The 56000-nt window shown below is 58.5% G+C and carries 56 protein-coding genes and 2 pseudogenes (2 of these 58 cut by a window edge); 19 read left to right on the top strand and 39 right to left on the bottom strand.

What is annotated here, in order from left to right; all coding sequences use genetic code 11:
- The 6 genes and pseudogenes from GHO32_RS03965 to GHO32_RS27130 all read right to left on the bottom strand — a co-directional run.
- Positions 1-358 carry the 5' portion of an MFS transporter gene (locus tag GHO32_RS03965; RefSeq protein ID WP_153333083.1) on the bottom strand. Its footprint begins 938 nt before the window's first position, so 358 of the gene's 1296 nt are visible here — the first part of the coding sequence; its start codon is at positions 356-358; its stop codon lies off the left edge, out of view.
- A 57-nt stretch (positions 359-415) separates the two neighbouring features.
- Positions 416-1360, bottom strand: coding sequence for a sugar kinase (locus GHO32_RS03960; protein WP_153333081.1), 945 nt, complete (start codon positions 1358-1360; stop codon positions 416-418).
- On the bottom strand, positions 1353-2135 hold the full coding sequence (locus GHO32_RS03955) for a sugar phosphate isomerase/epimerase (RefSeq protein WP_153333079.1): 783 nt from the start codon (positions 2133-2135) through the stop codon (positions 1353-1355). The genes GHO32_RS03960 and GHO32_RS03955 overlap by 8 nt, the downstream gene beginning before the upstream one ends.
- 83 nt (positions 2136-2218) lie before the next feature.
- A complete protein-coding gene (locus GHO32_RS03950) occupies positions 2219-3244 on the bottom strand; it encodes a LacI family DNA-binding transcriptional regulator (protein ID WP_368668375.1) in 1026 nt (341 codons plus the stop codon).
- A gap of 252 nt (positions 3245-3496) precedes the next feature.
- Positions 3497-4231 (bottom strand): methyl-accepting chemotaxis protein, encoded by a 735-nt coding sequence (locus GHO32_RS27135; protein ID WP_371924480.1) that lies wholly within the window; start codon positions 4229-4231, stop codon positions 3497-3499.
- Between the two features lie 123 nt (positions 4232-4354).
- A pseudogene (locus GHO32_RS27130) lies at positions 4355-5041 on the bottom strand (cache domain-containing protein); the annotation flags it as partial.
- Between the two features lie 331 nt (positions 5042-5372).
- Here GHO32_RS27130 and GHO32_RS03940 point away from each other — a divergent pair.
- Together GHO32_RS03940 and GHO32_RS03935 are read left to right on the top strand one after the other, a co-directional pair.
- Entirely contained in the window at positions 5373-6200 is an 828-nt protein-coding gene (locus tag GHO32_RS03940) for an undecaprenyl-diphosphate phosphatase (RefSeq protein WP_123748908.1), read from the top strand.
- Positions 6201-6259: 59 nt separating this feature from the next.
- Complete coding sequence (locus GHO32_RS03935) at positions 6260-6634, top strand: DUF1294 domain-containing protein (RefSeq protein ID WP_153333075.1); 375 nt, start codon at positions 6260-6262, stop codon at positions 6632-6634.
- Positions 6635-6650: 16 nt separating this feature from the next.
- Here GHO32_RS03935 and GHO32_RS03930 read toward each other — a convergent pair whose 3' ends face one another.
- Together GHO32_RS03930 and GHO32_RS03925 are read right to left on the bottom strand one after the other, a co-directional pair.
- Positions 6651-6995, bottom strand: coding sequence for an MmcQ/YjbR family DNA-binding protein (locus GHO32_RS03930; protein ID WP_153333199.1), 345 nt, complete (start codon positions 6993-6995; stop codon positions 6651-6653).
- A gap of 26 nt (positions 6996-7021) precedes the next feature.
- Positions 7022-7930: a LysR substrate-binding domain-containing protein gene (locus GHO32_RS03925; protein WP_153333073.1), complete on the bottom strand. Its 909-nt coding sequence runs from the start codon at positions 7928-7930 to the stop codon at positions 7022-7024.
- A gap of 126 nt (positions 7931-8056) precedes the next feature.
- Here GHO32_RS03925 and GHO32_RS03920 point away from each other — a divergent pair, with 126 nt between their 5' ends.
- Positions 8057-8668, top strand: coding sequence for an FMN-dependent NADH-azoreductase (locus GHO32_RS03920; RefSeq protein ID WP_153333071.1), 612 nt, complete (start codon positions 8057-8059; stop codon positions 8666-8668).
- A 169-nt stretch (positions 8669-8837) separates the two neighbouring features.
- The gene (locus tag GHO32_RS03915) at positions 8838-9869 is read left to right on the top strand and encodes a dienelactone hydrolase (protein WP_153333068.1); all 1032 of its coding nucleotides are present in this window, start codon (positions 8838-8840) and stop codon (positions 9867-9869) included.
- Here GHO32_RS03915 and GHO32_RS03910 read toward each other — a convergent pair.
- The 6 genes from GHO32_RS03910 to hutH all read right to left on the bottom strand — a co-directional run bounded on the left by GHO32_RS03910 (position 9866) and on the right by hutH (position 16603).
- Positions 9866-11050 (bottom strand): MFS transporter, encoded by a 1185-nt coding sequence (locus GHO32_RS03910; RefSeq protein WP_153333066.1) that lies wholly within the window; start codon positions 11048-11050, stop codon positions 9866-9868. The genes GHO32_RS03915 and GHO32_RS03910 overlap by 4 nt on opposite strands.
- A 240-nt stretch (positions 11051-11290) precedes the next feature.
- Entirely contained in the window at positions 11291-12082 is a 792-nt protein-coding gene (locus tag GHO32_RS03905) for an ABC transporter ATP-binding protein (RefSeq protein ID WP_153333064.1), read from the bottom strand.
- A gap of 18 nt (positions 12083-12100) precedes the next feature.
- A complete protein-coding gene (locus GHO32_RS03900) occupies positions 12101-12838 on the bottom strand; it encodes an ABC transporter permease (RefSeq protein ID WP_153333062.1) in 738 nt (245 codons plus the stop codon).
- Positions 12839-12859: 21 nt separating this feature from the next.
- The gene (locus GHO32_RS03895; RefSeq protein WP_153329899.1) at positions 12860-13576 is read right to left on the bottom strand and encodes an ABC transporter permease; all 717 of its coding nucleotides are present in this window, start codon (positions 13574-13576) and stop codon (positions 12860-12862) included.
- A gap of 65 nt (positions 13577-13641) precedes the next feature.
- Positions 13642-14499 carry a transporter substrate-binding domain-containing protein gene (locus tag GHO32_RS03890; protein WP_123748916.1) on the bottom strand — a complete coding sequence of 286 codons (858 nt, stop codon included), beginning with the start codon at positions 14497-14499 and terminating at the stop codon, positions 13642-13644.
- Between the two features lie 562 nt (positions 14500-15061).
- Positions 15062-16603, bottom strand: a complete 1542-nt coding sequence (gene hutH, locus GHO32_RS03885) for a histidine ammonia-lyase (RefSeq protein ID WP_153333060.1) — start codon at positions 16601-16603, stop codon at positions 15062-15064.
- A gap of 168 nt (positions 16604-16771) precedes the next feature.
- Here hutH and GHO32_RS03880 point away from each other — a divergent pair, with 168 nt between their 5' ends.
- Entirely contained in the window at positions 16772-17749 is a 978-nt protein-coding gene (locus GHO32_RS03880) for a LysR substrate-binding domain-containing protein (protein ID WP_153333058.1), read from the top strand.
- Between the two features lie 58 nt (positions 17750-17807).
- On the opposite strand, the gene GHO32_RS03875 is transcribed toward GHO32_RS03880, so the two are convergent.
- Both GHO32_RS03875 and GHO32_RS26765 read right to left on the bottom strand, forming a co-directional pair.
- Positions 17808-19394 carry an ABC-F family ATPase gene (locus GHO32_RS03875; protein ID WP_082148731.1) on the bottom strand — a complete coding sequence of 529 codons (1587 nt, stop codon included), beginning with the start codon at positions 19392-19394 and terminating at the stop codon, positions 17808-17810.
- Positions 19395-19414: 20 nt separating this feature from the next.
- Positions 19415-19627, bottom strand: a pseudogene (locus GHO32_RS26765) (site-specific integrase); the annotation flags it as partial.
- 172 nt (positions 19628-19799) lie between these two features.
- Here GHO32_RS26765 and GHO32_RS03870 point away from each other — a divergent pair.
- Positions 19800-20336 carry a hypothetical protein gene (locus GHO32_RS03870; protein WP_368668374.1) on the top strand — a complete coding sequence of 179 codons (537 nt, stop codon included), beginning with the start codon at positions 19800-19802 and terminating at the stop codon, positions 20334-20336.
- A gap of 52 nt (positions 20337-20388) precedes the next feature.
- Here GHO32_RS03870 and GHO32_RS03865 read toward each other — a convergent pair whose 3' ends face one another.
- Both GHO32_RS03865 and GHO32_RS03860 read right to left on the bottom strand, forming a co-directional pair.
- Entirely contained in the window at positions 20389-21135 is a 747-nt protein-coding gene (locus GHO32_RS03865) for an outer membrane beta-barrel protein (RefSeq protein ID WP_153333056.1), read from the bottom strand.
- Between the two features lie 752 nt (positions 21136-21887).
- Complete coding sequence (locus GHO32_RS03860; protein ID WP_153333054.1) at positions 21888-22829, bottom strand: LysR family transcriptional regulator; 942 nt, start codon at positions 22827-22829, stop codon at positions 21888-21890.
- A 130-nt stretch (positions 22830-22959) separates the two neighbouring features.
- Here GHO32_RS03860 and GHO32_RS03855 point away from each other — a divergent pair, with 130 nt between their 5' ends.
- Positions 22960-23235 carry a DUF2798 domain-containing protein gene (locus GHO32_RS03855; RefSeq protein ID WP_153329891.1) on the top strand — a complete coding sequence of 92 codons (276 nt, stop codon included), beginning with the start codon at positions 22960-22962 and terminating at the stop codon, positions 23233-23235.
- A gap of 12 nt (positions 23236-23247) precedes the next feature.
- Here the strand turns inward: GHO32_RS03855 and GHO32_RS03850 are convergent, their stop codons facing one another.
- Positions 23248-23748, bottom strand: coding sequence for an HPP family protein (locus GHO32_RS03850; protein ID WP_153333052.1), 501 nt, complete (start codon positions 23746-23748; stop codon positions 23248-23250).
- A gap of 105 nt (positions 23749-23853) precedes the next feature.
- On the opposite strand from GHO32_RS03850, the gene GHO32_RS03845 reads away from it, so the two are divergent.
- The 7 genes from GHO32_RS03845 to GHO32_RS03815 all read left to right on the top strand — a co-directional run bounded on the left by GHO32_RS03845 (position 23854) and on the right by GHO32_RS03815 (position 29023).
- Positions 23854-24411: a TetR/AcrR family transcriptional regulator gene (locus tag GHO32_RS03845; RefSeq protein ID WP_153333050.1), complete on the top strand. Its 558-nt coding sequence runs from the start codon at positions 23854-23856 to the stop codon at positions 24409-24411.
- A 49-nt stretch (positions 24412-24460) separates the two neighbouring features.
- On the top strand, positions 24461-24814 hold the full coding sequence (locus tag GHO32_RS03840; RefSeq protein ID WP_153333048.1) for a hypothetical protein: 354 nt from the start codon (positions 24461-24463) through the stop codon (positions 24812-24814).
- 182 nt (positions 24815-24996) lie between these two features.
- Positions 24997-26034, top strand: a complete 1038-nt coding sequence (locus tag GHO32_RS03835; protein WP_153333046.1) for a zinc-dependent alcohol dehydrogenase family protein — start codon at positions 24997-24999, stop codon at positions 26032-26034.
- A gap of 291 nt (positions 26035-26325) precedes the next feature.
- Positions 26326-26640, top strand: coding sequence for an acid-activated periplasmic chaperone HdeA (hdeA, locus tag GHO32_RS03830; protein ID WP_048370138.1), 315 nt, complete (start codon positions 26326-26328; stop codon positions 26638-26640).
- A 248-nt stretch (positions 26641-26888) separates the two neighbouring features.
- Positions 26889-27350: a hypothetical protein gene (locus tag GHO32_RS03825; RefSeq protein WP_228385841.1), complete on the top strand. Its 462-nt coding sequence runs from the start codon at positions 26889-26891 to the stop codon at positions 27348-27350.
- A 131-nt stretch (positions 27351-27481) separates the two neighbouring features.
- On the top strand, positions 27482-27856 hold the full coding sequence (locus GHO32_RS03820) for a hypothetical protein (protein ID WP_153333044.1): 375 nt from the start codon (positions 27482-27484) through the stop codon (positions 27854-27856).
- 18 nt (positions 27857-27874) lie between these two features.
- Positions 27875-29023: a PQQ-dependent sugar dehydrogenase gene (locus tag GHO32_RS03815; RefSeq protein ID WP_153333042.1), complete on the top strand. Its 1149-nt coding sequence runs from the start codon at positions 27875-27877 to the stop codon at positions 29021-29023.
- 55 nt (positions 29024-29078) lie between these two features.
- Here the strand turns inward: GHO32_RS03815 and eco are convergent, their stop codons facing one another.
- Positions 29079-29561, bottom strand: a complete 483-nt coding sequence (gene eco / locus GHO32_RS03810; protein WP_153333040.1) for a serine protease inhibitor ecotin — start codon at positions 29559-29561, stop codon at positions 29079-29081.
- A 235-nt stretch (positions 29562-29796) separates the two neighbouring features.
- Here eco and pgm point away from each other — a divergent pair, with 235 nt between their 5' ends.
- Entirely contained in the window at positions 29797-31437 is a 1641-nt protein-coding gene (pgm, locus tag GHO32_RS03805; protein WP_048370148.1) for a phosphoglucomutase (alpha-D-glucose-1,6-bisphosphate-dependent), read from the top strand.
- A gap of 72 nt (positions 31438-31509) precedes the next feature.
- On the opposite strand, the gene GHO32_RS03800 is transcribed toward pgm, so the two are convergent.
- The 3 genes from GHO32_RS03800 to GHO32_RS03790 all read right to left on the bottom strand — a co-directional run bounded on the left by GHO32_RS03800 (position 31510) and on the right by GHO32_RS03790 (position 33434).
- The gene (locus GHO32_RS03800) at positions 31510-31992 is read right to left on the bottom strand and encodes a YbaK/EbsC family protein (RefSeq protein ID WP_048370150.1); all 483 of its coding nucleotides are present in this window, start codon (positions 31990-31992) and stop codon (positions 31510-31512) included.
- 80 nt (positions 31993-32072) lie between these two features.
- Positions 32073-33083 (bottom strand): NAD(P)-dependent alcohol dehydrogenase, encoded by a 1011-nt coding sequence (locus GHO32_RS03795; RefSeq protein ID WP_153333038.1) that lies wholly within the window; start codon positions 33081-33083, stop codon positions 32073-32075.
- Between the two features lie 54 nt (positions 33084-33137).
- Positions 33138-33434: a helix-turn-helix transcriptional regulator gene (locus tag GHO32_RS03790; RefSeq protein ID WP_048387864.1), complete on the bottom strand. Its 297-nt coding sequence runs from the start codon at positions 33432-33434 to the stop codon at positions 33138-33140.
- 183 nt (positions 33435-33617) lie between these two features.
- On the opposite strand from GHO32_RS03790, the gene hemB reads away from it, so the two are divergent.
- Complete coding sequence (gene hemB / locus GHO32_RS03785; protein WP_153333036.1) at positions 33618-34592, top strand: porphobilinogen synthase; 975 nt, start codon at positions 33618-33620, stop codon at positions 34590-34592.
- Between the two features lie 58 nt (positions 34593-34650).
- On the opposite strand, the gene GHO32_RS03780 is transcribed toward hemB, so the two are convergent.
- The 9 genes from GHO32_RS03780 to GHO32_RS03740 form a co-directional block, all read right to left on the bottom strand.
- The gene (locus GHO32_RS03780; RefSeq protein ID WP_256665467.1) at positions 34651-36267 is read right to left on the bottom strand and encodes an esterase family protein; all 1617 of its coding nucleotides are present in this window, start codon (positions 36265-36267) and stop codon (positions 34651-34653) included.
- A gap of 7 nt (positions 36268-36274) precedes the next feature.
- Positions 36275-38653, bottom strand: coding sequence for a TonB-dependent receptor (locus GHO32_RS03775; RefSeq protein WP_153333034.1), 2379 nt, complete (start codon positions 38651-38653; stop codon positions 36275-36277).
- Positions 38654-38720: 67 nt separating this feature from the next.
- Complete coding sequence (locus GHO32_RS03770; protein ID WP_153333032.1) at positions 38721-39683, bottom strand: FecR domain-containing protein; 963 nt, start codon at positions 39681-39683, stop codon at positions 38721-38723.
- Positions 39676-40206, bottom strand: coding sequence for an RNA polymerase sigma factor (locus tag GHO32_RS03765; RefSeq protein WP_153333030.1), 531 nt, complete (start codon positions 40204-40206; stop codon positions 39676-39678). The genes GHO32_RS03770 and GHO32_RS03765 overlap by 8 nt, the downstream gene beginning before the upstream one ends.
- Before the next feature lie 147 nt (positions 40207-40353).
- The gene (locus tag GHO32_RS03760) at positions 40354-41130 is read right to left on the bottom strand and encodes an energy transducer TonB (protein WP_153333028.1); all 777 of its coding nucleotides are present in this window, start codon (positions 41128-41130) and stop codon (positions 40354-40356) included.
- Between the two features lie 69 nt (positions 41131-41199).
- On the bottom strand, positions 41200-44130 hold the full coding sequence (locus GHO32_RS03755) for a TonB-dependent receptor (RefSeq protein ID WP_153333026.1): 2931 nt from the start codon (positions 44128-44130) through the stop codon (positions 41200-41202).
- A 103-nt stretch (positions 44131-44233) separates the two neighbouring features.
- Entirely contained in the window at positions 44234-45193 is a 960-nt protein-coding gene (locus GHO32_RS03750) for a FecR family protein (RefSeq protein ID WP_153333024.1), read from the bottom strand.
- Positions 45186-45725: a sigma-70 family RNA polymerase sigma factor gene (locus tag GHO32_RS03745; RefSeq protein WP_153333022.1), complete on the bottom strand. Its 540-nt coding sequence runs from the start codon at positions 45723-45725 to the stop codon at positions 45186-45188. Before GHO32_RS03745 ends, GHO32_RS03750 begins: the two co-directional genes overlap by 8 nt.
- A gap of 292 nt (positions 45726-46017) precedes the next feature.
- Entirely contained in the window at positions 46018-46254 is a 237-nt protein-coding gene (locus tag GHO32_RS03740; protein WP_368668382.1) for a short-chain dehydrogenase, read from the bottom strand.
- A gap of 464 nt (positions 46255-46718) precedes the next feature.
- On the opposite strand from GHO32_RS03740, the gene GHO32_RS03735 reads away from it, so the two are divergent.
- Positions 46719-47408: an HAD-IA family hydrolase gene (locus tag GHO32_RS03735; RefSeq protein ID WP_153333018.1), complete on the top strand. Its 690-nt coding sequence runs from the start codon at positions 46719-46721 to the stop codon at positions 47406-47408.
- Between the two features lie 25 nt (positions 47409-47433).
- Here GHO32_RS03735 and GHO32_RS03730 read toward each other — a convergent pair whose 3' ends face one another.
- Positions 47434-48852: a PLP-dependent aminotransferase family protein gene (locus tag GHO32_RS03730; protein ID WP_153333193.1), complete on the bottom strand. Its 1419-nt coding sequence runs from the start codon at positions 48850-48852 to the stop codon at positions 47434-47436.
- Positions 48853-48974: 122 nt separating this feature from the next.
- Between GHO32_RS03730 and GHO32_RS03725 the strand changes: the two genes are divergently transcribed.
- Positions 48975-49427 (top strand): carboxymuconolactone decarboxylase family protein, encoded by a 453-nt coding sequence (locus GHO32_RS03725; RefSeq protein WP_153333016.1) that lies wholly within the window; start codon positions 48975-48977, stop codon positions 49425-49427.
- A 34-nt stretch (positions 49428-49461) separates the two neighbouring features.
- On the opposite strand, the gene GHO32_RS03720 is transcribed toward GHO32_RS03725, so the two are convergent.
- Positions 49462-50052, bottom strand: a complete 591-nt coding sequence (locus GHO32_RS03720) for an ABATE domain-containing protein (RefSeq protein ID WP_153333014.1) — start codon at positions 50050-50052, stop codon at positions 49462-49464.
- Between the two features lie 172 nt (positions 50053-50224).
- On the opposite strand from GHO32_RS03720, the gene GHO32_RS03715 reads away from it, so the two are divergent.
- Positions 50225-51097 carry an alpha/beta fold hydrolase gene (locus GHO32_RS03715; protein ID WP_153333012.1) on the top strand — a complete coding sequence of 291 codons (873 nt, stop codon included), beginning with the start codon at positions 50225-50227 and terminating at the stop codon, positions 51095-51097.
- Between the two features lie 50 nt (positions 51098-51147).
- Here the strand turns inward: GHO32_RS03715 and GHO32_RS03710 are convergent, their stop codons facing one another.
- The 5 genes from GHO32_RS03710 to nikB form a co-directional block, all read right to left on the bottom strand.
- On the bottom strand, positions 51148-53262 hold the full coding sequence (locus tag GHO32_RS03710) for a TonB-dependent siderophore receptor (RefSeq protein ID WP_153442774.1): 2115 nt from the start codon (positions 53260-53262) through the stop codon (positions 51148-51150).
- Between the two features lie 108 nt (positions 53263-53370).
- A complete protein-coding gene (locus GHO32_RS03705; RefSeq protein WP_153333008.1) occupies positions 53371-54159 on the bottom strand; it encodes an ATP-binding cassette domain-containing protein in 789 nt (262 codons plus the stop codon).
- Positions 54156-54929: an ATP-binding cassette domain-containing protein gene (locus GHO32_RS03700; protein ID WP_153333006.1), complete on the bottom strand. Its 774-nt coding sequence runs from the start codon at positions 54927-54929 to the stop codon at positions 54156-54158. Before GHO32_RS03700 ends, GHO32_RS03705 begins: the two co-directional genes overlap by 4 nt.
- Complete coding sequence (gene nikC / locus GHO32_RS03695) at positions 54926-55771, bottom strand: nickel ABC transporter permease subunit NikC (protein WP_153333004.1); 846 nt, start codon at positions 55769-55771, stop codon at positions 54926-54928. The genes GHO32_RS03700 and nikC overlap by 4 nt, the downstream gene beginning before the upstream one ends.
- A protein-coding gene (nikB, locus tag GHO32_RS03690; protein ID WP_153333002.1) for a nickel ABC transporter permease subunit NikB crosses the window boundary here: on the bottom strand, positions 55768-56000 show its 3' end. Its footprint extends 709 nt past the window's final position; the window shows 233 of its 942 coding nt (coding positions 710-942); its start codon lies off the right edge, out of view; it ends in the stop codon at positions 55768-55770. Before nikB ends, nikC begins: the two co-directional genes overlap by 4 nt.

Raw genomic sequence — 56000 nt, 5'->3', positions numbered from 1 at the left:
TTACCGCGGCTTCAACCACGCCGAGCATGAAGCGGATGACGATCAGGCTGTAGGCGTTGGACACCACGCCGGTCAAGGTGGCGAGCCCGCCCCAGAGAATCAGGCTGACAAAAATCAGCTTTTTAACGCTGTTGCGTTGCGCGTAGACCGCACCGGGAACCTGGAAAAAGAAGTACCCCAGAAAGAACAACGCTCCCAGCAACGACGACAGGCCGGGGGTGATGTTGAGGTCGGCGGCCATGCCCGAGGCGGCGGCAAAGCCATAGTTGGCGCGGTCCAGGTAGGCCAGGCTATAGGTGATGAACACAATCGGCATGATGTACCACCACCGGCGGGTGGCGAGTTTCAGTGAGTGCATGGTGATGCTCCTGAGCTTGTTGTTTTTGTCGCAGCAGGTAACGGGTCGAGCTAAAAATCAGGCGGCGGTTGAGAATTGGTTGAGTTCAGCGCGGGTCGGCAGGCCCTCCATGTCGCCACGGCTTTGCACGGCGCGACTGCCGATCCAGTTGCCGCGTTGCACCGCTTGGGCAAGGCTGAGGTTTTCCAGCAGGGCGCTGATCACCCCCACGGCAAAGCCATCGCCCGCGCCCACGGTGTCGACCACGCGGGCGACAGGCACAGCGGGCACGAAGTGCTCGGTGGTGGCGGTGCGCAAGAACGCGCCTTTGGCGCCGAGTTTGATGATCACCGCCTCGGCGCCTTGGTCCAGATAAAACGCGGCAATGTCCGCAGGGGCGTCGTAGCCGGTGAGCAGGCGGCCCTCTGCAAGACCTGGCAGCACCCAGTGCGCGTGGGCGGCAAGGGCGTTGATGTCGCGAATCATCTGCTGTTCGCTGGCCCATAACGAAGGGCGCAGGTTCGGGTCGAATGACACGCTTTTGCCTGCGGCGCGCATCGCCCGCATCAGTTCAAAAGACAACTCATTGCAACTGGCTGAAAGCGCAGGCGGAATACCGGTGGCATGCAAGTGTCGGGCGCTGAGCAATGCGTCGCTGATCACCGAGCGGTTCAGGTGGCTGGCGGCGGAACCCCGGCGAAAGTACTCCACGTACGGGTCGCTGCCGTCATCGACGCGCGATTTAAGCTGAAAACCCGTGGGATGTTGCGGGTCAATCGCCACATGCTGGCAGTCCAACCCTTCGCCTTGCAGGGTGTTGAGCACAAAGCGCCCGAGGGAGTCAGCCCCTACGCGGCTCAACCAGTTCACATTGAACCCCAGACGGGCCAGGCCAATGGCCACGTTGCTGTCCGCGCCGGCGATGCGTTTGTGAAATGTCTCGACCTGGGCCAGGTCGCCAGTTTGCTCGGCCACCCACATGGCCATGGTTTCGCCAAATGACAACACATCGACGTTAGACATAGCTCGGCTCCTGTTGGGTGTGACTGAGTCGGGACAGAACCTGCACGTGTTGGCGGGTCAGCCACGTCAGGTCGTTGCCTTGCAGCGGGTATTCGACGGCGCGGGGCAGGCCGTGGGGCATGTGCCCCATGAGCTGTTGCCAGGTTTGCAGGTCGGTGGCCGTCGGCGGGGTGGCAATCAATTTGCCATCTGGACGTCTGGCCACGCCTTTGCAATGCACATAGGTCACGTGGCGGCCCAGCAGGCGCGCGGCGGTGCTGGCCGACTGGTCTTGCCACTGCCAGTTGCCAATGTCGAAAGTCATGCTGACGGGGGCATGCAACTGCTCGACGCTGTCGAAAAAGCGCTGCATGGGCTCGATGCGCCCGCCTTGGGAGGTTTGGTCGTTTTCCACCAGCAAGCCTACGGATTGCTGCTCAAGGCAGGCGGCCAGTTGGCGCATGTCGCAATGCTCGGTGAAGTACCCCAGCGAGACTTTCAGCCACTTGGCGCCGAAGGCCTGGGCCCGTTGCAGGGTTGGCAGCAGTTGCGGGTTAGGGCGTGACTGGCCGGCGTCCCACAGTTCCATCGGCGATGAGTACAGGCATTCCAGATCGTGCTGTTGAACCGCCTGGCTAAAGCTGGCCGGGTCTTCGCCGGTGAGCAACTCTTCGCGCAGCTCGATACGTGTGGCGCCGGCTTTGGCCAGCAGCTCGATGAAGCTCGCTTGGCCGCGTTCACGAACAAGGTCGGCGCCGTAGCTCGACAGGCTGATGGAAACGGGAAATGTGTTCATTGTTATTGCTCTCTGAAACCGGTTTCATTTTTTTACAGCGTTAAGGGCTGACGACCGCATAACGGCTGTCAGCCCCTCAAGCGTCAGGGGGGAGCGTGTTGTGTTGAGCCGCGAACGATCAGGCGGGCGGCGAAGTCCAGGTTGTGCGCGGGGCCGGTGTCACCCTTGAGGCGCCTGAGCAGGCAGTCGAACGCGCTGGCGCCGATCTGTTGCGTCGGTTGGGCGAGGGCGGTGATGCCGCTGCCCACCAACGCAAACCAGTCCAGGTCATCCAGGGCGATCAGGCCAACGTCTTCAAACAGGCGGCAGTTCAACTCGCGCAAAACCTGGGTGCACGCCAGGGCGGCCACGCCGTTGGAACAAAAGATGGCCTTGGGGCCGGGGCCAGCCGCTTGCAGAAATGCCTGGATATCGGTGTTGAGTTGCGGGCCGGTTTGCACCGCTGCGCCGCTGAGCGACGGGTGCTGGGCCAAGTACTGATTGAAGCTCTCGATACGCTCGCTGCGTGAGCTGGTGCCGTCAATCGGCTCGCTGACCAGCAACAGATCGCGATAACCCTGCTCTTGCAGGTGCTCAAGGGCCATGCGCACGGCACCGGCGTTGTCGAGGCCGACCATGTCGCTGTGCAGTTGCTCGACTTTTCGGTCGATCAGCACGATGGGCATCTCCTGGTGCAGCGCTTGCAGCGCGTCAGGATGATGCCCAAGGGTGTTCAGAATCAGGCCTTCGATGTTGTAAGAACGTAACGCCGCGAGGTGCTGATGCTCTTGCTCATCATTGCGGTCGGTGTTGCACACCACCAGGTTGTAGCCGTGCTGGCGGCAGGCGGTTTCAACGCCATGCATCACCGCAATCGAATAGGGGTTGCGAATGTCTGCCACGAGCATGCCGATCAGCCGGGTACGGCCGCGCTTAAGGCCGCGGGCCATTTGATTGGGGCGATAGCCGAGCTCGTTGATGGCTTGCTCGATACGTTCAGCGATGGCCGCGGACAACAAGGCCCGGTCTTCACCGATAAAGCGCGACACGCTGGCCTTGGAGACGCCAGCGCGCTGGGCAACATCAAGCATGGTCACGCGGGTGCGCTGGGCTGCAGAAAAACTGTTCACGGCCTGAAACCTTTTATTGGTGTTATCGCAGGCGGTTTCGATCAAAGGGTGATGAAACCGGTTTCAGGAAAACTCAAATCACCCGGTGTCGTCAAGTTTTGCGTGCACTCGATTTCAATAAACCGCTGAATGACCTTGTAGCCGCTGATGAGGCACGAGGCTGCGATGCGAGCCGCAGGATCGCCAATTAGGGTCGCTTCGCAACCCCTCGCAGCCTCATGCTTCGTCAGCGACTACAAGTTTTGCAGGTTTTTACACCTTGAACTGGCCCAATAATCCGTTGAGTTGCACGCTCAGTTCCTTGAGGTGAGCGCTGTCGGCACTCGATTGCTCGGCAGCCTTGGCGGTGTTTTGCGAGAGGCCGGCGGCCTGGGTGACGTTTTGGTTGATGTCTTCCACAACGTGCGCCTGCTGCAACGTGGCGCTGGCGATTGATGCGTTGAGCTCGTTCAGGTTGCTCAGCGCCTGGCCGATGGTGGTCAGGCTGTTGCCGGCCTGGGTGGCTTGTTCGATGGTCGCTTGCGACGCCTGACTGCTGCTGGCAATGACATTCACGGCTGCGTCGGAGTGCTGCTGCAACGCCTCAATCATGGTCTGGATTTCAGCCGTGGATTTTTGCGTGCGCTGGGCCAGCAAGCGCACCTCATCGGCCACTACGGCAAAGCCGCGACCCTGTTCGCCGGCGCGCGCCGCTTCAATGGCCGCGTTCAGGGCCAGCAGGTTGGTTTGTTCGGCAATCGAGCGGATCACTTCAAGCACGCTGCCGATGCCGCTGCTTTGCGTGGCCAGTGTGCGGATCACCTCGACCGCCTGGTCAATAGTGATCGACAGTTGGTCGATCTGCTTCAGGCTGCTGTCGATGTTCTGCTGGCCCAGCTCGGCTTGGGTCTGCGCACCGCGCATTTCACCGGCGGCGTGTTCGGCGTTTTTGGCTACCTCTTGTACGGCGTAGGTGACTTCGTTGATCGCCGTAGCCACTTGATCCATCTGCGAGGCTTGCTGCTGGCAACGTTGCTGGGCTTGTGTCGCATCGTTGCCGATCTGCGTCGACGACTGCTCCAGCGCCGTGGCGGTGGCCTGCAAGTGGCGGATGACCGTACGCAGTTTGGTGGTGAAGGTGTTGAAGTGCCGGGCAAGTTCGGTGACTTCATCGCGCCCGTGGGTGTCGAGGCTGCGGGTCAGGTCACTTTCGCCGCTGGCAATATTGGCCATGGCCTGCACCGCCTCTTTTAACGGGCGAGCAATGCTGCGGGCGATCAATCTGACCAGCACGACCATGATCAGCGCAATCGTCAGGCCAGCGACACTGGCTTTCCAGACTTGCGCCTGAAATTCGGCCTGCATGTCGTCGATGTACACCCCGGAGCCAATCACCCAGCCCCATGGCTCGAACAGTTGCACATAAGAGGTTTTTGCCACCGGCTCGTCAGCGCCGGGTTTGGGCCAGCGGTAGGCCAGGTTGCCTGAACCCTGGGTCTTGGCCAGTGTGACCATCTCATTGAAGATCGCAACACCGTCCGGGTCCTTGATGGCAGACAGGTCTTTGCCGTCGAGTTTGGGGTTGGTCGGGTGCATGACCATAAAAGGGCGCAGGTCATTGATCCAGAAGTAGTCGCCCTGGTCATAACGCATCTTGCTGATGACCTGCAGCGCTTGTTGTTGCGCAGCATCACGGCTTAACGATCCGGCAGTTTCGAGGCCATGGTAGTAGTCCAGAACGCCACTGGCGGCTTGCACCACGTGGCGGGTTTTCTGCGCTTTGCCTTCATTCAAATCGTCATGTATCTGCTTTAGCATCAGCAAACCCAACGCCAGCAGCATGGCCATTGCCACGATCAAGATCAGCCACAGACGCTGGCTGATGGACAACGTGCGCAGGGTATTCATACAGCGGTCACTCCTTTGTTGTTCTTGTTGTCAACGCTCGCACTCAGAGCAGCGAAAGTGGAACGTGTCTGATAGGATCTCGGCCGAAATTCAGAAAGCTGAATCTTTATTGTTTTCTGACAGTTATTTCACATCACGTCAGTGAACATGCAACACCCGCAACCACGGGTCGGCACCGGTTGCACACACTTACTTTTTGGCTAATCAGTGCGGCATGACGCCGCGCTTTAATGGGGGAATGATGGATCTTTGGACTGCCGCACAGGCGTTGATACTCGGTGTCGTTGAGGGCCTTACGGAATTCTTGCCGGTCTCAAGCACTGGCCACCAGATTATTGTGGCTGACTTGCTGAACTTCGGCGGCGAACGCGCCATGGCGTTCAACATCATTATCCAGCTGGGCGCCATTTTGGCGGTTGTCTGGGAGTTTCGCCGCAAGATCCTCGACGTTGTCGTGGGTTTGCCGACGCAACCCAGTGCGCGCCGCTTTACCGTCAACCTGATCATCGCGGTGCTGCCGGCGGTGGTGTTGGGGGTGATCTTCGCTGACATGATTCACGAATACCTGTTCAACCCGATTACCGTGGCCTCTGCCTTGGTTATCGGCGGTGTGATCATGCTCTGGGCCGAGCGCCGTACTCACGTCATTCGCGCCGAAACCGTAGACGACATGACCTGGAAAGACGCGGTCAAGATCGGTTTTGCACAATGCCTGGCGATGATTCCGGGGACTTCGCGTTCGGGCTCGACCATCATCGGCGGCCTGTTGTTCGGCCTGTCGCGTAAAGCGGCCACCGAGTTTTCGTTCTTCCTGGCGATGCCAACCATGGTCGGCGCGGCGGTCTACTCGGGTTACAAGTACCGTGAACTGTTCCAGCCTGACGACTTGCCAGTGTTCGCCATCGGTTTTGTGACGGCGTTCATCTTCGCCATGATCGCGGTCCGTGCATTGCTCAAGTTTATTTCCAACCACAGCTATGCCGCGTTCGCCTGGTACCGCATTGCCTTCGGCATGCTGATTCTGGCGACCTGGAAGTTCGGCTGGATTGACTGGGCTGCAGCAGGTTGAAGACCTCGGCCAACGATCGTCGCGGCTCGGCAGGTGTGCATGAGCAGCCAGCTGGGCCCATGCGTGGTGTGAAGCTCAAACTGCTGGTATTACTGCTGCTGTGCGCGATGCCGCTGGGAGGCTCGCTGAGCCTGTTGCTCACCGGCATCACCCGGGTGCCTCTGCTTGTTTATGCCGTGGCCAGTGTCGTGGCGTTCATCCTTTATGGCTATGACAAACAGCAGGCCCGGCATGGCCGCTGGCGCACCCCGGAAAAGCTCCTGCACGGGGTTGAGTTGCTGGGCGGCTGGCCGGGCGCGCTGGTAGCCCAGCAAGTGTTCCGCCACAAGACCCGCAAGGTGCCTTTTCAGGTCTGGTTCTGGTTGATCGTTACCGTGCATCAAGCGGTCTGGGTTGACGTGCTGTTCTTGAAAATCACCTTTCTGAACCTGTAAGCGGCTGCCATGAGCGTCAGATCAATAAGCCGATCTGACGCTTTTTCGGCAGTTTGCCGACCACCAACTGGTGGGAACGGCGCAGCAAGTCTTGCAGTTCTTCAGCGCCCATCGGGTAGGGCGCCTGCATATTGATCCAGTGGGCCCGCGCCAGATACGGCGAAGGGCGTATCCCCGGGCGATCGATGTAACCCAGAAACAGTTCTTTCTCGACCTTGAACGACAACCCGTTGCTGTTGAGGTTGAACAGGGCAAACATTTTGCTCTGATCGATAGAGAACACTTCAACCCCGCCCCATTTCACATCCTCCTTGACCCCCGGCAGGCTGCGGCAGAACTCGGCAACCTGTTGCTTGGACATGATTTTTTGGGTGTTGGACGTACGCGTCATAGGGTTTTTTCTCCGCAGCGTTCGAAGGTATCAGCCAAATGTTCGATCCAGGCCCGCACCGCTGGCATGACGCCGCGCCGGTGCGGGTACACGGCTTGCAGCCAGCCGCCGGGCAGTGACCATTGAGGCAGGAGCTGCACCAGTTCACCGGTTTCAAGTTCCTGCTCGCAATACATCAAGGGCAGCACGGTGAAGCCCAGACCTTGCAGTGTGCAGGCTTTACGCACGTTAAAGTCATCAATGCCCAAGCGTGCTTCAAGCACCAGGTCTGAGGCTTTGCCGTGCTCATCGAGCATGCGCAAATGGACCATGCGATCGGCCTCAAGCGCCCCCAGCACCGGGGCATTTTTGAGATCGTCCGGGGTCTTGATTGCCCACTGTTCAGCGAAGGCCGGGCTGGCGACCATCACGGTCACCGCCTTGCGCAAGCGCCGCGTCACCAGCAGCGGGTCTTCATCGCCCAGTTCGCGAACGCGCATGGCCACGTCAATGCCTTCGGTGATCAAGTCTACGCGGCGGTTGAGCAGGCTGACTTCCAGTTGCACATGGGGGTAGGCGCGCAGAAAAGAGCTGACGACGTCGGGCATAAACTGGTGAGCCAGGCCCACCGGGCACGAGACCCGCAGGCGCCCTCGGGGCTCGCTGGACATACTTGCCACGGCCTCGTCGGCCATTTCGGCTTGCAGCAGCATGGCCTGGCAATGGCTCAAGTAGCGCTCGCCTACAGCGGTCAGCTTCAACTGGCGCGTGGTGCGCTGCAACAGACGCGCGCCCAGACGCTCTTCTAGTTCGGCCACACGCCTTGATAGGCGTGACTTGGGGATGCCCAACACACGGCCTGCCGCCGCAAACCCACCGGCTTCGACGACTTTGGCGAAGTAGTACAGATCGTTAAGGTCCTGCATTGCTTTTCTCACTGTCCTACAGGTGGGACGAACTATCGCATGCTCGCTGACTTATCGTCGATTGCTTTCATCGGTAGCATCACCTTCACTTGAACGCCTGACGGCGATCTTAATTTGGAGATCCGCATGAAACTTTTGCATATCGATTCGAGCATCTTGGGCGACAATTCGGCTTCGCGTCAGCTGAGCGGTGAAGTAGTCAAGGCTTGGCAAGCGGCTGAGCCGAGTGTTGAAGTGAGCTACCGCGACCTGGCCAGCGAAGGCATTGAGCACTTCTCGGCGGCCACTCTGGTGGCGGCTGGCACCCCGGCTGAACTGCGTGATGCGGCGCAAAACTACGAAGCGCAATTGAGCGCAGACACCTTGGCGCAGTTCCTGGCCGCGGATGCAGTGGTGATCGGCGCGCCGATGTACAACTTCACCATTCCAACCCAGCTCAAGGCCTGGATCGACCGCATTGCGGTGGCCGGTCAGACCTTCCGTTACACCGAAACCGGCCCGGTTGGCCTGTGCGGCGGCAAGAAAGTGATCGTGGTCTCGACCTCTGGCGGCATTCACGCGGGCCAGGCGACAGGCGTGGCGCACGAAGAGTATTTGAAAGTGCTGCTGGGTTTCCTCGGCATCACTGATGTTGAGTTTGTTCGTGCACAGGGCCTGGGTTATGGCGATGAAGTGCGCAGCAAAGCCCTGAGCGATGCTCATCAGCACATTAGTCAGGGCCTGTTCAGCGCCGCGTAAGCTGCCCTGTAGTGCCCGCATAACAAAACTCTGTATTCTGGATACCGTCATTGGCCAGAGTACGGAGTTTTTTGCATCTGGCTTTAATGGCTTGGGTTATGCAAAGGAGAGGGTGACCGTCTTTTTTCATTGCCCGCTGCAAGCTGAGCGCTATTAAAGGTAAGCCGCCATGATGCGTCTATGCGCTGTCGTGTTTCTCATAATGGCTAGTTGCCCTGTGCTGGTGCATGCCGAGCCTCTGAACCAATGGAGCGTGGGCTTTCATCGCCTCAGCTTTCTGGACCCGGTGGACGGCCAGCCTATGAACGCCATTGCGTTTTATCCGTCTACCGATGACGAGGTGCACAGCCGCATTGGTGTCTACGACATCGATGCCGGCGAAGATGCCAAAATTGCCATCGGCCACTACCCGTTGCTGGTGCTGTCCCATGGCAATGTCGGCACGCCGCTGGCGCTGCACGACCTGATCACCGCGCTGGCGCGCAAAGGCTTTGTTGTCGTGGCGGTGCTGCATCCAGGTGACAACTTCAAAGACCACAGCCGCACCGGCACCCTGAGCAACCTTTACGGGCGGCCGATGCAAATATCGGCGGCGATTAGCGCCGTGCTGGATGAAAACAGCCTGTCTGCTTACGTCGACGCTGATCAGGTCGGGGTGATCGGCTATTCGGCAGGTGGTGAAACGGCGTTGATTCTGGCTGGGGCCGAGCCGGACTTGAACCGTCTGCGGCGTTACTGCCAAGAGCGGCCGGACGACCACGATGCCTGCACGACCCAAGGTGAACTGATCGCTGATCGGGATGATTTGTTGCCCGTCGCGGACCCGCGTGTGCGTGCGTTGCTGCTGATGGCGCCGCTGAGCCTGATGTTTGGCCGCGACACCCTGGCCCAAGTGCATGTGCCGGTTTTGCTGTACAGCGGTGAGGGTGATCAAACCGTGTTCCCGGATAAAAATGCCGAAGCCCTGGCGCGTAAATTACCGGTTGCCCCGGAGTTCAATCTGATCCCCGGTGCCGGGCATTTTGTGTTTTTGGCGCCTTGCTCGGATGAACAGCGCGCAACCATGGCCTGGGCCTGCACCGATGCCGACGGGGTTGATCGTGAGGATATCCATCGCGATTTGATTTACGAATCAGGGCGCTTTTTCAGTAAGGCGCTGAACAACAACGCCCACACACTTTTACGTACCGCAGACCACTAACGGGCCCGGCGCGAGAGCCCTAGGGTAAGCAGCAGGCCCGCAAGGCACATCAGTGCTGCGCTGAAGAAAATCCAGGGATACCCCAGGTTCAAGGCGATGGCGCCCATTAGTGGCCCGGCCATGGCCAGCGCCAAGTCAAAAAACACCGCATAAGCGCCCAAGCCTGCACCCCGGCTCGAACTGGGGACTTGCTTGACCGCCTCCACGCCCAACGCCGGGTACACCAGTGACAGGCCAAACCCTGCCAACCCGGCACCGATCAAGGCATAGCCGGTAGACGGCGCGAGCCACAACAGCACCAGCCCCAGGGTTTCCATGGCCATACAGGTCATTGCGACGCTGGAGCCACCCAAGCGGTTAATGCTGTTGGTGAAAATCAGTCGGGCCAGGATAAAACACACGCCAAACACCGACAGGCAGTAGGCGGCGCCCGTCCAGCCCTGGTCGATATAGAACAGCGTGATAAAGGTCGTCAGGGTGCCATAACCAATAGATGCCAGCATCAGGCTGAGGCCATAGGGCGCGATCAGCCCCAGTACCGACCAAAAGGACAGGCGCACCCCGGCGATCACCGGGATCGAGGTTTTGTTGCGGATGGTCAGCAGTGCCAGCAAGGCCAACCCCAGCAGCGCAATGCCCAGGCTGGAAAACCCCAGTGTGTCGATCATCAGCACCCCCAGCGGGGCTCCCAGGGCAATCGCCCCATAAGAGGCGATACCGTTCCAGCCAATGGTACGGGCGGTGTGTTCCGAGCCGACTTGCGCGATGCCCCAACTGATCGTGCCGACACCGATAAGCCCTTGGGCAATGCCCAGAAAAATGCGCCCGACGATCAAAATGCCAAGGCTTAGCCCCGGGAAGCTTTGCAGCATGATGGCGACGTACGTGAGTACACCGCTGATGGCGATGCCGATCAGGCCGTACACCACCGCAGGCTTGGTCCCGCGTTTGTCGACGATGCGTCCGGCCGAAGGACGCGTCAGCAGGGTGGCGAGGTATTGCGAGGCGATGGTCAGGCCGGCAACCACAGCGCTGAAACCCAATTGGTCATGCACATAGCCCGGCAAGACCGCGATGGGCAAGCCAATGCAGATAAAAGCGATAAAGGTGTAAAAAACAATCGACAGGATTTGCAGCGTAACCGACAGAGAACTCGGATGAGGAGGGTGTTGCGCAGACATGAGCAGCGGTTCCGGCTGGCGTTTGGGCGCCGCTATCATGGCGTGCCTGCCGGGTAAATGAAAGCAGGCTAACGATAGTTTGTTTGGGGCACCCTTTTTACCTCTTGAGCCCTAACGTCGATCGGTTCACAACCTGCCTTTTTCCAGTTAAATACAACCCCGAATCGGCAGCAGCTTATGAGTTGCTCCAGCAAGGGGTTGCGCAGGGTTTCGCAGCGTCGCATCAAGCTTGGGGCCTGTTTACTCGGCGCTTCTATCGTTATGGCTAGAGACGAATTGGCGAAAACGTTCGGTGGGCAAGCCTTCGAACAGTTCGGTTGGCGTGCCCTGGGCGTCGATCAAACCGCCGTGCATGAACACCACCCGATTCGACACGTGCCGGGCAAAGCCCATTTCGTGGGTGACCACCAGCATGGTGCGGCCTTCCTCGGCCAGCGAGCGCATTACCCTTAATACCTCGCCAACCAGTTCGGGGTCGAGTGCCGAGGTGGGTTCGTCGAACAGCATCACTTGCGGGTTCATCGCCAATGCGCGGGCGATTGCGACCCGTTGTTGCTGCCCGCCGGACAGGTGTGCCGGGTAGTAGTCCTTACGCTCGTACAGGCCGACCTTGTGCAACAGGGCTTCGGCCTCTTCGATGCATTCGGCGCGTGGGCGTTTGAGCACGCGCATCGGGCCTTCTATCACGTTCTGCAGCACTGTCATGTGCGACCACAGGTTGAAGCTCTGGAACACCATGCCCAAGCTACTGCGCATGCGCTCGACCTGACGGTTGTTGCTCGGCGTTTGACGGCCGTCGACATGCTGTTTCATCTCGATCACTTCACCGTTGACGCGGATGATGCCTTGATCGGGGGTTTCCAGCAGGTTGATACAGCGCAGGAACGTACTTTTACCGGACCCGCTGGCGCCGAGGATCGAGATCACGTCACCTTTGTGTGCGTCCAGATCAATACCCTTGAGGACATGGGCGCTGCCGAAGGACTTCTGGATGTTAATGACCGACAAGGCTGAAGCGGACTGAATGCTCATGGCAGGCTCCGTATCAAATCAGGAATGGGTAGGCAGTGTGGGGCTGGATTTTTTCACGACGTCTGCAGGGCGTTCGCGCAAGTGTGGCGAGAGGCGATATTCGAGCCAGGCGACTGCGCGCACCACCAGGTAGTTGAGCACCAGGTAGATCAGGGCCGCGCAAATGAACACCTCCATGGTGCGGTAGGTGCGCTGGATGATCTGCTGGGCTACGCCCGTGACATCCCAGACCGTCACCAGGCTGGCGAGGGCGGTGGACTTGACCAGCAAAATGGCTTCTGTTGAGTAGGCCGGCAGTGCCTGGCGCAGGGTGACCGGGGCAATGATCCGGTACAGCAACTCCCAGGGCGACATGCCAATGGCCTTGCCAGCTTCGATCTGACCTTGGGGCACGCTGAGCAGGCCACCGCGGATGATTTCTGCAGTGTAGCCGGCGGTGCACAAGGCCAGTGACACCACTGCGCAGCCATAAGGGGAGCGCAGCACGACCCAGGCAAAGCTGTCGCGGATGGCCGGGAACTGGCCCAGCCCGTAGTAAATCAAGAACATTTGAATCAGCAGCGGCGTGCCGCGAAACAGCATGATGTAGAACCGCGCCGGGTAGCTGAAAAACCACCAGCGGCTGACCCGCAGGCTGACGATGCCGACCGACAGGGCAAGGCCGAGCACCAACGAGCAAAAAAAGATCGACAAGGTGGTGGGCAGGGCGGCCAGCAGCTTGAGCATGGTGTCTGCGAGGAACGGAAAATCAATCATAGGTGTCGCTCCCGACGCGAACTAGACTGGGCTGCGCTGCCGCGTACGGCGCACGCGAGCTTCAGCCATGTGGAACAGCCGACCGGAAAGGCCGGTGAGAATGAGGTACAGCGCGCCCCCGATGATGTAGAAGGTGAAATATTGACGGGTGGACCCGGCTGCGACCTGACTGGCGCGCATCAATTCCACCAGACCGATCACAGAAATCAGCGCGGAATCTTTCAGGCTCATTTGCCAGACATTGCCCAGCCCCGGCAGCGCGTAGCGCAAAATCTGCGGCACCAAAATCCGTTTGAAGCGCATGGCACGGCTCATACCGATGGCCATCCCGGCTTCCAGTTCGCCCCGCGACACTGCAATAAAGGCGCCCCGGTAGACTTCCGCCTGATAAGAGCCGGAAATCAGCCCCACCGCCAACGCCCCGACCAGAAAAGGCGGCACGTCGATATAGCCTTCGCCGCCGAACCAATGGCCAACCGCCGTCACCACACTGGCCCCGCCAAAGTAGAACAGGTAGATCACCAGTAACTCGGGAATCCCCCTGAACAGTATCGAGTACAGATTTCCCAGCCCGCGCAAACTGCGGCGGCGGGAGAGTTTGGCCGCCGCCACCAGGCTGCCAAATACCGCCCCCACCAGCAGTGCTGCGAGGGTCAATATCACGGTCATGCCGGTGGCCTTGAGCAGCGCCATTCCCCAACCTGAGTCACCAAAACTGAGTAGCTGCAAGAGGTTCATAGAGGATCCCACGTCTAAAAAGGGTTAAGCAGCCCGGCACCTTTCATGCTGCCGGGCCATTCAGATCATTGTTTGGGGGTCAGGTCCTGCTTGAACCACTTCTCGCTCAGGGTTTTGATCGTGCCATCAGCCATGGCCTCCTTGAGGGCGGCATCGAACTTGGCTTTGAGTTCCACGTCGTTCTGGCGAAAGCCCAGAGCTTCGCCTTCACCCCAGATCGGGCCTTTGATCACCGGGCCGGTGTACACCAGTGACTTGTTCTCCGGTTTGTCCATCAGCGAGTTGAAGAAGGTCACGTCATCGAATGCAACGTCGATCCGCCCGGATTGCAGGTCGAGGATGGCCTCGGACGAGCTGCCGTATTCACGGATCGTCGCTACATCCTTGAAGTTTTGATCAATGAACGAGGTGTAAATGGTGCCGGAGGCGATGCCGATGGTTTTGCCTTTGAGCGCCTTGCGCAGGTCTTCAACGCCAGCACGGATTTCCTTGGGGTCGGTGCCCAAGGTGATGGCTGCGTCGGTACCGGTTTTGCCCGGTAGCAAGTCGGCTTGCAGGGCGACAAAACTGGCCGGGGTCTGGGCGTAAGGCGTAGAGAAGGCCATGACTTTCTGGCGTTCGTCGTTGATGACAATGGCGTCCATCAGCACGTCGAATTTGCCTGCATTGAGGCTGGCGATCATGCCGTCCCAGTTCTGCACGACGATGTTGCACTTGAGCTTCATGCGCTGACAGATCACGTCCATCAGTTCTGGCTCGAAGCCGCTGATTTTTCCACCTGGCAGTGTCAGGTTCCAGGGCTCATAGGCGCCCTCTGTAGCGATATTGACCGATGTCCACTCTTTGGCCTGGAGTGCCGGGGCACAGGCCAACACCATTGCACTGAGCGCTACAGAACCCAACCAGCTTGATTTGTTCGACATCATGGTACTTCCTGTCTAATCAATTGAGTGTTGCGAACTGATCCGGCTCAGGCCGAATCGCCAAGGTCGGTACACACCGTTTTTTCTGGGATTGCAAACGGATGCAAACCGGTACTAAGCCTGTGAGGGCGAATGCATTTTCCACGCCGACGTCCTGGGCCATCTGACGGATGTCGTTACCGGGCCTGAGCGTTGGAACGTCCATTTTTCTGTCACTCGACTCGATCAAACCAAACCCGCTGGGTAGAGAGGTACGTGCGAACATGTATTTGCTTGTACATACAAGCATATGCAATCAATCGGCCAACTTGATTTCTCATCGATCAATCCGTTTTAAATTCAGTGAAAATGCTTTAGAAACAGCGGGTTATGGGTTTTTATTGGTTGCGGGGTTTTAATCTGGCAGTGGCAGGACGGAGGCTTGGGTTTGAAAGTGCACCACGGTGGTACGAACGGTGACAGTGTGGATTAAAGTGGTGCGCGGCGAGGGGTAACGGCAACGACTGTGTGTGTGGGGAGGGCCATACCACATCGGCCAGCCCTCCCTTGGAACGCGGCCTCTTTACTTCAGGTTTTTCTGCACGGTGGCGAGTATTTCGCCGCTGCGCACTTGCTTGGTCACGCTGGCAATGTCGGTATAGAACGCGCGGTCATGCTCAGCCACCGGTACACGGCTGCGCACCAGGTCATACACCGCTCTGGTCACGCTGGAGGCTTTGCCCACGTCATGGAAATCCAGGGCCTGGCAACCCACCAGCAGCTCGATGGCCAGCACTGATTCCAGTTTTTCGGACACCTTGCAGGCCTTGATCACGGCGTTATAGGCCAGGCTGACCAGGTCTTCCTGGTTGGCGCAGGTCGAGAAACTGTCGACAGAGGAGGGGAACGACAGCGACTTCATTTCTGCATACAGGCCTGCCGCCGTGTATTGCAGGATCATGTAGCCGCTGTTCAGGCCCGGATTGCGCACCAAAAAGGCGGGCATTTCACTGAAGTGCGAGTTGACCATGCGATCGATACGGCGCTCGGCAATCTTCGCCAGGTTGGCCAGAGCCACACACAAGGAGTCGGCTGACATGCCGATGTAGGTGCCATCGAAATTGGCACCCGAGATGGCAATGCCGTCACCGTCTTCAAGCGGGTAGATCACCGGGTTGTCGCCTGAAGAGTGAATTTCGTTTTCGATATTTTCCCGCGCGTGCTCGATAAAGCGTTTCGACGCGCCGTGCACCTGGGGGATGGAGCGCAGGCTGTAGGCGTCCTGTAGCCGGTAGTCGATGTTTTCAGCGATCAGTTGGCTGTCATGCAGCATCGCCTTTATGTCCCGGGCGGTTTGCGCCTGCTCTTTGTGCGCCTTGATCGAGTGATAGCGCGGGTCGAAGGCCCGAATCGTGCCTTTTAACGCTTCCATGGAAAGCGCCGCAGCGACGTCTGCCAATGAGGCGGCCTGCATGGCGTTGTACAGGGCCAGAATGGCGATGGCCGTCACCGAGGTGGTGCCATTGAGCATGGCCAGGCCTTCTTTGCACTGCAGATCGGTGGGTTGCAGGCCAACCTGTTTCAGCGCGGTGGCGCCGTCGACCCATTCACCGCCATTGACCCGTGCTTTGCCTTCGCCCAGCAGGACCAGAGCCAAGTGCCCCTCGACCGCCAGGTAACCCACCGACCCTTCGCCGGGTGCAAACGGTACGACATCGTTATTGAGCAAGGCGGCAATCAGTTCCAGTAACTCCAGGCGTACCCCCGAATACCCTTTGCCAAGGCTGATCAACACCATCAACTGGATCGCCCGCACCTGCTCACGTTTGAGCGGCTCGCCTACCGCCACCGCGTGGGAGCGCACGATATTGACCTGAAGCTCCTTGGCATTGCTCGCAGAAATCACATGCCGAACGTTGTCGCCGAACCCGGTGGTCACGCCATAGACCAAGCGATTCTCATCAAGAAAACGCTCCACCAGGCCACGGGATTTTTTCACGCGCTGCTGGTAGGCCTCAGAAAACGAGACCTTGGCTGCATAACGGGCGACCGCCACAAACTCTTCGATGGAAGGCTCTTTATCGCCAAGAACAACCTGAGTGATCTGTTGAGGATGAGCTTTCATTGCGAACTCCCGGGAAACCAAATGAATAAGGGGCTGGACCGGCCAAGCCGTCGCTCGATTGAGCGTGGGAGAAGGCTAAAGCGATTTTTGAGTGAAGAAAATATGGCGATTTCTGTCAGTTTTATTAGTATTTCTAAACTTTAAATGCCCGTGAGGCTGCACCTTGCCATGAGTCGCTTACCGCCTTTGCGCGCCCTGCAAATATTCGAAACCGTCGGCCACTGTGGTGGTATTTCCCAGGCGGCAAAACGCTTGAACCTCTCGGTGGGGGCGGTGAGCCAGCAGATGAAACTGCTGGATGAGGCGCTGGGCATGAGCCTGACGGTCAAGGACGGCCAGCGTTTGCGCCTGAATGCCATTGGCCAGCGTTTCCATGCCAGATGTTCGACAGCCTTTGAAGAGTTGAGAGCCGCTGTGGCTGAAGTCGAACGCTCGAAAAACCCCAACAACTTGTATGTCAGTGGTCTGCCTTCATTGATGAACAAGTGGCTGGGGCCGCTGATCTACGAATGGCAGCACGAGCATGATGATCTCGACATCTATCTGGATGGCACGCTTGCGGATACATCGGAGGAGGAAAACGCCGATTTTCGGATTGGCTATGGCGAGCCGATCCAATACGCCGAGCGCAGCGTTGTGCTGTTTCACGATTGTGTGGTGCCAGCATGTTCACCGGCGCTTTTAGGCCATTCGGGCATGGTGGGGCAGGCCGCTGACTTGCTTCAGTACCCACTGATTCGCGTTGACTCACGGCCGAAATTTGATTCGCCGCCGTCGTGGGTTGAATGGTTTGGTCTGGAAGGCGAGGTGGTGGAGCAGATGATTGCCGTGCGTCGAAGCTTTTCTTCGGCCAGCATGGCCATTCAGGCTGCTATCGATCAACAAGGCATCGTACTGGCGCAGTACTCGATGATTGCCCGTGACATTGCTGAGGGGCGTTTGATCATCCCGTGGCCGCGCGCCATGGCACTGCCATCGCCGTATTACCTGAGTTGGCACCCGAACACACTACAGAAAGCACAATGCCGGGCGTTTCAGCGCTGGTTGATAGGCCGGGGAAAAGCACAGGAAGACATGACCGAGCGCCTGATCACAGCTCTGCCTGCACAAGCAACTGTAGGAGCGAGCTTGCCTCGCGATCTTTGAAAAGGCCAAAAGATCGCGAGACGAGCTCGCTCCTACAGGGCTTTGCCGGTGTCTGAAATCAGAACACCACGCCTTGGCTGCGCAGGTAGTCGTCGTAGGTGCCGCTGAAGTCGATCACGCCACTTGGACTCAGCTCGATGATACGAGTGGCCAGCGACGATACGAACTCGCGGTCATGGCTGACGAAAATCAGCGTGCCAGGGTAGTTTTCCAGCGCCAGGTTCAACGCTTCGATGGATTCCATGTCCAAGTGGTTGGTCGGTTCGTCCATCACCAGCACGTTCGGCTTTTGCAGGATCAGCTTGCCGAACAGCATACGGCCTTGCTCACCACCGGAAATCACCTTGACCGACTTGAGGATTTCGTCGTTGGAGAACAGCATGCGGCCCAAGGTGCCGCGAATCATTTGCTCGCCTTGAGTCCATTGGCCCATCCAGTCGAACAGGGTCACATCGTCTTCAAAGTCGTGTGCGTGGTCTTGCGCGTAGTAGCCCAACTCAGCAGATTCAGTCCATTTGATCGAACCGGCATCCGGCGTCAGCTCATTGACCATGGTGCGCAGCAGCGTCGTTTTACCGATACCGTTCGGGCCAATGATTGCCACGCGCTCACCGGCTTCAACGGTGAAGCTGAAGTCTTTGAACAGCGTCTTGCCATCAAAGCCTTTAGCCATGTTTTCAACAATGACGGCCTGGCGGTGCAGCTTTTTGGTCTGCTCGAAACGAATGAACGGGCTGACACGGCTGGAAGGCTTGACCTCGGCCAGGGTGATCTTGTCGATCGCTTTGGCGCGCGAGCTTGCCTGTTTGGATTTCGAGGCGTTGGCCGAGAAGCGGCTGACGAACGCTTGCAGCTCGTTGATCTGAGCTTTCTTCTTGGCGTTTTCAGACAGCAGTTGCTCACGCGACTGGGTTGCGACAGTCATGTACTCGTCATAGTTACCCGGGAACAGGCGCAGCTCGCCGTAGTCCAGGTCAGCCATGTGGGTGCAGACGCTGTTCAGGAAGTGTCTATCGTGAGAGATGATGATCATCAAGCTGTTGCGCTGAGTCAGAACGTTTTCCAGCCAGCGAATCGTGTTGATGTCCAGGTGGTTGGTAGGTTCGTCGAGCAGCAGCACTTCAGGATCAGAGAACAGCGCCTGAGCCAGCAACACACGCAGCTTCCAGCCCGGCGACACTTCGCTCATCGGGCCGTTGTGCTGTTCAATGCCGATACCCAGGCCCAGCAGCAATTCACCGGCGCGGGACTCAGCAGTGTAACCGTCCATTTCTGCGAACTCGGTTTCGAGTTCGGCAACGGCCATGCCGTCTTCTTCGGTCATTTCTGGCAGCGAGTAGATGCGATCGCGCTCAGCCTTGACCTTCCACAGTTCTTCGTGGCCCATGATCACGGTATCGATCACGGTGAATTCTTCGTAAGCGAACTGATCCTGGCGCAGCTTACCCAGACGCACGTTCGGTTCCAGCATGACCTGGCCGCCCGACGGATCGAGATCGCTGCCGAGGATTTTCATGAAGGTGGATTTGCCGCAACCGTTGGCACCGATCAAACCGTAGCGGTTACCTGCGCCGAATTTTACTGAAACGTTCTCGAATAGCGGCTTTGCGCCGAACTGCATCGTGATGTTAGCTGTGGAGATCAATTACTTTACCTATCAATAACTTAGAGAGCGCGTATTTGAGCTGGTAGCCGTTTGGTACCAACCTGGAGCTTTTCAAGCCCACTCCGATCTGAGCTTGAGTTGATCCAACGCGCATAAGTCGACAGCAACAATTGGACGCTTAGGCCAAGCTGCTGAGGAATAAAAGCGGGGTTCATGCCAGACATGGCGCGCATTGTCGCATAGGTGTGACGACAGTTGTATGGCAGGCGACCATTGAAACCGAATGACCGCACAGTGAGCACTGCGCTAAAGCTCTGTTTCGCAGGGCCATTGGTGCGACTTTGGGTTTCACCTCAACGTGGAAGGGTACGTCTGTACAGACAGTAGAGTGAACCCCTTGAAAAAAAGGCCTTCTAAGATGATTCAGTCCATCGGAGGCACGCTGTGGTCAAAATCATCACTGAAGATACTCGTCTTCAACAGGCGTGCACGGATGACGTCTTGTTATTTGGCACCCCGAAAGATCGTTTGGACTTCTATCGCAGGGAAATTCAGTACGAGACCACCTTGCTCTCCAATAGAACGAACGCCTATTTAACGGCCCAGTCGTTCCTGGTCATTGCGTTTGCATCGTCAATGGCCAATCTCAACCCTGAATGGGGAGAGCTGTTCACATTGGTGGTGCCAAGTTTGATGGCCGTTCTGGGCATTTTTAGCTCACTGCATGCCTGGCCGGGGTTCCGGGCTTCGTATGTGATTATTGATCACTGGCATTTCAAACAAAGCCATTTGTTGCGAAGTGACCCGGTGATGGGTAAAGCCTACGATGACTCGCCCTTGTTTAACGAAAAAGAATCCAGTCAGAAGGGCTATCGAAAGTCGCTCATGTTCTCAATGAGAACACCTTGGCTATTTGTGATTTTCTGGCTGCTTCTGGCCAGTTTTTGTATCTATGTGCAGCTCGCCAACGCCAGTCAGTAAGCTTGATCTAAGCGGTGCAAGCCCCGGCAACGCCGGGGCCTGACCGGGCGGATCAGAAGACCATACCAACCTTCACGCCGAACTCGTCACGTTTGAGTTTGGTGTTGTCAGCGACCGGTGAATCCTCGTCGATTTTGTACTCGGTACGGGTGTAGTACACGCCTGCCTGGATCGGCAGGTCGCCTTGCTGGTTCATCAGCAATGACACTTCTGCGTACGGGTTAGTGCGGTCTTTCATGTCGACGGTGTCGCTGCCGAAGTGTTCAACTTTAACCTTGGCACGGCCATCGAGGGTCTGACGGGCACCCACTTCAACGCGCAGGGTCGAGGCGTCGAACTGGTGGTTGTAACCCAGGGCTGCCTTGGCGAACGGCGATTTGTAGGTCAGTTTGGTGTCGATATCGTTGATCTCTGGCTCGAAACGGGTCCAGGTGTAACCGCCACCCACGATCACGTCGACAAAGTTGCGCGCGTCCAGCGCGGCACGCCAGCCAAGGTCGAGATCAGCCTGAGCTTCCTTGAGCTTGTTGCCATCCTTCTTGCTGTATTTGGCTTCGCCACCCAGTTGGTAGATGAAACCCGATTCAGCGGTCATTTTGTTGCCATAGTTGGCAAATACGCCGCCTTGGCCCATGTGTTCCTTGTCGGATCTGCTGCCGCCTTCGAATTTGAAGTCAGTGTAGGAACCCAGCAAGCCCACGTTGAACAGCGGGTCGGTGCTTGGGGCGGCCATCACTGTCAGCGGAGCGCTGAAAAGCGCCAGGGCGCAGGAGTGACGTAGCAGTTTTTTTGTAAACATTCGCAAGAGTCTCCATGACTTGAAAAATATCGAACGAGCGTTTCGATAAATCGTCAGAGAGAAAGTTCAAAAATATTGGCGAGGGTTTTACGCACTGTTCGTGATAGACCGGCGAAGAACGTTATCAATCAATCCGCGTCAAGCGGGCCAGGTAATTGAGTGTTAGCGATAAATACGAATTTTCTGCCAGCTCACCTTGCTGTAAAAGGTGCCTGTGTCGCCCAACAGGGCGTACCGGGTTGCCCGATAGGCCGAAGTAAACTTTGAGCAGTGCAAGCCCCGGATCTTTTTGTAAGCCCATGACCAGCCGCGTTTGCTTTTATTCTCCATACCCTCAGCCTCACACAAGGAGCATCTATTATTGTTAGATGCTAGCGACGAAAGATGACACTTGCTGATGCGCAGATAAGCCAAATGAGCTTATTTAAAAGTCGTAAGTTGCGTGTTTTGTTATGTATTGTCGGGATTTATCGAGAACTAATCAGCCTAAACGGCTTTGTTGTTTTACTTACCCTCGAGAGGGGAGTCAATACGCCAAATCAGGCAACTAGGGCCGTTTAATTGGGGGGCAAAGAGCTTTGCGGCTACAGAGTCCTACTGGCCGACACAATCAGACCGCCAAGGCGTCATTGCTGATCGCGACAGTCTGCGGGTTTGCGGGCGATTCGCTTGGCCGGGCCTGGTGTCTAGGGTTACGGCAGGCCAGTGTTAAACGTTAAATTTTGTCGATCAATAGTGCCCTGTGTCGGGGATCAAACATCGTTAAAAATGTTCTCTTTTGGCCAGCGTTTTTCCAGGTATTCACTCAGATAACTGATAAAGGCTTTAACTTTTGGCGTCATGGCCGCACGGTCCTGAACGCAGGCATAAATATCCAGGGGTTTGGTATAAGACTCAGTCGGTGAATGGCTGTGCTGAAGCAGAGGGACAAGCTGACCGGATTCTATGTAAGGTGCGGCGATAAACTCTGCCAGCCGCGCAATGCCGGCGCCATGAACGGCCATTTGCGCAAGTGCGTCAATATCGTCACTGGTGGCTGTGACATTGAGCGCGGCATAAGTGTGCTGGCCATTGTTGATAAAACCCCAGCGCAGAAAGCGGCCATCCAGGGGATAGCGAAAACCCAGGCAGGCGTGATGCTGCAGGTCGTCAGGGGAGTCTGGCCAGCCCGCACGCTCAAGGTAAGCCGGTGAGGCGCAGACAATAAAAGGCACCGAGACGATTTTGCGGGCAATGATCCCGTCTTCCAGTTGCGGCTTGATTCTCAGGCTCAGGTCAATACCGCTGTGGATGTGACTGATTTTGTTGTCAGTGATGTTCAGTTCCAGGGTCAGGCGCGGATAACGCGTGGCAAAACCCGCGACCAGCGGGGCAACGACATGGCGCCCGAAAGCGGCAGTCGAGGCGATGCTCAATCGCCCTTGCAGTTCGCTGTCGCTGTGGCTGATGGCCCGGTGCGCCAACTCCACATCCGTGACGATGCGCTGCACTTTGGCGTAGTAAAGGGCGCCATCCTCGGTCAGCGCCATGCTTCGGGTAGTGCGCTGTAGCAGACGTGTGCCCAGATGTGCCTCAAGACGGTTGATGGTCTGGCTGACGGCGGCGGCACTGAGGCCGAGATTTTTCGCCGCGCCTGCAATGGATCCGGCTTCAACTACTTTGATAAAACTGTTAATCGCAGCAAACAGATCCATGTTTTGATCCTGAACTGGGCGTATTCGTAAGATCTGCTTTATAAACAAACTAGAAATGATCGTCTAGTTGCGTGTTTTTGATCTTGTTAAGGTGCGCCATCCATTACTGTCAGGATCAAAAGGGTCACATATGAACGCTAAAAGCACTTCAAACACGTTAGTTTCAAGCCGTCTAAAGTTCTCGGTGCGTGCAACGCCCTATGTATTCGCGTTGTACATGTCCACGATCATGGCTTTTTTGATGTCGCTGGTGATTACTGCGGCGAATACGGGGATCGATGCGGATTACCTGAACAACACCTTGCAGGCTTATAAGTTGGCTATGCCCGCTGCCTTCCTGTGCATCCTTGTGGTGCGCCCCATCGTGATTAAACTGGTGGCCATGACGGTTCATCCGCATCGTTAACCGGGGCGGCTGTTACAGCCAGTATTTGGGATAGCTGCCTTTGCTGCGTGCGTTGTTAAGGCACAAGGCAGTGATTACCACCACCAGCGAGCCTGCCAATACGGGCGTCAGCAAAAAGCTCCAAGGTGCCCCGGCAGTGATGACCACTAACGGGTTGGCGCCTGCGGGGGCATGCACCGTACGCGTCTGCTGCATGGCGACCAGCGCCAGCCCGACAGCCAATGCGCACGCCCACCATTCATTGCCCAGGGTGTGAAGCACCACGAGCCCGACCAGTGTCGAGACCATGTGCCCGCCAATGATGCTGCGTGGCTGGGCCAACGGGGAGTCGGGCACGCCAAAGGCCAACACACAACTGGCGCCAAACGAGGCCATCAGCCAAGGCGTTCCGCTGATCAGGCTAAGCCAGCCAGTGACGCCGATGGCGATGACCACGCCGATGAACGACATCAGGCTGAAACGCAGGTCGGGGGCGGGTGGAGCGCTTGATTTAGGCAGGCGAATAAGAGGCATGGCGATAACTCGGAGAGTGGACAGTGATAAAAGGATACCGATCGGTTTACCTGTAAGTCAACCGATCGGTATACACTGGCCGCATTCACTTCAAAGGGATGCGTGATGAGTACTGCAGATGTGATCACCCGGGCGGCCCTCGATCTGTTCTATCGCCAGGGCTTTCATGCCTCGGGGGTCGAGCAACTCAGCCAGAGTGCTGGTGTGACCAAGAAAACCCTGTACCGGCATTTTCCGAGCAAGGAACACGTGGTCGAGGCTGCGCTGCAACTGCGGCACGCCGAGTTCATGAATCAAATGGCCACGGCGGTAGAGGGCGCTGACCAAGCGAACAGGCCCCAGGCCTATATTGATTTCATTATCTGTTGGGTGCAGTCGGCTGATTTCCATGGCTGCGCGTTCATCAATGCTTCGGCTGAATACAGCGCTCAGAGCGCTCCTCCTCATGTCCTGGCCAGTCAACACAAGCAGCAGGTCCTGAATTACCTGCAAGGTATTTGCACGCAGGCAGGCCTGACGCAGCCGGCGGCGGTGGCGATGCAACTCTTTGTGATTGGCGAAGGTCTTATCGTCACGTCCCAGGTGAGTGGATTTGCCCCGGCGATGCTCCCTGCAATACACGAAATGGTGGCTGTGCTCTGCGGTGCGTCACCCCGTGAATAGCCACGACAGGGGATATCAACACGGCATGACGCCGTCTCAAGGAATGATTATGTTGACCAAGACAAAGCAACACAGCGCCCTTATTAGCCTCGCTTTGGCCGGGACGATATTGGCAGGTTGCGCCAGCAGTCCTCAGTTCTCGGGGCAATCGGTCACTGATCCGCTGCTACGCAAGGATGTATATGCAACAGTCGAGCGTCTGTTTTCAGCGGTGACCCAGTGTCGTTCAATCAGCGCCGTTGATAGCCGTATTGCCAAGATAGATCAGTCACCGAGTGGCGCAGTCCAGAAGGCAGAGGAGACCTGGCTGGTTTCCGGTTGCGGGACGTCAAAGGCTTTCAATGTGGTGATGCGGGCAGATGACAAGGGCGAGACTGACTTCTCGGTTTCGCCGCAACCTTAAAGTCTTGTGCGCAGGTTATTCAATAAAGCTCTGCTCCTCGTCGGGAACAGGGCGTTTTTTACTGCGGACGAAGGCATATCTGCCAAAGACTGCTTAACTGCATCGAGTAATTTTCGGTCTGCTGATCACGGAGTACCGATTGGCAGGGCTGCTGATTCTTGAACTGCTAAAGGAAGGCTGTCATGAAAGCGCTCACCTACCAGGGCCCCGGCAAAAAACAATGGTCGGAAATCCCCACGCCTGTCGTCAATAAACCCACCGACGCCATCATCCGGATTTTGCACACCACCATTTGTGGCACCGACTTGCATATCCTCAAGGGCGATGTGCCTGAAGTGACGGCAGGCCGCGTGCTGGGGCATGAAGGCGTCGGCGTGGTTGAGGAGGTCGGCTCGGCGGTTCGCAACTTTAAAAAGGGTGATCACGTGCTGATCTCCTGTATTACTTCATGCGGCAGCTGTGCCAATTGCCGTCGCCAGATGTATTCGCATTGTGCCGATGGCGGCTGGATTCTGGGCCATTTGATCGACGGCACCCAGGCGCAATATGTGCGTATTCCCCATGCCGACAACAGTTTGTATCCGGTCCCGTCAGGGGCCGATGAAGAAGCCTTGGTGATGCTCAGCGACATTTTACCCACCGGGTTCGAGATCGGCGTTCTGGCAGGCAAGGTCAAGCCAGGCGATAGCGTCGTGATTGTCGGCGCCGGGCCGGTAGGCATGGCCGCGCTGCTGACGGCGCAGTTTTACTCACCGGCAACGTTGATCGTGGTCGATGGCGATAGCAATCGCCTGGACGTTGCCAAGCGTTTTGGGGCAACCCATGTGATCGACATCAAGACCGAAAACGCCGTTGAGCGCATTCTTCAATTGACGGACGGGGTAGGGGTGGATGTCGCCATTGAGGCGGTGGGTATTCCCGCTTCGTTCGACACGTGCCAGTCGGTGATCTCACCGGGTGGCACCATTGCCAACGTCGGGGTACATGGCAAAAGTGTTGAGTTGCACCTGGAAAAACTGTGGATCCAGAACGTTAATATCTCAACCGGCCTGGTAAATACCAACACCACCCCGATGCTGTTGAAAACACTGCAGTCGGGCAAGATCGATGCCGGGCAACTGATCACCCACCGCTTTGCGTTGAACGACATTCTCAAAGCCTATGAAGTGTTCGGTAATGCTGCCCAGGAAAAAGCCATGAAGGTCATCTTGACTCAGTAATTAAGGCGGTGCGCCGTCAATATAACCGGCTTTTATAGTGGCGGCGTTGACTTGAGTCAGTTGCTTATATACCTCGGGTGCTGACCCGTAACTTTATATAACTGACGTTCAGTCGATGTTTGATATCCGTCTGTTGTTTATAGTTTTTTTATCACTTGTCTAGCGTGCAAAGTTGTCTTTTAGCGATCACAAAAAGCCGGGGGTGTGGTTTGACAGAACCCATATCCACAACTATGGTCTTTGGCGGCAGAACCAACGTAACTGTCTCATTGATAATAGGGAAATATTCATATGAAGAAGCACATTCTGATGATTGGCGCAGCAAGCCTGCTGGCGATGTCGACACTGGCTCAGGCAGACGCCAAGAAGCCATTGGCGCAGTGGACTTGCGAAGATTTTCTGGCCGTCAATGAAAGCTTCCAGCCTGTCGCTGTCGGCCTGGGTGAAGCCGTTAACAAAAGTGGCAAGGTAGAAGACGCTGTGCTCGATGTTGATGGTGTGGCAAAAGTGACTCCTGAAGTCATCACTGCTTGCCAGCAAGACAAAAAAGCCACCTTCGTGCACAAAATCAAAGATGCCTGGAGCAAGGTCAAAAAAGACGTTTAACGTCTTTTCAGCCTGTACTTTCCCCAAGTACAGGCTGCACCCGCTTGTTAGTTTGAGCCCTTCACCTGCAAAAACTGCCACATCCCACCTGAATTTCCTGAGCGACACGCCCTCTATATAAAGACCTGCTGCCTGGTGCGCAGGGGTGACGTAGTAGACTGCCTGCGTGTTATCTCTTTTTGTTGGGGAATCTTATGTTAATCAGGTCATTAGCCGAGCTTGACCGCATTCGTGACGAGTGCAAGTCCATGGTTACCAAGCGTTCCGCTGTGTCTGCGGGGGCTGCCGCCATTCCCGTGCCGGGGCTGGACCTTGGCACCGACGTGGCGCTGCTGGTGGAGATGCTCCCGGCGATCAACAGTAAATTCGGGCTGACCCCGCAGCAAATCGAACAGATGGACTCACGCTCCAAGCGCCTGGTGATCGTGGCGGTCAGCAGCATTGGCAGCGAAGCCATCGGTAAATTCATCAGCCGTACCCTGGTCATGTCGATGCTCAAGAAGATGGGCACCAAGGTGGCAACCAAGTCTGTGGTGCGCTTCGTCCCGTTTGTCGGGCAGGCGGTGGCGGCGGGCATCAGTTTTGGGGTCATGAAGATGGTCGGTAACGGGCATATCGACGATTGCTATGAAGTCTGTCGTCAAGCGTTGCTGGAGGAAGCCCGGCAATCGACGGTCATTGTTATCGGCCCCGAAACGGACGACCAATGACGCGGACTCAGCGCGCTGGCAACAAGATGTGACATTTGAGCGGGTGCGCATGAAGCGTTCACTGGATTAATCGCGAACCGGATCGGCAAACTGCACTCCAACGCTCAGGCTTCCCTGAATTGGAGCACACAATGATCAGTACGCGACACAGTGCTTTTGGGCTCTTGCTGCTGGCCGCAATGGCCGCCCACGCGTCAGCCCAGGCTCAACCCGACATAGCCAACGGTGGTCATGCCCAACGACCGGCCACCGTGTTGTTGGCGCAGAACACGCTTACCCCCGGTGTGGCGCCTTCCAACAACAACGCCATCCGGCGCATCAACCCTAACAGTCGACAAGGCACAGGCCCCGCTCCCGGTCTGATTCGCCCGGGTCAACCTGTGCCTCAAGGGCAAAGGCCGTCGATTGAGAATGGCCAGATCGGCAATGGTTACCCGCGAAATCCACCCGTACCTCAAACCTTGCAGCCAACGGCACCCTCGGTACAGCCCAGGGATGCGCGTTAATCGAAAAAGGACTCTCGGATGTTGAAAAAAACCGCTTTGGCGACTTGTGTGATCACCTCGATGTTTGCGTTGACGGCGAATGCCCAGACCGGGCAGGCGCAGACGTTCAAGTCAGAGTTGGGCCCCGTCACCGCCACACCTGTGGTGCAGGGGCTTGACCATCCTTGGGCACTGGTGTTTTTGCCTGATAAAAAAGGCATGCTGGTCACCGAGCGCCCCGGCCACCTGCGCTGGGTGAGCCCAGAGGGTAAGCTGTCGGCGCCGTTGGCGGGCGTGCCCAAGGTCTGGGCCCAAGGGCAGGGCGGTTTGCTGGATGTGGTCTTGTCCCCGGACTTTGCCAACGATCGACTGGTTTACCTGTCATTCGCTGAAGAGGGCCAGAACGGCAACGCAGGCACGGCGGTCGGGCGCGGGCGTTTGTCAGATGACATGAGTTCGCTGAGCGACTTCAAGGTGATTTTCCGCCAGGAGCCCAAGCTCTCAACCGGCAATCATTTTGGCTCACGGCTGGTCTTTGATCGCGACGGCTACCTGTTTATTGCGCTGGGCGAAAACAACCAGCGTTCCACTTCACAAGACCTGGACAAGTTGCAGGGCAAAGTGGTGCGCATCTACCCGGACGGGCGCATCCCCGAGGACAACCCCTTTGTCGGGCAAAAAGGCGCAAGGCCCGAGATTTGGTCTTATGGCCACCGTAATCAGCAGGGCGCAGCCCTGAACCCCTGGACGGGCACGCTCTGGACCCATGAGCACGGGCCAAAGGGCGGCGACGAAATCAACCTGATCGAACGCGGTCAAAACTACGGCTGGCCACTGGCGACTCACGGCATTGATTATTCATCGAAGCCGATTCCGGAGGCCAAGGGCAAAGTGGTCGAGGGCACGGTTGCGCCGTATCACGTGTGGGAGAAGTCGCCCGGGATCAGCGGGATGACATTTTATGACGGCGAGCGTTTCAAGCCTTGGCAGCACAACCTGTTTATCGGTGCCCTGGCCGATAAAGACGTGATCCGTCTACAGCTGGACGGGGACAAAGTAGTGCACGAAGAACGCTTGCTGGGTGGCTTGAAGGCGCGAATTCGTGATGTTCGCCAAGGCCCGGACGGTTATGTGTATGTACTGACCGATGAGGACAAGGGCGCGGTGTATCGCGTCGGCCTGGAGTAACCTAAGCGTCGGACGGGCAGACGCATGCCTGCTCGCCCGAAGGCTTGTGTAGGGATTATTCAGCGGTCGCTTGCTTGATCTGTTTGGACGCGGACCAGATCCGGTAGCGCACTTCATCGCCCTTAGGGACGTAGAGCACAATCGGCAATTTGCTGTTGTAACGCAGCATAAAGCCATCGCCCACCACCGGCACAAAGTCGGGGTGCGGCTTGCCGTCAGGGCAGGCCATCAGGGTGCTCAACGGGCCGCTGACCTTCTCCAGGCGGTACATCGGGTAGCCCCAGCCCTTGAGAGTTTTTTCTTGCAACTTGCCGGTCAGGCGCTGCTGGTTGCAATCAACCTGGAGCGTCTTGCCGGCAATGATCTGGACCTTGTAATCCTCTTCGTTCTTTTGTGACGGCAGGCGAATGACCTGACGAGTGAAACCCGCATCGGCTTTAGGGTAGGGTGCCACATCTTCCAGTTTGGCGGCGTTGGCCACGCTGCACAGCGTACTCAACGAGAGGGTCAGGGCCGCGCTGATAACGAGTGGTTTCATGCTGCTTCCTTTTTCGAACTTAAACATACGCATCCGTAAACACATTGCAGACGCACCGGGATGAGGCAGTTTTTGCCATGAGCGGGAACAGGATGCAAATTGTGCCGTCATATAAACCAGAATTTGCTGACAAGACATAATTGATACGTTGTGTCAGGACAATTGCTTCGCGCCAATGTCGAAGTGCCAGTAAACTGCGGTTTTTCCTCCGAATCATTTCTTTTTGAGGTTTTGCATGACACTCAGTCCTCTTGCGGGCAAACCGGCTCCAGCTCAATTGCTGGTCGATATTCCGCGACTGGTGACCGCTTACTACACCGGTCAACCCGATGCAGCGATTGCCACCCAGCGAGTCGCTTTTGGAACATCCGGGCACCGCGGCAGCTCGTTTGAGCTGAGCTTCAATGAGTGGCATGTTCTGGCAATCAGTCAGGCCATTTGCCTGTACCGCCAGTTCAAAGGGATCAATGGTCCGCTGTTTGTCGGTATCGACACCCACGCCTTGTCCACCCCCGCGGGTGCCAGCGCGCTGGAAGTTTTCGCGGCCAATGGTGTCGACACCATGATCGCTGCGAACGATGAATACACCCCGACGCCTGCCATTTCCCACGCCATTATTTGCTACAACCGTGGCCGCACTTCCGGGCTGGCTGATGGCGTGGTGATTACGCCTTCGCACAACCCGCCGGAAAGCGGCGGTTTCAAGTACAACCCGCCTAACGGTGGCCCGGCAGACACTGATGTCACCAAGTGGATCGAAGCCAAGGCCAACGAACTGCTGGCCGCCAAACTCGCCGGTGTCAAACGCATCAGCTATGAGCAGGCGCTCAAAGCCAGCAACACGCACCGCCACGACTACCTGAACAGCTATGTCGCAGACCTTAAAAACGTCATCGACATGGACACCCTGCGCGGTGCCAACCTGCGCCTGGGCGTAGACCCGCTGGGCGGTGCCGGTGTGCGTTACTGGTCGGCAATCGGCGAGCACTACGGGTTGAACCTCGAAGTGGTCAACACCTCGGTCGATCCAACCTTCCGCTTTATGTGCGTGGACTGGGATGGCCGCATCCGCATGGACCCGTCCTCCAGCCATGCAATGCAAGGGCTGATCGGCCTTAAAGAGCGTTTCGACGTGGCTTTCGCCTGTGACCCGGACCACGACCGCCATGGCATCGTGACCCCGTCTGGCGGCCTGCTGGCGCCTAACAACTATTTGGCGGTGGCCATTGATTACCTGTTCCAGAACCGTCCGCACTGGCGCGCCGATGCGGCAGTGGGCAAAACAGTGGTCAGCAGCGGTTTGATTGACCGTGTGGCTGCGCGTCTGGGGCGTCGCCTGTACGAAGTGCCGGTCGGCTTTAAGTGGTTTGCCGATGGCCTGTTTGACGGCTCGCTGGGCTTTGGTGGTGAAGAAAGCGCCGGGGCTTCGTTCTTGCGTCTGGATGGCACGGTGTGGTCGACGGACAAGGACGGCTTGATCCCTGCGCTGTTGGCCGGCGAAATGACCGCTCGCACAGGCCGCGATCCTTCGCAGCTGTATCAGAAAATGACCGAAGATCTCGGTTTGCCGTTCTCAACCCGTGTCGACGCTAAAGCCACCCCGCAACAGAAAGCCCTGCTGGGCAAGCTGTCGCCGGAGCAAGTCAAGTCGACGACTTTGGCGGGCGAAGCGATTACCCAGATCCTCAGCCATGCACCGGGCAATAACCAGCCAATCGGTGGGCTCAAGGTGATGACCGAGAACGGCTGGTTTGCTGCACGCCCGTCGGGTACCGAAGACATCTACAAGATCTACGCTGAAAGCTTTGTCAGCGACGAGCACCTCGGCCGTCTGGTCGCAGAAGCTCAAGTGCTGGTTGATAACGCCATCGCGTAAAAATCAGTACGTGTTAAAAAGGCTGATCCCGCAAGGGTCCAGCCTTTTTTTACCGCCTGAGGAAGGCTCGTGCTACACCGCGCACGGTGCCTCAAGTTCCTGACACACATCCACCCACTGGGCATTCACCAGTTGTGCCATACGGGTCGGGCTGATGCGCACGGCCGAATTCGTGGTGCCAGCGGCGGGCATGACTTCGCTGAACGCCTGCAGGGAAATATCGCAATACACCGGCAGGTCAGTGGCCAGGCCGAACGGGCAGACGCCGCCCACCGGGTGGCTGGTCAGCGCAACCACTGTCTCGGCATCAAGCATCTTGGCCTTGCTGCCCAGTGCGTTCTTGATCTTCTTGTTATCAATACGCGCATCGCCACGGGCCACCAACAATACATTCTGCTCACCCACGCGAAAGGCCAGGGTCTTGGCAATTTGCCCCGGTTCAACGCCATGGGCTTCAGCCGCCAAGGCAACGGTCGCGGTGCTGGTGGCCAATTCAATGATGTGCAAGTCAGGGGCATTGGCAGTGAAGAAAGCGCGTACGGATTCAAGGCTCATAAGGTTCTGCTCGCTGGGCAAAACCTCGAATCTAGTAAAGCCGGAGGCGCACTGTCAATGCGCCATCCGGTAGAGGCGGGTTAGATATCCAGGACAATCTTGCCGAAATGCTGATTGGTTTCCTGGTATTTGAACGCGTCAACAATCTCGCTTAACGGGAAGTGGCGATCAATAATCGGGCGCATGCCAGCGGCATTGATGGCACGGACCATGTCTTGTTGCTGAGTGCGGCTGCCGACCAGTACGCCTTGCAGGCGTACTTGCTTGATCAGTGCAGGCACGAAGTTCATGGCACCCGAGACGCCGCTCAAAATACCGATCACCGAGATATGCCCGGCCACACGCACGGCAATCATCGACTGTTCAAGCGTTGATGGGCCGCCAACTTCGATCACGTGGTCGACACCACGACCGCCGGTCAATGCGCGTGCCGTTTCGCCCCAGTTAATGTCTTTGCGGTAGTTGATTACGTGGTCCGCGCCGAGCGCTTTAAGGCGCTCGAGTTTTTCGTCGCTGGAGGAGGTGGCAATCACAGTGGCGCCGGCCATTTTAGCGAACTGCAGGGCGAAAATAGATACGCCACCCGTGCCTTGTACCAACACCGTATCGCCAGGTTTGAGCGAATCATCGGCCATCAGTGCGCGCCAGGCGGTCAGCCCGGCCGTGGTCAGTGTCGCGGCTTCAGCGTGGCTGTAGCCGACAGGGGCGAGGGTGAAAGCGGTGGCCTTGGCGGTTACTTTCTCACGGGCATAACCGTCAATGCCGTCACCCGGTACAGTGACGAAACCTTCAACCAGCGGCGTGCCGTCAATCCATTCAGGGAAGAAGGTGCTGACCACGGAGTCGCCGACCTTGAACTCGCTGACACCGGCGCCAACAGCAACCACTTCGCCCGCGCCGTCGGCCATCGGGATGCGTTGTTCAGTCGGGCCCCACATGCCGCTCACGACTGCGAAGTCATGGTAGTTCAGTGAGTTGGCGTGCAGGCGCACGGTGATTTCGTCATTCGCCGGCGCACGCACGTCGCTGCTGCCGACCACGACATTGTGATAGCCGCCGCCAGGTTGGACGAAGATGGTTTTGTTGCTCATGGGGCTTCCTCATGTTTTTACATTCCGCGAAATAACGAAATGATTGGTTAAAAATTACAACTCGATTTTCAGCCTAGCTGCAAAGTCAGCAATCGCCTGTTCATTGCGTCGATAGTAAGTCCACTTGCCGATGCGCGTGGTCAGCACAAAGCCTGCACGTTGCAAAATCGCCAAATGGGCAGACGCAGTAGAAGGGGACAACCTGGCCTTGTGCTGCAAATGTGTCACGCACACACCAATCGCAGGATCACCATGGTCCTGGGGCGGGAAATGCGTGAGGGGGGCTTTGAGCCACTGCATCATTTGCATGCGGGTGTCATTGCCCAAGGCTTTAAGCTGTTCGAGAATCATGGGCAGCGATATTACGCTTTTTAACGAAATGATCAACCGGTCATGGCCCGCGACAACGGGACGCAGGCAGGCCGCAAGTTTTGCAATTGCAGGTTCATTCCTGTATTTGTTTCGCCATCGAGCCTGGGTCAAGGCTCTACTGTTTTGCCGTTCGTTTTATGAACCTGCCCTTCAGGAACCATGATGCCTAACCAGTTCCCCTCTGTTCGTCCCCGTCGTCTGCGCCGTAACCAAACCTTGCGCGACCTGTTCCAGGAAACCGAATTCAGCTTGAACGACCTGGTGCTGCCGATTTTCGTCGAAGAAGAAATCGACGACTTTGTGCCCATCACCAGCATGCCGGGCGTGATGCGTATTCCTGAGTCCAAACTGGCAGGCGAGATCGAGCGGTATGCTCGCGCGGGTATCAAGTCGGTGATGGCGTTCGGTGTGTCGCACCACCTGGACGCGACGGGCAGCGATTCCTGGCGTGAGGATGGCCTGGTTTCGCGTATGGCGCGGATCTGCAAGGACGCCGCCCCGGAAATGATCGTGATGAGCGATACCTGCTTTTGCGAGTACACCTCTCACGGTCATTGCGGCGTGATGCACGACCACGGTGTGGACAACGATGCGACCCTGATCAACCTGGGCAAGCAAGCCGTTGCTGCCGCTGCTGCTGGCGCCGACTTTATTTCGCCTTCGGCCGCCATGGACGGTCAGGTGCAAGCGATCCGCACAGCGCTGGACGCTGCCGGCTTTATCGACACCTCGATCATGGCCTACTCCACCAAGTTTGCGTCGGCACTCTACGGCCCGTTCCGTGAAGCGGGCGGCAGTGCCTTGAAAGGCGATCGCAAGTCTTACCAGATGAACCCGATGAACCGTCGCGAGGCCATCCGCGAGTCGTTGCTCGACGAACAGGAAGGCGCTGATGTGCTGATGGTGAAACCGGCCGGCGCGTATCTGGACATCATTCGTGATGTGCGCGAAGCCTCACGCCTGCCGTTGGCGGCTTATCAGGTGAGTGGTGAGTACGCGATGATCAAGTTCGGCGCCCAGGCCGGTGCCATTGATGAAGCCCGCGTGGTACGTGAAACCCTCGGCTCGATCAAACGTGCCGGCGCCGACATGATCCTCACCTACTTTGCGATGGACCTTGCCCTGCAAGGCATTTGATTGAGCTGAGAGTAGACGGCCTGCGATCTTTTGATCATCAAAAGATCGCAGGCCGTTGTTACCTCAACGCTACCGGCACGCACGCCTCGGGCGTCTCGGGGCTCTTGCCTATCAGGCTGATCAAGCCGCACGCCAGTGAACCCCGCCATTGCAGGTAATCGTGGCCGCTGGCGTATTCAACGTGTTCAACCGGGTAGCCTTTGGCCTGCAAGACATTGCGCAGGTGGCGGTTGCTGTCGAGTATCCCGGCACCCGGCGAACCTGATTTGTCTTCAAACAAACCCGCCTGCAAATAAAAGCGCAACGGTAGCCGCGGGCTGGCCGCGTATTGGCGGGCGAGCCATTGGTCTTCAGTGTTCGGCGGGCTCCACCAGTACGAGCCGGACAAACTCAGCACATTGCCAAACAGTTCCGGGTGTTGCAGCCCAAGCCAGGCCGAGGCCAGCCCGCCATAACTGGAGCCCGCGACCACCGTGTGCCTGGCGTCAGTGGCCAGGCCTTGTTGCTTGGCCCACGGCATCAGCTCTTGTGCCATAAACCGGGCGAAATCCGCGTTGGGCGGCAGCTCCACAGGGCGGGTTTCATCGCTGGGGTTGGCAATGATCAACGCTGCGGTGGGCGGGATCAGGCCGTCGGCAATCAAATTGTCGAGAATCGTCGGCGTGGGCACTTGGCGCGTGTACGCGTGAGCATCGAACAGCACCAGCAAGCCCGGCTGCTGGTCGATGTTTTTCCAGCCCGCCGGGCGATAGACGTAAACATCGCGGGTGTTGCCCAAAATCTCGCTTTTCAGGGATTGGCGCTCAACGGTGCCGGGGGCCACGTGCGCGCGTTTGTTCAGCCAGGGCTGGGGCGGTGCATCAGGCAATTCCATGACCGAACGGGTCAGGCTCGGCTCATATTTCTGGTTGCCGAAGCTGTGCGGGTTAAGCGGGTCGCGCTGAGCCGTGGCCAAGAGGGTCCGCCGATCGCCAGCCTCTGGCACGTCCGGAGCCAATTGATAGCTCAAGCGGGCGCTGGACGGCACCCGGTACGTGACGTACCAGACGTCGCTGTCGCCCAAGCGCTGTAAAGCGTCGTGGCCGCCGGAAGGCGAGCCGAACAGCCGCACATTTTGCCGGGCCCCGCGCCACAAAAACGTGACCAGACGCTCGTTGGGACTGTCAGCCAGCGCTTCAACCAGTGGCGTGCCTTGTTGCTCGCGGTCTTTCCAGAACGCTTGCGTGGTGGCGCCCTGTTTCAGTTGCTCTGCCAATTGGCCCAAGGCCGGGCTGAGCAGGGTGGTCGGAGCGCGCTGTTGTTCGCTCAGCGCCAGCACCTGGCTCAAGGTGAGGGTGAACTCGGCCTGTGGCCGTGTCGACAACTGTTCAGCGCGCAGCAGGTACTGGCCATCTTCGCGGGCGACGAACATAAAGTCCCGCGACATGTCCGCGCCATCCACCAGCAGGCGCAGCGGGTTACCCCGCGCGTCAAGCAGGCGCAGGCTGACATCGCCTGCCACCTTGCCCTGGACCAGATCACCGGCCTTGAGATCCAGGCTCCAGCTGGGCTGCAGGGTCTTGGCAACACTTGCGCGAACGCTTTGGCCCTGGCTGAGCGGTTCGACCGCCAGGGCTGACGCAGAGGCCATGGCGCTAAACAGGCAACCAAGGCTCCAGCGATTGAATGGACTCATGCTCACCTCAGAAGTCGATGCTGGTAGAGAGCTTCAGCGTGCGCGGTTCACTGACCGTGGCGAAGCCATCGTTGAACACGCCTGCCCAGTAGGAACGGTTTTCGACGTTCTCCAGGCTGGCGCGGAACACTACGTCTTTGCTCAGGATGCGCGTGCTGTAACGCGCACCCAGGTCATAACGGGTCCATTGCGGGATTTTCAGGGTGTTGGCGTCATTCAGGTACTGCGAGCTGCTGTGAATGATCAGCGTGTTCAGGGTCAGGCCTTCGACCCACGGCGTGTCCCACTCGGCACCCAAGTTGGCCGACCACTTCGGCACGCCACGTGCAGTGTTGCCGTCCAGCGCGCCGTTGGCCGTGCGGGTCAGCTCGGCGTGGGTGTAAGTGACACCGCCCAGCAGTCGCACCGAAGGAATGATCGAACCGAACATGTTCCATTCCACACCACGGTTACGTTGCTTGCCGTCGTCGCTGTAGAGGTTGCTGGCCTTGTTGAGAATCAGGCTGGGTTTCTCGATCTGGAACGCGCTCAACGTATGGGTAAACGTGCCCAGGTCCCATTTCACACCGGCTTCCACTTGCTTGGCTTTATACGGTTCGAACTGATCGCCGTAGTTGGCCGCCGTCACGTCGCCGACGGTGTTGCCCTGGGTCAAGCCTTCGATGTAGTTGGCATACAACGACACGGGCACATCCCAGGGTTTGATCACCAGGCCCACGGCCGGGGTGATGGCTTGTTCGTCGTAGGTTTTTGGCTTGCTCATCTGCTGGCGCACCCGTTGTGAACGAGCTCCCAACGTTAGCAGCACTTTGCCATCAGCGAAGGCCAGGGTGTCGGCAACGGCAAAGCTGGAGAGGGTGTTGTCACCGGTTTTCGAGTTGGAGCCCGTGTGCCCGGCAATAATTGGCTTGCCAGGGTGGTAGATGTTGCTCGGGTAGCGCGCGCCGGTCACGGTGGGCGCCCGGCCAATGTTCTGGTGCAACAGGCTGGCGGTGAACACCAGCTTGTGGTCGATGGGGCCTGTGGTCACATGCCCGCGAATACCGGCCTCGTAAGCGGTACTGGCGGTATAGCCGGCCTGGTTGTAGGTTTCGCCGGTGGCGTCGCCCTTGTCATTGTTGACCCGCAGGCGGGTGCCGTTGAGAAAGCCCTGATAGCGGCTTTTCGAGCTGCCGGCGCTGGCGAATGTTGTCCAGTCGTCGTTGAGTTCATATTCTCCGCGCACAATCACGGCCTTGCTGATTTGCTTGGCACTGATGCCTTTGAGGATGTTGGTGTCAGCCTTCGGCGCCTTGAGCACATGGCCAATGTCGCTGAAGCCGACCATCATCGGGCTGCCATTAATGGCCCGCTCGTGGGTTTCATAAGCGTCAAGTGCGAGCTTCCAGCCGTCGCCACGGTAATCCACGGCCAACGAGGTGAGCGTGCGCTCTTTGGACTGTTTGTCGACGCCGGTGTCGCCGTCGCCATACACGCCGTTAAAGCGAATGCCAAAGCGCTGTTCGTCGCCCAGGCGACGGCTGAAATCCAGGTGCTCGGCAAAATAGCCGTCAGACACATAACTGGTGGTCAGGCGGGTCAGCGGTTTTTCCCCGGCGCGTTTGGGCACCAGGTTAATCACGCCGCCCACGCCACCGCTGGGTGCCATGCCGGACAGCAGGGCACCCGGGCCTTTGAGCACTTCGACGCGGTCCAGAAATTCGGTCGGCACGTGGCCGTCCGGGGCCATGCCGTACAAGCCATTGAGTGCCAGCTCTGCCGAGTCTAGGGAAAAACCACGGATCATGAAGTTCTCGTACGCGTGACCTTCGCCGGTGCTGAAGCGGATCGACGGGTCGTTGCGCAGGACGGCTCCCACGGTGCCGCTTTGCTGGTTTTCGATGGTTTGCGCGGTGTAGGAGGTGATGTTGAACGGCGTGTCCATGATCTGGGTATCGCCCAGCAGCCCCAAGCGAGCACCGGTGGCCACCTGGCCGCCGCTGTAGGCTTCAGGCAAATCACTGGCGCCCAGGCCGGCACCGTTGACCCGGGTTTCACCCAGGTTCAGGGCGCCGTCAATCTGCGCCTGGCGCAGTACGATCACACCGTTTTCTTCGCTGGCGACCAGCCCGGTATTGGCCAATAAGTGCTGCAAGGCTTCGTGCAGGGTGTACTGACCATTCAGTGGCTGTGCACTGCGCCCGGCGAGCAATTGGCTGTCGGCGGCAATGGCGACGCCCGCTTCACGGGCCAGGGTATGAACCGCAGACTCCAGCGGCTGCGCAGGCAGGTTCAAGTTGAGCGGCGTGTAGCTGCCCGCCAGAGCGGTCCCGGCGCCGAACAGCAGAGAGCACGCCAGTGCCAGGCGGCTCAGTGGGGCGCGGTAAGGGGAGGCGTAATGCGACATGGTCAGTCCTGACTCGAGTGTAGTTATGGGTGAAGACGGACCTCGACGCGTTTACCCCTCAAAAAATTCAACGCAATTGCACATAGAGCTCACCGGCCTTGTTGACCAGTTGCACCGGCAGGATTCGCGGCAGCGTTTGCAGCAGCATCTGCGGTTTATCGCTGGGGAAACTGCCGGTCAGGCGCAAATGCGCGGCGTCAGCGCTGACCCGCACAGGGCTGGCTGCGTAAGCGTTGTACTCAGCGAGCACTTCGGACAGCGGCGCATCGGTGTATGACCACCAGCCCTTGCGCCAGTTTTCAATATCCGGCCCGGCCTGGCGGTGCGGATTACGCGCGATCACCTCGCCTTGGGCATTGAGGCTGACGTGCTGTCCGGCGGTGAGGATTGTCGCTTCCCCCTTGAGCCCCTGCACATGTACCCGGCCGCGGGCCACCGCCACCTGAATACAGCCGCCACGGTCGCTGACACTGAACGCCGTGCCCAGCACCTTGATCTGGCCCAGTCGGGTATTGATGACAAAACTGCGCAAGGTTTCGTGGGCCACGTCGAAATACACGTTGCCGTGCAGCAGCATCACCTGGCGTTGAGCGTGGCTGAACTCAACGCGTACGTTGGATTCAGCGGCCAGCAGCAGCTCGCTGCCATCGGGCAAGGTGAGCGGACGCGACGGCTCGGCGTGTTCAGTCAGCAGCGACTGGGTGAAAGGTCTGGTTTCGCGCCACAGCCAGCTCAACCAGCCCGATGCGCCGATCACCGCCAACAGCCCGGTGCCGTGGCGCAGCAGGCGGCGACGGCTCAGGTTGATCGGCTGCGACTGTACCGTGCCGCGCAACTGCGGCGTCAACCGATGGATCATTTGCCAGCGCCGCTCGGCCTCAAGCCAGGCATGCTCGTGCTCGCTGCTTTGGCTGCGCCAGCGCGCCAGTTGCTTGTGGGCCTGCTCCACCCGCACAGGATCATCGCTATTGAGCTTGGCCAGATACGTCAGTGCCTGTTGCACCTTGCGCGCAGAGAGTGGCTCAGACATGGCGGCAGGCCAGGCTCAGTTCAGACAGATCAAACACGGCCCGGGCAATGTGCAACTCAACTGACTTGGCCGACAGCCCTAGCTCCTCGCACACCTGGCGATGGCTATAGCCCTCCAGCCGTACCCGCACAAACACCTCACGGCGCAGGCGCGGCATGCGCTCTATGCGCTCGATCAAATGCTGCAACTGCTCGCGGGCAATGACGATTTCTTCAACGGTGGGGCTCAGCACATCGAGCCGGCTCATCCAGTCATCCAGCGCCGCCACCTCACTGCTGTGGCGGCGATATTGATCGATGCACAGATTGCGCGCGGCCTTGAACAACAGCGCCCGAGGATTGGCCACCGGGCTGTTCAGCGCATGGGCATAGGCCTGGGCGAAACTGGACTGGGCAATATCCGCCGCATCATCAGGATTGCGCAAACGCCCGCACAAATAGCGGCGCAGCTCGGTGTAGCTGGCCAACAGATCGTCGACCACTGCGTTCAAAGAGGATGTGCAAGACGGGGTAAGGAATGACATGCAGAGCCGCTGGGGAGATAGATGTTAATAGGAATTCGTATCATTCTCACATATGTGTAACTCTTTGTGCCAGCGTGTAATCGTGCCCCCAAGCCCGGTGGGAGCGGGCTTGCTCGCGATACGTACAACCCGGCTCCCACAAAAGCTCTATTTCGAAAACACCACCGGCACTGTAAACCGCAGCTTGCTGCCTTCTGGCGGTCGCGGTACGGGCGAGGCGCGGTTGATCATGTCGAGGGTGGCGTTATCCAGTTCGCTAAAACCTGCTGAACGCACCACCGTGGCGCTTAGCACCTTGCCATTGCTGTCGATCTCAAACCGCAAGTAGGCCACGCCCCGGTCACCCCGATCGCGGGCGTTTTGCGGGTAACGCTTGAAGCGCTCCAGGTGTGCCAGCAACTGCGCTTCCCATTGCACTTTCAACGCCGGATCAGCAGCGCCGCGCGAGGACTCTGCCGCCGCAGTGGTCGCCGCCTTTTGCGCGTCAAGTTTGGGCGGGGCGGTGGTGGTCGACGACGCTGGCTGTTCTTCCTGCTTTTTCGGCGGTGCCTGAATCTCCGCTCCCTGTTGCGGTGCGCTTTGATAGGTCCCGTGGGCGGTGTCCTTAAAGGGCGATTTGGCCTGTTTGGCCGGTGACGGTTGCGCGGTGGGCGTGATTTTTTTTACCACCTCTTTGGGCGGTTTGGCCGATGGTGTGCTGATCTGTTTTTGCATCAGTTTGTCAGGCGCCACTTGCAGGTCTTGTTCGACCACTTGTGCCACGGGCACGGCGGCCAGCTCGATCATCATCGCCGCCGGTGCTGCCTCGGCCGAGGGAATCGGTGAACTGTGCAACAGCCAGACGGTGATGCCCGTGTACACGCTCAGGGTGATCAGCGTGGCCACGCTCCAGAGCGCCTTGCGGGATTGGTTCAGGTAGGTCATGAGCTCATCAATAGTAATCAACGTAAAACGGGATACCCGTGGGCATCCCGTGTTTTAACCGCAATCAGGTCAGAACTTGACTGTCAGACCTGTGCGCAGCGTGCGCCCCGGTGCAGGCATAAAGCTTTGTGCCAGCGGGTCGAGGTAATACACGTTGGTCAGGTTTTGCACGCCGAAGTCGATTTGCGTGCCCTTGTAGATTTCGTAGCTGGCAAACAGGTCGAAAATCGCTGACTTGCGGTAGTAGATCTGGTTGGTGGTAATGCCATCGTTCCACGGTTTATTCAGCTTGGCGGTCGGTGCGCTGTTGTAGACCATGCGCCCACCGAGGACCAGATGGTTGTCAAACCAGCGAGTTCCGACCGTGGTGTTGACCGAGTACTTGGGCGGGTTCTGGGTGTTGGTGTACGAACCCGGGAAACCGCCGTCCACGCAGTTAGGCGTCGGGGTACCGTCGTCGCGCAGTTTTTGCGCCAGGTCCGGCGCACAGGTTTTGGCGTTCAGGTAGTAGGTGGCGGACACGTCACTGAACACGCGGCCCATGTCGTAGCTGGTCTGCAACTCGACGCCCTTGACCCTGAAGCTGTCAACGTTTTGCAGGTTGCCGGCGAAGATGTCCTGATAGTCGCGGGTGATGTAGTTTTCGATCTTGTTGTCGAAGTACGCCAGCTTGGCAGCGGCGCTGTCTCCGTCGAGGAACACGTCGTTCTTCAGGGTGCTGGCGCCCACTTCCCAGTTCTTGCTGCGCTCAGGTTTCAGGTTGGCACCGGGCACGGCCGCCGTGAACAATCCCAGGGTGGACTCGAACAGGCTTGGCATGCGCACGCCTTCGCTGTAGTTGAGGTACACGAAGCTGGTGTCGTTGATGTCGTACTTCACGCCGAATGAAGGCGTAAAGGCATGGTCGCGACGTTCAATCGGCTTGGCATAGCTGTAGCTGGTGGCGAATTTCTTCATCTCGGTGTCATTGGCTTCGAAGTTATCGTAGCCAGTGTCACCCACCGTGCCTTTTTCGTACGGCGTGGCGTTGAGCGAGTCCTTGGTGAAGTTGCCTTGCTGGTCCGGGCGCCAGTACACATAACCGAAGCGGTCATTGCCTTTGTACAGCCATGTCCAGCGAACCGGGCGGTTGGCAAAGGTTGCGGGGCTGGCCAACTGGTTGTGGTCTTTGCTGTGGAACTCGCTGTAGCGTCCGCCCACGGTAAAGGTCAACGGTTTGATCGGTGCCCATTGCAGCGAGCTCACCAGGCTGCCTTCCTGGCGGTCGCCGCTGCGGATAAAGCGGTTTTGTTCGAGGTCAGATTGCAGCACGGGCGAGTTGTCGTCAGGGCGCAGTTTTTCATTCTGGTATGAGGCGCCGTAGTTCCAGGCGAATTTGCCGACCTGAGTGTCGAAGTGTGAGGTGTTGCTCACGTCCGTGCCCCAGCGCAAATCCTTACTGCGGTTAAGCAGGGCGTCCTGATAGCCGTCTTCGCTCAGTTGATCCGGCTCGCCTTCATAGCCAAACAGCGGGGTCACGGTACTCAAGCCGTTGTAGGCCTTGCTCTGAGCTTTGGTCACCCAGGCGTTGGCGCTCAAGTCGATCAGCGGGTTGTCTTCAGGCTTGAAGGTGTAGCGTGCGGTGTAGGCGTTAATGCGCATGGAGCCGGGCTGCCACTGCGGCACAGTGCCGGTGGTGTTGCGGATGATGCGCGAGGGCATCACTTCGCCATATTCGCCATCGGTCCAGCGATAGGCCAGCTCAAGGGCCTGATCCGGTGACGGCTTGATGATGGTCTTGAGCAATACCGCTTTGGAGTCGGTGGAGGTGTTGAGCACTTCGTTGCCGGCCTTGAACACTTTGGCCGGGCCGTTGGCCTCTTCGGTTCTATAGACGTACTGCTTGGTCGCCGGGTCCCAGCGACGCACTTGTTTGAACACCTGGTAATCCTTGAAGCCCTTTTTACCGGCGTAGTAGTTGCCGCTTTCGCGCTGGGTATAGGCCGCGACAAAATCGATGGTGTCACTGGTGCTGGCAAACGCCGCGCTGCCCGAATGCGCCTGCGGGTCGAAAATGCTGTTGCTGCCTTTGCGCGGGGTGGCGTTGTACTCGTGCGGGCGGTCGACGCTGTTGCTGGAGATATCGCCCTTGAGACGGAAACCGGTGGTTTCGCCGTCCTTGAGGATGTCTTTGGGTTGCAGAGTTTTCATCTTCACCATGCCACCGATGGCGCCCGCTGCATCGGCGCCCAGGCTTGGGCCTTTATCGACGGTGATGTCGCTGATCAGGTCGGGGTCGATGTAGCTGCGTTGCTGCATGCCGCCGTAACCGCGATAGGCGTCAATCGCTTGCTGGCTGCCGTCGATGGTCACCGGCACGCGGCTCTGGCCCTGAATGCCACGGATGTTCACGTCCAGCGCGCCGCCGTTGCGGGTGTCACCGGTTTGCACGCCAGGCACGCCCTTGAGAATGTCGGCCGGAGAGGAGCCGCGAAAGCGATTGATGGTCTCGCCGGAGATGTACACGCTGGAGCCCGCCTGGGTGTAAACCTGCGCGGCCGGGCCGGTCAAACGGCTGCTCTGACCACCTTTGATGGTCACGGCGCCGAGCAGCTCAGATTCGTCCAGATCACCGTTCAGGCCAGTGCTGGCCTCGCTGCGCGGACTGAGGATCAAGCTGCGCTGGCCGTCGATTTTCCAGTTGACCGGCGCATCGCCGAGCAACTGACGCAAGGCCTGTTCGTTGCTGAAGTTGCCGCGCACAGCAGGGGCTTGCAGACCATCTACCAACCCGGCCGCCAAACCCAGTTGCAGATTGGCCTGACGCGCAAAAGCGCTGAGGGCGTTGGTCAGCGGCTGGGCCGGGATATCGAAGAAACGGGTAGCCTGATCACTCGGCAGCGCGTTGGCTTCTGCCGCCACCGCCGAGGGCGGCTGGAAAATCGCGCTGTTGATTGCCACACACAGTACGGCCAGCGCCACCGGTACTTTGGAGTGCGCAACGTGTGATCGGTTACCCATGCTTCATCGCCTTTTGTTTTTGGTATTACGAGTCATTCGCAATACAAGGAGCTACAAAGACGAACACCTTCAGGATTTTTTTCAGTGATAACGAAAATATTTTTCATTTAGCTTTTTTGGCAGTGCCAATGACCGTGAGCAGAGGCGAGTATTGACGCACTTCACCGCCAATCGGCGCGACCAATGCTTGCAGCGCGCGCCGGGTATCGCGCATGTCATACAGGCCGGTGACGCGCTTGTTGGCCAGGGCCGGATCATTGATCACGATCCAGCCGCGCTGGTAGCGGTCGAGTTGTTCCACCACTTGGGCAACGCTGGCATTTTCAAAAAACTGCGCGCCTTTGATCCAGCCCGCGACTTCAGCGGGCATGACCAGAGATTGCGTGGCGTTGCCGGTGTTGCGGTCGATCCACAAACGCTGACCAGCGCCCAGCCGGTACTGTTTGTTGACCCCGACAGTGCCGTCGCGCACCTCGACACTCAGGCCAGCTTGGCGCTGTGCCACATCGAAGGCGGTACCCAAGACCCTGATCACGGCTTCTTCGCTGCGCACTTCAAACGGTTTGCTGGCGTCATGCGCCACGTCGAAAAACACTTCGCCCTGCACCAGCGTGACCTGGCGCTGGTGATCGTCGAAGCTCACGTTAATCGCGCTTTGCGGCGCCAGGGTCAGGCGGCTGCCGTCACTCAGGGTGACCTCACGGGTCTGCGCGGTCCCGGTGCTGTAATCCGTCCGCCAGTTCGGGCTCAGCACCAGCGCTGCGCACACCGCCAAAGCGCTAATGCAGGCTGCGGCCAGCAGCGGAAGGCGTGGGCGCGGTTTTATCGTTGTGACGTTCGCAGGCGCCTGCGGCCATTGTTGCTCGGTGCTTGGGGAGTGCGAGCCGAGGGCTTCCCACGCACGATTGACCTGCGCCCAGGCCTCAAAGTGCTCCTCGTGGCTGTGCAGCCAGCGATCGAACTCCTCGAAACGCTCGGGTTGCTGTTGCAGGTCCAGCATCCACTGGCCGGCGTCTTCCAGGCTTTGCGCCGAGACAGTCCGGGGCAGGGGGGCGTTATGCATACGGGCGTTCCTTACTGTGCGCGCTGTGGCCAGAGTCGTGGGTGGCGACGCTTGAGGCCAGGTGAACGATGGCATCCTTGACCAGGCGATGAGCGCTGGAAAGCGAGATGTTGAGATGATCGGCGGTTTGCTGCAATGTGAAACCACCCAGGCGATGCATCTCTACAGCGATGCGCATTTGCTCGGGCAGGCTGGCCAGCGTAGCAGCAATACGGCTGGCGTCATCACTGTGCACCACCCGTTGCTCGGGCGACAACTCGTGACCGGGGCGCATCCATTGTGGCGGCGACTGCTGCTGACGTTTCTCTGCGGCCTGGCGGCGAACGGCGTCCAGGGCCAGATTACGGACGATGCGATACAGATACGCCACGGGTTGCTCGACGACCTCTTCATTACTGGCGCAAAAGCGCAAAAAGGCATCCTGCACCACATCTTCAGCGCGCGCGTGATCACCCACGACCACCTTGGCGTAGTTGATCAAAGCGATGCGATGCTCGAGATAGAGTTGCAGCCTGGCGTTGGAGTCGTTCAAGGGTGAACTCAAAAGTGATGAGCCTGAAAGCGCGGCGACGTTAATTTAATTGAGAGTAATTATCAATACCGTTGTTTGTGTGGGAATACCCCAACCACCATCCAACGGTAGGAGCGAGCTTGTCTCGCGATCTTTTGATCTTGAAAGGCCTTGCGTCGGCATCTATGCCGGGAGACCCACTGCGCGAAACCTCCACTCGGCCTCCCGAAGGGGCGGGTAGATCAAGATCAAAAACCAGATCACAAGCCAGATCAAAAGATCGCGAGGCGAGCTCGCTCCTACAGTGGCCGGGTCAGGTTGGTTGTAAGCGCCAGCCCAAGACGTTGAGCAGGTCGCAGCCGTCGCGCAGCAAGATCATGGCGGTGGCGGCGAGTTGTTTGAGGTCGAGGACGTCGCGGCTGGAGAAGGTTTCCATCAATTGGGTTACCGCCAGTACGCGAGCGGCGGCGTTAGCGTGCAAGACGTCGAGCGGGGCGTTGCGGCCGATGAGCAAGGCGGGGATGGTGCAGTCGATGGCAGTAAGCGGGATGTACGCTGAATTAGTCGTGGATGAATCTCTTAAATTTCACGGATTAAGCCATCTGTTTTCGTCGCCAAACGAAAACAGGTGGCCGCTGTACGCGGGTTGGCGAACCGGTAAATTTAAGCAAAACCCGGCAGACCCGAAGATCTCCCACGCACAGCTGCCATAAAGCACAGCGAGCAAAATACACGCTTAGCCAAATACAACAACCGTACTGCAAAAATTATTACGCCAAGTCGCCAAACCCGGTCGCCCATTTGGGCGAGCGCTGACTATAGGCGCCGTACTGCAGCCTCAGCAATTGGCAAAGCTGTGCGAAACATCCCGCAATTTTTTGGGCGTACACGACCTCTGTAGACGGGGCGGCCTCTCCTGCACCGTGAATGAAATACGGGTGTCCACTGGCATTCAGGCAAGCCGGCCAGTTAAGGTGCTGCAATCCTTTCGCCTTCTACCAAGGATCTGTTGTGATGAATACACCGCGTACTGTTGTCGGTCCGATCAAGGCCGTGATTTTTGATATGGACGGTTTGTTGCTGGATACCGAAGGCATTTACTCCGAAGTCACGCAGATCGTCGTCGAACGCTATGGCCGTACGTATGACTGGAGCATCAAGCAGCACATCATCGGGCGCGGTGCCCAGGATCTGGCTGAGTACATTGTCAAAGCGCTGGATCTGCCGATTACCTGGCAAGAGTTCCTGAAGGCGCGCGAGCCGCTGATGGCTGAGTACTTTTCCAAGGCCCTCGCCATGCCGGGGGCTGAAGCCCTGGTGCGGCATTTGAAGGCGCACAACATTCCGATTGCCGTGGGCACCAGTTCAACCAGCAGCGGCTTTGGCCACAAAACCACGTTGCATCGCGAGTGGTTTGCGCTGTTCGACACTATCGTGACGGCCGATGACCCTGAGGTCGGCGCCGCCAAACCCGCGCCCGACATCTTCTTGACCGCTGCCCGCCGCCTCGGCGTTGCACCGCAAGATTGTCTGGTATTTGAAGATTCGCCGTTTGGCGTAACCGCCGCCAAGGCCGCCAACATGACTGCCATTGCTGTACCCGATGCCGCCATGCCCGACAGTAAATACCACCACGCGGACCTGATTATTCGCCAGTTGCCAGAGTTTGATCTGGGCGCCTACGGTCTGCCGTCGTTGCGCTGATAGGCGAGCTGAATCGACACGGCGGTTACATCAACGCCAGGATACGTTGGCCCAGCGCTTGAGCGCTGGCCAGCGAGTCGATATTGGCGAAGCCCAGCAGCAACCCCGAAGGCTTGTCCGCACCTTGGTGCCATTCGCTCAACGCTTCGGCAAACAGCCCGGCCTCGCGCATGCGTTGCACCATCAGGCTGTCCGCGCAGGAGGCGTTGAGCCGCAAAATGAGGTGCATCCCGCCGGGGTTGGCGTCAATTTGAATTCGATCGCCAAGCACGCTGTTAAGCCCGTTCACCGCCATCGCCCGACGCTCGCTGTAGAGCTTGCGCATGCGCTGGATATGGCGCCCGAAATGCCCTTCAGCCATAAATGTTGCGACGATGGCCTGATTCAATTCCGGGCAGCCGCCCTGGAAGGTCTTACAGCTTTCCTTAAAACGATCAACCAGCGCCGCAGGCACGACCACATAGGCCAGGCGCATGCCCGGAAACAACACCTTGCTGAACGTGCCGCTGTAGAGCACGCGACCTTCACGGTCCAGGCTCTTGAGGGCGGGGAGCGGGCGGCTGACGTAGCGGTATTCGCCGTCGTAATCGTCCTCGACGATCCAGGCGTTTTGCTGGCTCGCCCACTCCAGCAACGCCAACCGCCGTGGCAACGAAAGCGACACGCACAGCGGGCTTTGATGCGCGGGAGTGACGATGGCGGCGCGGGCGTTATGGCCGATTTCAAGCGCCGTTGAAACCCGCAGGCCGTCTTGATCAACGGGCACCGCCACCGGCGTGATATGCAGGCTTTGCAACAGGCGCCGGGTCGGCGGATAGCCAGGGTCTTCGACTAACACGCGGTCGGCAGGTTTGAGCAAGGTGTGGGTGATCAGCGACAGCGTCTCCCGATAACCTGCGGTGACAAAAACTTGAGCCGGTGAGCAGGCGATGCCGCGCGCCACCTGCAAGTACGTGGCAATTGCTGCGCGCAGCGCCTGCAGGCCATAGACCGAGGGGTTGGCCATGTCTTGGGGCTGTGTGCCGCGCACGCAACGGGCGCCGATTTGCGCCCATATTTTTCTGGGGAAGGCATCCAGTGCCGGCACACCCATTTGAAACGGCAGCACAGCCGACTGTTGGCGGATCGCCTGATGGGGCGCGGCTTGTGCAACGGCAGAAGTGGGGGGCGAAGAGCTTGTGCCGCTAATGCCGTCAGCCACTCGCGTACCGGCCTGACCACATGCCACCAGGTAGCCTTCAGAGGTGAGCAGGGAATAGGCGTTGTCGATGGTGCCACGGGCCAGCCCCAATTCTTTGGCCAATGCGCGGGCAGCGGGCACGCGGTCACCCGGCTTGAGCAGGCCGGCGTTGATGGCTTCGCGAAAGCGCCAATAGAGCTGACGGTAAATCGGCTCGCTGGAGCCGGGGTCAAGCGCCGATAAGCTGGGGACAGAGGTTTGCATGGTGAGGCCTGCACGGGTGAGCACAATCATGGTCCAGCCATGGAGCTGAATCATGGCCCTTTGTGACAGGGCCAAGAAACCGCACTATGGCGCCACTCCACTTATCAATGCAAGGGCAGACCATGAGCACGCGTATCGACTACTCCAAAGCATCCCCTGAAGCCTTCAAAGCCTTCGGCGGTGTGCACGTTGCACTGCAAAACGGCGATCTCTCCAAAATGCTTATCGACCTGGTGTTCCTCCGGGTGTCGCAAATAAATGGCTGCGGTTACTGCATCGACTTGCACTCGCGTGACTTGCTCAAACTGGGCATGACTGTCGACAAGCTGCTGTTGGTGCCGGTGTGGCACGAAGCCCAGTCGCTGTTTACCGCCCGCGAGCAAGCAGCACTGGCATGGGCCGAAAGCGTCACCCGGGTTGAGCAGACCGGCGTGCCTCAGGCTGACTATGACGCGGTAACCGCCGAGTTCAACGACAAAGAGCTGGCTGAACTGACCTATGCCATCAGCCTGATGAATGCTTACAACCGATTGGGCGTGGCGTTCCGTATGGTGCCGACGGCTGCCAAAGGGTGAGCTGAAATTGGCGAGTGCGCCCTTGGCGTACTCGCTATTGCTGCAGTTTGCGTTTACGAAATTCAGCCACTTTGTGGCGGTTGCCACACAGCGCCATGCTGCACCAACGGCGTTTGTGGGCCTTGGTGCGGTCATAAAACCAGAGCACGCAGTCCGGGTGTTCGCAGGTGCGAATCAACTCGGCATCGGCATTCACCAGCAGGTCGGCGGCGGCTTCAGCGATCGGCGCCAGAAACTGTTCCGCCGTTTGCTGTTTGTGCAGGCGTTGCAGGCTGAGTTCGCCCGCTTCATTCCAGGCCAGTTGCGGGTAACTCACCGCCTTGCGCAAAAAGCTGTTCAGCGCAGCGGGATCCCCTTGTTGCCCCGCCTTGCGTTGCTCCAACAGATCACGGATCACTTCTCGCAGATACCTTGCGGCTGTCAGCAGGGCGCCTTCCTCAAACTCGGGTATTTCCCCCGGCGCAAACCATTCAAGACGCACGAGCCAGCGCTTGACGTCGGCATCGCTTTGCCAAAAGTCGACGGGTACGGCCTCGATATTCGCGCGGGTGTTGAGCATGTCCAGCACGGGGTGATCGGCCAGCACATACGGCTCAAGCGGTGTAGTAGCGGGGGTGGCGCTCATAGTCGGTCCTCGAAAAAGCTGGGCTATCGTAACCGTTAATGAGTGATCTGGGTAGTTACCAAATCGGATCGTGTAACCATAATAATTAATTTGACAGGTTACTGATTTGGGCGCAGCTTTTTAAAAGCTAACCCGAATATTTGATTTTAATGGTTACTTTAGGAGCGTCTGTATGCCCAATTCAAACCCCGAGGTGCGTTATAAACACATTGAGGCCGATGGTGTTCGTGTGTTCTATCGCGAGGCCGGTGACCCGTCGGCGCCGGTGATGTTGTTGCTGCATGGTTTTCCCAGCTCATCGCATATGTTCCGCAACCTGATCCCGTGGCTGGCGGCTCACTATCGGGTCATAGCGCCGGATTTGCCAGGCTTCGGTTTCACCGAAGTGCCTGAGGCGCGGGGCTATCGCTACAGCTTCGATAACCTGGCAATTACCCTGGGGCATTTTGTCGATGCGTTGAAACTCACGCGGTATGCGCTGTATGTGTTTGATTACGGCGCACCGGTGGGTTTCCGTCTGGCCATGGCGCACCCCAAAAGGGTCAGTGCGCTGGTCTCGCAAAACGGCAATGCGTATCTGGAAGGGTTGGGCGATGCCTGGGCGCCGATTCGTGCGTATTGGGCCGAGTCGACAGCGGCTAATCGCGAGGTGATTCGCAACGCGGTACTGAGCCTGGAAGGCACGCGTTATCAGTATCTGCACGGCGTTGAGAAGCCCGAACGGGTGGCCCCGGAGTCATGGATGCTGGACCTGCTGTTGATGCAGCGGCCGGGCAATGACGAAATCCAGCTGGACCTGTTTCTCGACTACCGCAACAACTTGACCCTGTACCCGCAGTTTCAGGCGTTTTTCAAGGCTGCCCAGGTGCCGACGCTGGTGATTTGGGGCAAGCACGATCCGTTTTTCATCCCGCCGGGGGCTCACGCCTATAAAACCGATAACCCCAACGCGGTGGTGGAGTTGCTGGACACCGGCCACTTTGCTCTGGAAACCCACGCCGAGCACATCGCCCAGCGGATTTTGGCGGTGCTGCCACGGGGTTGAGCCTTGAAGCCCGGCAGGCTTGCCAGCAAAGGCAAACCTGCCGGGTGCTTTTAGAACTTCCAGCTCACGGAGGCCGTGACGTTGCGCGGGTCGCCAAAGTTGCTTTGGGCGTAGCGCACGCTGTCCAGGTACTTCTGGTTGGTCAGGTTGTCGAGGTTCAGTTGGGTGCTCCAGTGCGGGTCGATCTGGTAACTGGCCATCAGGCCCACCAGCGCGTAGGCATCCTGGCTGGCGGCCGGGGTGGTGTCGTTCTCGACCTTGCTTTGCCATTTCAGGCTGCCACCGACCTTGACCTTGGGCGCCATCGGCAATTGGTAGGTCATGGAGGAGGTCAGCGCATTGCGCGGGATAAATTTGTTGCCGCGCTGATCATCAGCGTTGGTGATGTACACATAGGTGTAACCGCCGCTGACTTGCAGGCCGGGGGCCAGTTCGCCCGACGCCTCCAGTTCAATGCCGCTGCTCTTGTACGACTCGCCATCGTACACATAGCCGCCCAGTGCGGGGTTGTAACCGGCATACGTCGCCACGTTGTCTTGTTGGGTGTGGAACACCGCTGCCGTGACATTCAGTTTATTGTCGAGCAAGCGGCCCTTGATCCCGGCCTCATAACTCTTGCCTTCCAGCGGGTCGATAACCTTGCCCTGGGTGTTCAGGTTGTACTGCGGGTTAAAGATTTTGGTGTAGCTGGCGTACACCGAGTATTGCTCACTCAGGTCGAAGATCACCCCGGCGTAAGGCGTGACCTTGCCATGAATGCTCACATCGCGGGCGGTGTCGTAGTTTTCGCCATCGCTGTCAGCGCTGAGCATGCGTGCGCCGGTGATCAGGTGCAGGTCATCGGTAAGGTTGAAGCGCGCCCCGGCATAGAGGCTCTTTTGCCGATCGGTGTAGTTGGAGGTCGCGGCGTCTGTAGCAATGTTGTACGTCGGCTTGGGGATATCGCCGTTCAGGGCGTCTTGCAACGACACCGAGGTGTAGTACGACGAAGTGCCGTACAACGAGGTTTCCTGGGTGTGCGAGCGCGCGATGTTGGCGCCGAAGGTCAATTGATGCTCACGCCCGCCAAGGCTGAAAGGGCCGCTGAAAGACAGATCGCCATCCAGCTCGCGGGTATCGTCCTTGTACTTGGAAGCCAGGCCGGTATAGCCGGTGGCCGACGCGCTGTTGCTGTAGACGTAGAACATGTTGGTGTCTTCACGGTGTTCCATCGCCGTCAAGGTCAGCGTCGACTTCCAGTCATTCTCGAAGCGGTGTTCCCACTCGGCAAAGGCGCGGGTGGTGTGCACGTCCCAATACACCCACGGCTGGGAAATATTCGAACGGGTGCTGTGATAGTGGATCGGGTTGCCGTTGGCATCGGCCAGCGGCAGCGCGCCCCAACTGGCGCCATTGGAGTTGGACTTCTGGTCTTCGATGCCGACGGTCAGGGTGTCGCTGTCGGTCAGGTCGAAGGCCAGCAGGCCACTGAGAATATTCTTTTCCCGGGAGTAGCGGTCGAGGTAGGAGTTGCCCGTGTCATTGGCGTAGATAAAACGGCCGCGCACATTGCCTGAGTCAGTCAGCGGCCCGGAAACGTCCAAGTCAACCCGGCGCTTGTCCCACGAACCGGCACTGACGCTGACGGTGGCCTGGGTGTCAGCCGTCGGCCGTTTGCGCACAAAATTGACCGTGGCTGACGGGTTGCCGGTGCCGCTCATCAAGCCGTTGGCGCCGTGCAGAATGTCCACTTGCTCGTAGGGCGCCATGTCGATATCGCCCACCAGTAATCCTCCGTTCAGCGGCATGCCCATGCCGTCGTACTGGAAGTTGGTGATGTCAAAACCGCGCGCGGTGAAGTAGGTGCGGTCGGTTTCGACCTTCTGCACATTCACCCCCGGCGTGCTGTCCAGTACATCGCGAATGCTGTTGAGCTTGAAGTCATCCAGTTGCTCACGCTTGATGCTGGTAACGCCTTGCGGGGTTTCTTGTGCCGTCAGGTTGAGGCGGGTCGTGGTGACGCTGGGTTTGCCCTGATAGCCCTCAGGCGAGTCCTCTTCGGTGTCAGCAGCATTGACCGTGGTGGCGGGCAGGTCGACTGCGCCTTGAGCGGCGAAAGCGTGATTGAACATACCTAAAGCAACCAACGTCAGTGCTGACGTCGGCAGGGTGAACAGTTTGTGCATGATCTGCGAGTACTCCGGATGTGGAACTGCGTAGCCGAAATCGGTTACAAAGTTTTACATCTATACGGATGCAAATCATTTCTATTTACAAATCTTTACCATTTGTATTTAGCTGGCGCGGACTTTGGACGGCATGGCCGGCAATACCGCCTCTTGCAGGGTGCGTGCCGCCGGGTGTTCGAAGCGCATGCCGGGGATGACCTCGCGGTCTTCGACCAGCTTGCCATCGGCCAGCACCACCACCCGCTGGCAAAACCGCCGGACCAGGCTCAGGTCATGGGTAATCAGCAAAAAACCGGTGCCAGATTCGCGTCGCACGTCAGCCAGCAGGTCGAGTATTTGCACCTGCAATACCCGGTCAAGGTTGGACAGGGCTTCGTCGAGGATGATCATCTGCGGGTCAATTGCCAGCGCCCGGGCGATACCGGCGCGTTGCAACTGGCCGCCGCTGAGTTGCGCTGGCAACTTGTCACTGTCGCTGGCCGACAGTTTGACCTGCAGCAACAGGCGCTCCACGCGGGCCTGGATGGCTTCGTCGTGCATGTCCGAAAGATGGCGCAGCGGCTCGGCAATGCTCCAGCCAATGCTGCGCTGGGGGTTGAAGGCACTGATGGCGTCTTGAAAGACCATTTGCACCCGCCGCAGAAAGTGTATCGGGTTCAGCCCCTCTAACGTCTGGCCCTCGAACAGGACACTGCCTTGAACGGGTGTTTCCAGGCCCATCAGCAAGCGGGCGAGGGTGCTTTTACCGCTGCCGCTTGCGCCCAGCAGGCCAAGGCTCTGGCCCGCGAGCAGGTCGAGGTTCAGGCCTTTGAGCACCTGCACGCGGTGGCGTTTGCTGAACATTCCGCCAGCGGTGTAACCATGGTTCAGATCGCATACCTGAATAAGCGTCATGGCGTGCAGGTCTCCAGAGTCAATGCATGGTGCGCGGCCAGCAGCGTGCGTGCTTCTTCGCTTTGCGGGGTGTTGAACAGGGTGTGGACATCGGCCTGTTCGACGATGCGCCCATGGGCCATGACCGACACCTGATCGGCACAGCGCGCGACCACGCCCATGTCATGAGTAATCAGCAGCACTCCGAGGTTTCGCTCTGCGACCAAGCGCTCCAGCAAGTCGAGAAAGCGTGCCTGGGCGACAACATCCAGATCGCTGGTGGGTTCGTCGGCCAACAAAAAGTGGCTGTCCGCGAGCAACGCCAGGGCAATCATGAAGCGTTGCAACATGCCGCCGCTGAGCTGGAAAGCAAAAGAATCGAGCACCCTCGGCCCATCGTTGAGGCCGACTTCGTTGAGGGTGTCGAGAATCAATTGATCGGCGTGCCCCCCGCGCAATCCTCGGCTGCCAAGTGTCTCCAGGGCATGTTGACGCAATGAGCGCACTGGGTTGAAAGCGCTGCGCGGGTTTTGTAGCACCAGCGCGGCCTCGCGCCCGCGCAACTGTGCCGGTTGCACCACGTGGCCGTCCAGACGCAGCGTGCCGCCCTGGCTGTGCACGCCGGGAGGCAGCAGGTCGAGAATGCCCAGGCAGCTCAGGGACTTGCCCGAGCCGCTGGCGCCCACTAGTGCGTGTACCTCGCCAGCCTTGAGCGTCAGGTCGAGTTGGTCCACCAATGTGCGTTGCTGATGTTTGAGGCACAGGCCTTGAATGCTCAGGGTCCGGGTCATTCCTTGATCTCCGCCAGTACGCTGGGGTCGAGCCGGTCGCGCAAGGCGTCACCGAGCAGGTTGAAGGCCATCACCGAGATAAAAATCATCAGCCCCGGCCACAGCAACAGTTGCGGGTGGGTCCAGATAAATTCCTTGGAGTCGTTGATCATCACGCCCCACTCGGGCGTCGGCGGGCTGACCCCGAGGCCGAGGAAGGACAGCCCGGAGACGTGCAGCATCATGTGGCCGATGTCCATCGACGCCAGTACCAGCAACTGCCCGACCACGTTGGGCATCACATGTTGGTGCAGGCGGGTCAGACGTGAAGCCCCGCACAGCCGGGAAGCCAGCACGTAGTCACGGTTGCGCTGGGCCAGTACCATGCCGCGCACCATGCGCGCATACCAGGCCCAGTGCGACAGGGCGATGGCGATAATCACGTTGGTCAGCCCGGTGCCTAGCAGGGCAATCAGGAAGAACGCCAGCACCAGGGTCGGGAAGGTCAGGAACATGTCGCATAGGCGCATCAAAAACATGTCGACCTTGCCGCCAACAATCCCGGCGATGCCGCCAATGGTTACGCCCAAGATCAGCACCAGACCCAACACCAGCACCACGCTGCCCAGCGACCATTGCGTGCCGACAATCAACCGCGACAGCACATCACGGCCCAGATGGTCGGTGCCCAACCAATGGCTGGTACTGGCGGGGAGCAAACGGTCGTCAAGGTTGACCAGGGTGGCGTCGTAGGGCGCGATCCAGGCCCCGAATAAAGCGAATATCAGCAGCAGCGCAACCAGTACATAGCCGACACGCAGGCCGCTTTTTTTACCTGCCAACACAGTGTTCACGCTAGTCATGCCATCACCCCCGACAGACGCGTGCGCGGGTCGAGCCAGGCGTAGCAGATGTCGACCACCAGGTTGCACAGCACCAGCAGCGTGGTGAGCAGCAAGGTGAAGCATTGCATCACCGGGAAGTCGCGGTTAAGCACCGCGCTCACCGCAAAACGGCCGATACCGGGCCAGGCGAATATGGTTTCGATCACCAATGCACCGCCCAACAACTCGCCAACGTGCATGCCGGTGG

This window comes from Pseudomonas sp. FSL R10-2189 (assembly GCF_009600325.1).
GTDB classification, from domain to species: Bacteria; Pseudomonadota; Gammaproteobacteria; order Pseudomonadales; family Pseudomonadaceae; genus Aquipseudomonas; species Aquipseudomonas helleri.
This window is presented reverse-complemented; position numbering and strand designations above follow the sequence as displayed.

Bases quoted from the DNA above. Each gene is read 5' to 3' on its own strand.
- GHO32_RS03890 (WP_123748916.1), bottom strand. From the start codon at position 14,499: ATGTCGAACAAATCAAGCTGGTTGGGTTCTGTAGCGCTCAGTGCAATG.
- GHO32_RS03940 (WP_123748908.1), top strand. From the start codon at position 5,373: ATGGATCTTTGGACTGCCGCACAGGCGTTGATACTCGGTGTCGTTGAG.
- GHO32_RS03765 (WP_153333030.1), bottom strand. From the start codon at position 40,206: ATGTCATTCCTTACCCCGTCTTGCACATCCTCTTTGAACGCAGTGGTC.
- GHO32_RS03845 (WP_153333050.1), top strand. From the start codon at position 23,854: ATGAGTACTGCAGATGTGATCACCCGGGCGGCCCTCGATCTGTTCTAT.
- GHO32_RS03900 (WP_153333062.1), bottom strand. From the start codon at position 12,838: ATGATTGATTTTCCGTTCCTCGCAGACACCATGCTCAAGCTGCTGGCC.
- GHO32_RS03755 (WP_153333026.1), bottom strand. From the start codon at position 44,130: ATGGGTAACCGATCACACGTTGCGCACTCCAAAGTACCGGTGGCGCTG.
- hutH (WP_153333060.1), bottom strand. From the start codon at position 16,603: ATGAAAGCTCATCCTCAACAGATCACTCAGGTTGTTCTTGGCGATAAA.
- GHO32_RS03735 (WP_153333018.1), top strand. From the start codon at position 46,719: ATGAATACACCGCGTACTGTTGTCGGTCCGATCAAGGCCGTGATTTTT.
- GHO32_RS03935 (WP_153333075.1), top strand. From the start codon at position 6,260: ATGCGTGGTGTGAAGCTCAAACTGCTGGTATTACTGCTGCTGTGCGCG.
- GHO32_RS03930 (WP_153333199.1), bottom strand. From the start codon at position 6,995: ATGTCCAAGCAACAGGTTGCCGAGTTCTGCCGCAGCCTGCCGGGGGTC.
- GHO32_RS03760 (WP_153333028.1), bottom strand. From the start codon at position 41,130: ATGACCTACCTGAACCAATCCCGCAAGGCGCTCTGGAGCGTGGCCACG.
- GHO32_RS03800 (WP_048370150.1), bottom strand. From the start codon at position 31,992: ATGAGCCTTGAATCCGTACGCGCTTTCTTCACTGCCAATGCCCCTGAC.
- GHO32_RS03820 (WP_153333044.1), top strand. From the start codon at position 27,482: ATGATCAGTACGCGACACAGTGCTTTTGGGCTCTTGCTGCTGGCCGCA.
- GHO32_RS03780 (WP_256665467.1), bottom strand. From the start codon at position 36,267: ATGAGTCCATTCAATCGCTGGAGCCTTGGTTGCCTGTTTAGCGCCATG.
- GHO32_RS03855 (WP_153329891.1), top strand. From the start codon at position 22,960: ATGAACGCTAAAAGCACTTCAAACACGTTAGTTTCAAGCCGTCTAAAG.
- GHO32_RS03880 (WP_153333058.1), top strand. From the start codon at position 16,772: ATGAGTCGCTTACCGCCTTTGCGCGCCCTGCAAATATTCGAAACCGTC.
- GHO32_RS03850 (WP_153333052.1), bottom strand. From the start codon at position 23,748: ATGCCTCTTATTCGCCTGCCTAAATCAAGCGCTCCACCCGCCCCCGAC.
- GHO32_RS03730 (WP_153333193.1), bottom strand. From the start codon at position 48,852: ATGCAAACCTCTGTCCCCAGCTTATCGGCGCTTGACCCCGGCTCCAGC.
- GHO32_RS03720 (WP_153333014.1), bottom strand. From the start codon at position 50,052: ATGAGCGCCACCCCCGCTACTACACCGCTTGAGCCGTATGTGCTGGCC.
- GHO32_RS03710 (WP_153442774.1), bottom strand. From the start codon at position 53,262: ATGCACAAACTGTTCACCCTGCCGACGTCAGCACTGACGTTGGTTGCT.
- GHO32_RS03915 (WP_153333068.1), top strand. From the start codon at position 8,838: ATGATGCGTCTATGCGCTGTCGTGTTTCTCATAATGGCTAGTTGCCCT.
- GHO32_RS03925 (WP_153333073.1), bottom strand. From the start codon at position 7,930: ATGCAGGACCTTAACGATCTGTACTACTTCGCCAAAGTCGTCGAAGCC.
- pgm (WP_048370148.1), top strand. From the start codon at position 29,797: ATGACACTCAGTCCTCTTGCGGGCAAACCGGCTCCAGCTCAATTGCTG.
- hdeA (WP_048370138.1), top strand. From the start codon at position 26,326: ATGAAGAAGCACATTCTGATGATTGGCGCAGCAAGCCTGCTGGCGATG.
- GHO32_RS03750 (WP_153333024.1), bottom strand. From the start codon at position 45,193: ATGCATAACGCCCCCCTGCCCCGGACTGTCTCGGCGCAAAGCCTGGAA.
- GHO32_RS03775 (WP_153333034.1), bottom strand. From the start codon at position 38,653: ATGTCGCATTACGCCTCCCCTTACCGCGCCCCACTGAGCCGCCTGGCA.
- GHO32_RS03895 (WP_153329899.1), bottom strand. From the start codon at position 13,576: ATGAACCTCTTGCAGCTACTCAGTTTTGGTGACTCAGGTTGGGGAATG.
- GHO32_RS03815 (WP_153333042.1), top strand. From the start codon at position 27,875: ATGTTGAAAAAAACCGCTTTGGCGACTTGTGTGATCACCTCGATGTTT.
- GHO32_RS03960 (WP_153333081.1), bottom strand. From the start codon at position 1,360: ATGTCTAACGTCGATGTGTTGTCATTTGGCGAAACCATGGCCATGTGG.
- GHO32_RS03920 (WP_153333071.1), top strand. From the start codon at position 8,057: ATGAAACTTTTGCATATCGATTCGAGCATCTTGGGCGACAATTCGGCT.
- GHO32_RS03825 (WP_228385841.1), top strand. From the start codon at position 26,889: ATGGTTACCAAGCGTTCCGCTGTGTCTGCGGGGGCTGCCGCCATTCCC.
- GHO32_RS03835 (WP_153333046.1), top strand. From the start codon at position 24,997: ATGAAAGCGCTCACCTACCAGGGCCCCGGCAAAAAACAATGGTCGGAA.
- GHO32_RS03795 (WP_153333038.1), bottom strand. From the start codon at position 33,083: ATGAGCAACAAAACCATCTTCGTCCAACCTGGCGGCGGCTATCACAAT.
- GHO32_RS03790 (WP_048387864.1), bottom strand. From the start codon at position 33,434: ATGATTCTCGAACAGCTTAAAGCCTTGGGCAATGACACCCGCATGCAA.
- GHO32_RS03700 (WP_153333006.1), bottom strand. From the start codon at position 54,929: ATGACCCGGACCCTGAGCATTCAAGGCCTGTGCCTCAAACATCAGCAA.
- GHO32_RS03715 (WP_153333012.1), top strand. From the start codon at position 50,225: ATGCCCAATTCAAACCCCGAGGTGCGTTATAAACACATTGAGGCCGAT.
- GHO32_RS03865 (WP_153333056.1), bottom strand. From the start codon at position 21,135: ATGTTTACAAAAAAACTGCTACGTCACTCCTGCGCCCTGGCGCTTTTC.
- GHO32_RS03860 (WP_153333054.1), bottom strand. From the start codon at position 22,829: ATGGATCTGTTTGCTGCGATTAACAGTTTTATCAAAGTAGTTGAAGCC.
- GHO32_RS03770 (WP_153333032.1), bottom strand. From the start codon at position 39,683: ATGTCTGAGCCACTCTCTGCGCGCAAGGTGCAACAGGCACTGACGTAT.
- GHO32_RS03705 (WP_153333008.1), bottom strand. From the start codon at position 54,159: ATGACGCTTATTCAGGTATGCGATCTGAACCATGGTTACACCGCTGGC.
- GHO32_RS03840 (WP_153333048.1), top strand. From the start codon at position 24,461: ATGTTGACCAAGACAAAGCAACACAGCGCCCTTATTAGCCTCGCTTTG.
- GHO32_RS03910 (WP_153333066.1), bottom strand. From the start codon at position 11,050: ATGTCTGCGCAACACCCTCCTCATCCGAGTTCTCTGTCGGTTACGCTG.
- hemB (WP_153333036.1), top strand. From the start codon at position 33,618: ATGCCTAACCAGTTCCCCTCTGTTCGTCCCCGTCGTCTGCGCCGTAAC.
- GHO32_RS03725 (WP_153333016.1), top strand. From the start codon at position 48,975: ATGAGCACGCGTATCGACTACTCCAAAGCATCCCCTGAAGCCTTCAAA.
- GHO32_RS03955 (WP_153333079.1), bottom strand. From the start codon at position 2,135: ATGAACACATTTCCCGTTTCCATCAGCCTGTCGAGCTACGGCGCCGAC.
- eco (WP_153333040.1), bottom strand. From the start codon at position 29,561: ATGAAACCACTCGTTATCAGCGCGGCCCTGACCCTCTCGTTGAGTACG.
- GHO32_RS27135 (WP_371924480.1), bottom strand. From the start codon at position 4,231: ATGGATCAAGTGGCTACGGCGATCAACGAAGTCACCTACGCCGTACAA.
- GHO32_RS03905 (WP_153333064.1), bottom strand. From the start codon at position 12,082: ATGAGCATTCAGTCCGCTTCAGCCTTGTCGGTCATTAACATCCAGAAG.
- nikC (WP_153333004.1), bottom strand. From the start codon at position 55,771: ATGACTAGCGTGAACACTGTGTTGGCAGGTAAAAAAAGCGGCCTGCGT.